We start from the raw sequence: 57,671 nt of genomic DNA, 5'->3' as shown, positions 1-57,671 counted from the left end.
GTCCGATTCCGTTGTCTTTTATGGTGCAGATTAGATTTTTTTGTTCCGTTTGCTGTGAGAAATTAATCTGCAATAGACCTTTTTCTTCTTTTGGTTTTGGTTTTAATCCGTGTTCAACAGCATTTTCAATAAAAGGCTGAATTAAAAGTGGCGGAATAAGAATGTCCTCTTTAACAGATTCGTCACAAACAATCGCATATTCAAAACTATTATTAAGACGCAACTGCTGCAATTCGATGTAATTTTTTAAAGTACCAATTTCTTCTTCTAACGAAATGGTTTCCTTTCTCGATTGTTCTAGAATCTGGCGTGTGAGTTTGGCAAATTTATTCAAATAAGAAACTGCCGGAATCGTATCTTTCTGCAAAATCATACTCTGAATATTTCCCAAAGCATTAAAAATAAAATGCGGATCCATTTGAGAACGCAATAATCTTCTTTCTAATGAAAGTCTAGTTGCAAGGTTTTCAATGGTTTCTTTTTCCATTAATTGCAGTTTCAATTCACTGTTGGTTTGTTCTTGCTTTAAAATTTCCTCACGCTTTAAATAATAACGCTGCCTGAAATAGTAGGAACGAAACATAAAAACAAGTCCAAGCAATAGAACTCCAGCAATTCCGTAGCCTAAAAGTTTATTTTGCTGCTCCAACTCATTTTCCAATTCAAGCTGTTTTATACGCTCCATTTTCTTAGAAGACTCAAATCTGGCATCTGCATTTTGCAATAGCTTCTGAGTGGTTTCATTATATTTTAACTGATTGTATTTCGTAAACAAGGTATCGTAAGCATAATACGCTTCAAAATCATGACGTTTTGCAGAAACTTCTTTTAAGCAATTGTAAAAAGTAGCCAATAAATAATTATCGGTATAAGGTAAACTAAGCTGGTATTTTATTCCTTCAATAAAAAGCATTTCGGCTTTTACATAATTTCCTTTTTCGGTATAATAAAAACCTTGAAGGCCTATGGCGCTTCTGTAAATGATTTTAATATTGTATTTTTTTGCAATTGCAGTAGCTTTTTCGAGGTTGTCAAGCAATGCAGTTTCATTAATTGGTTTCGGACCTTTAGAATAAAGATCTGCCAGATTGATGTAGGCGATTCCGATGTTGCTTTTGCTAATGATATCAAAAGATTCTTTTTCGGCAAGTGCAACTGTAGTTTTCAAAAAATCTAAAGTCTTTTGCCAATCTTTCTCTGTTCCAAATTCGAGTTTATCGGTCAAATAACCTCCGTAAGCCAATCTTGCATACAATTTACTTTCTGGATCTTTTGCTTTATAAGCATGTTCTAGAGCCTCTTGCGCATATTTATGAACCTTTTCTGGCGATGCCGGAGAAAATAGATACGATATATCGGACGCAATTTTAGCACATTGATCATGAGCATTTATTTTTGAGAAAAGGGTATACGAATGCAATAAATGGTCGATGGCCTGAGGCTTATCATCTATATAAGACTTTAAATTTCCCATTGCTAGAGAAGCAAAAGCTTTAACTCTTATTTGGTTGCTTTTTTGAGCTAAAATATAAGCTGTGTCTGCATAACGAGTAAATTCTTTTAAATGCAATAAACGCCTTTGTGTAAGAGCGAGATACGAATAACAAATAACCTCATCGTCGATATTCTTTTTTTTCTTGGCTAAAGCAAGAGCTTGCTGCTGAATTTTTTTACTGGCAGACGAATCAGAAAAACGTTTGGAATAGCCATAGGAAGCAATCTTTTCGACAGCCGAAATTTGTGCATTTATAGGGGCGATGAAAACCAAAAAAAGAAACGAGAACAACCATTTCGTTTTCCTGTTTTTAATCTGATTTAAAGTAGTTTTTTCGTGCATATATTGTGGTAATTGATGCCAAAGTACAAATTGAAAATAGACTGACCAAAAAAATCACCCCTCAAATTTGACAAGAAATTCCCTTGTAAAGTCTCTGTGTAGAAGTGGTTAAAGAGCTCTTTTTCTCGATACTGGCATAGAATTACCAAATAAAAATCTAAAGCATCCATTTGCCAATTTCGAATTGTAGCAAGTCGATCTTAGTAGTAATCTTGCTGGTATAAATTATTTTTAAAACTATAAAATTATGAATAAGAATTTTTTTACATTGTTAATGATCGCTTGCCTTTTTATATCATCATTAAGTTATGGGCAAGAAGACAAACGCATTAAAATAGAAATCGCTTTGAAAGATGGTAACAAAACGACAAAAGCGGTATTGCGATCTGCTACATTTTCTTTTACCAAATCTACCGTTAGCGGAACAGAGTCGGAGGTAAAAAACAATTATTATTTTTCTCTTGATTTTGAAAAACAAGATATTGCCTTACTGGCCGTTTTAATGAAAAATAAAGCTGGAGTCGATGGTCAGATTACCATGACTGATACATTTGGAAAGCTTCCTACGAGAAAATTTGATTTTACAAAAGGAAGAGTAGATTCTTTAAGCGATCAATTAACGGCCGATTATACCAGCGCTTACATCTCCCTTCTTTGCGATTCTCTGATTATTGATGGCGTTAAAATTGAGTAGAGAAATGATTGAACTGAAGAAATTCACAAAAGAAGAAAATCTGTATGTCATGAAAAGACAATACGGCTTTGGACTAATTGTGGTACTCGGAATGATTGCTTTTACTATTGGAGGCATTTATTATAAAAATAATGCAGTAATTGGCATTTTTGGAGTCATGTCTGTTATATGTTTTATTGCGATTTGGCAGGAAGGATTTAGTATTGATCTAGACAGAAATGAGTTTAGAATAAAAAACGGATTGATAAATAAACCCGTTCTGATTCCGATTGCTGATTTTCTCAATTTTGAAGTGGTCAAAGTCAGACATAATTTTATCACAACAAACGTTTGCTTAAATCTTTATTACAGAAAAGATAACAAGGAGAAATGCACTGGAATTGCACAAGGTTTTACAGCTAGATCCATGCAGAATTTGATGAATGAAATTAATGAAATTTTAGATGAACATTCGAGAAAGATATAACATCGAAGAAACGCTGTATTCATTTTCATTAAATCCGCAAAAGCCATCACTAGATCAATCATGGTGGTTTTTGGTTGGAATAGCGGCAGGAGTAATAGCTTTACTATTGTTTTTTAATGATCTAGGAGAAGAAATGCGCTGGGTGATTGGTGTATTTTTAGTATACTTTTTGGTTCATTTTTTATATGATATTCAAATAGCTGCTAAAATTCAGTTTACGTTTGATGCTCGTAATAATGCCGTTTATAAAACAAGTCCGTTACTTTCAAAAAAGAAAATAATGAATTTGGATGAAGCTATAATTTTTGTTCAATCAGAAATGGGAAGCTGGCATTATGCTTTAGGAGCAAAGAAAAGCCAGTTTATTAAGAATTATAGAATTAGTGAAGGATTTAGTTCAGGGAGAAAAAGCGACAAAAGGCAAGACGCCTACGAGAATCTGATTTTAGTAAAAATAGGTAAGCTTCAAGAAAATGCAAATTCCAATCGCAATACTTAAATTCTGTACTAAAAATACAGTTGCAAAAAATTAAAAACACAAACGGGTTAATTCAATAAGAATTGACTCGTTTTTGTTTTATAAAGAAGAATAGCAGCATTGAAAGCTAGGAAGATAGGATTAGATTTTGACGATTTGATAGTAAACAAGCTTCATCAATATTGGATGCAGTAAAAGCGGTATTGCATATTTCTAAATTGTTAAAAGACCCTTTTGCTAGTTTAAAAAGATGAAATCTTAGAGAATTTAAATTAAATTTGCTTCGTGCGAAAACTAATTGTCTACATATTCATTTTTCTAATCGCTTCAAACAGCAGTTTTGTGCAGCAGTTCTATAAACTGCCAATTCTGATAGAACATTTTCAGGAACATAAAAAACTGCAAGGGGTAAGCTTCATAGATTTCTTGTCTATGCATTATTGGGGAGAAGATTTAAAAGACAATGACGGAGATCGAGATATGCAGCTTCCTTTTAAAACCATTAGCAGCAGTTCGGTTCACTTTGTTTTTATTTTAGACGACAAAGACTTACTTCCGGTTCCTTTCAATCCAGAATTACCACAATCAAAAATTCCAACTTACAGATCAGATCTTTTTTCAGATCCGAATCTGCTTTCTCTATTTAGACCTCCGATTGCATAATTAATTTTTAAATTTTTCTTGAAGTGACTGATACATAGTGTTTTCAGTTGCTCATTTATTATTTTTTAATTAATAAAATATGCTTAATAAAGTAATTCAGTTCTCAGTTAAGAACAAACTGGCAATTGGAATCTTTACACTGCTGTGGATTATCTACGGTGTGTATGAGGTTACCCAATTACCAATTGATGCTGTACCAGACATCACTAATAATCAGGTACAAATTATCACAACAGCTCCATCGCTTGGCGCAGAAGATGTAGAGAGATTAATTACATTTCCAATTGAACAAGCCATCAGTAATATTCCAAATTTAAAGGAAAGTAGAAGTATTTCACGTTTCGGACTTTCGCTTGTAAGTGTTGTCTTTGAAGACGATGCAGATGTATATTGGGCACGTCAGCAAATTGCGGAAAGATTACAGCAAGTAGAAATTGATCGGAATGCAAATTCGCCTGAAATGGCACCTGTAACAACGGGTTTGGGAGAAATCTATCAATACGTTTTAAAACCAAAACCAGGTTACGAAGAAAAATATTCCTTAGAAGATTTACGAACCATTCAGGATTGGACCATCAGAAGACAGCTTTTGGGGACAAAAGGAATTGCTGATGTTTCTACTTTTGGCGGAAAATTAAAACAGTATGAAATCGCTGTAAATCCAGCCCGATTAAAAGCTCAGAATTTAACGATAAGTGAAGTTTTTACCGCTTTAAATAGTAGTAACGAAAACACTGGTGGAGCTTATATCGAGAAAGGACCAACAGTTTCTTACATTAGAAGTACTGGTTTAGCTAAAAGCCTTAAAGACATTGAAAACATTGTGGTTAAAAGCACACAAGGTGGACTTCCTATTTTGATAAAAGATGTTGCCGATGTTAAGATTTCTTCAGCGATTCGCTACGGTGCTTTAACAACCGACGAATATGGAGAATCGGTTGGTGGAATTGTAATGATGCTGAAAGGTGAAAACGCCAATAATGTTATTGTCAATGTAAAAGATAAAATTGCTCAAATCGAGAAAATTCTTCCTGAAGGCTTAAAAATTGAGCCGTTTCTAGATCGAACTAAAATGGTAGACAACGCCATTGGAACAGTAGAAAAGAACTTAATTGAAGGTGCTTTAATCGTCGTTCTAATTCTGGTTTTATTCTTAGGAAATCTTAGAGCAGGTTTTATTGTAGCTTCTGTAATTCCGTTAGCGATGCTTTTTGCCATTATTATGATGAATACTTTTGGCGTAAGCGGAAATTTAATGAGCCTTGGAGCATTAGATTTCGGATTGATTGTAGACGGAGCTGTAATTATTGTGGAAGCGATTCTGCATCATCTTCACAGTTCTAAAAAATACCAAGTCTCAAATGATATTTCGCAAGAGGAAATGGATAAGGAGGTTACAGGTTCGGCAGCACGTATGATGAATGCGGCAGTTTTTGGGCAAATTATTATTTTGATTGTGTATTTGCCTATTCTTTCTTTACAAGGCATTGAGGGTAAAATGTTCAAGCCAATGGCGCAGACTGTTGCTTTTGCCATTTTGGGAGCTTTCATTTTATCATTGACTTATGTCCCAATGGTCAGCGCTTTATTTCTAAGTAAAAAAATCAGTCCTAAAAAGAACCTTTCCGATCTTATTATGGAAAGATTAGAAAACGCTTATGAAGGTTGGCTTACCAAAGCTTTGCGTATTAGAAAAGCAATTGTAATTGGCGCATTTGTGCTTTTTGGAATAGCAGTTTTATTATTCGGAAGAATGGGCGGAGAGTTTATTCCGCAATTGGAAGAAGGCGATTTTGCTGTTGAAACCCGATTGCTGCTAGGAACCAATCTTTCTACCACAACAGAAACCATTGCAAAAATTTCTAAAGAATTAAAGAAAGAATATCCTGAAGTAGAGCAAGTGGTATCCAGAATTGGAAGCGCAGAAATTCCAACCGATCCAATGCCAATTGAAGGCGGAGATATGATTATTGTTTTAAAGGACAAATCGGAATGGACAAGTGCTTCTTCGTTTCCTGAATTGGCAGATAAAATGACCAAAACCGTTAAACGAATTGCGCCCGGAGTTACAACTGGATTTCAGTTTCCTGTTCAGATGCGTTTTAACGAATTGATGACAGGAGCCAAACAAGATTTGGTTTGTAAAATTTACGGAGAAGATCTTCAAAAACTTTCTGAATACGCTGAAAAACTGGGAGCAATTAGTAAAACCGTTGAAGGTGCAGCCGATTTATATGTAGAAAAAGTAACCGGAATGCCTCAAATCGTAATTGATTACAATTGGGCGGAAATGGCAAAATACAGTTTGCGTGTGGCAGATGTAAATGCAACGATTAACGCCGCTTTTGCAGGTGCTGTTGCTGGAAGTATTTACGAAGGTGAAAAGCGTTTCGACATGGTTGTTCGCGTTGAAGATAACGGAAGAAAAGGAATTGAAGATGTTCGAAACCTCTTAATTGCAACGCCTTCTGGAATGCAGATTCCGCTTTATCAAGTCGCAAAAGTAGAGGAAGTAGAAGGTCCGAACCAGATTCAGAGAGAAAATGCAAAACGTAGAATCATTGTCGGATTTAATGTTCGCGGAAGAGACGTTCAATCTATCGTTGAGGAATTACAGCAAAAAGTAAATCAGCAAATTAAATTTGATCCTGGTTATTATATTACATACGGAGGAGCTTTTGAGAACCTTCAGCAGGCAAAAGCCAAATTGGGAGTTGCGGTTCCGGCTGCTTTATTAATGATTTTTGCTCTGTTGTATTTTGCTTTTAGATCGTTTAAAGAAGGAATTATCATTTTTACAGCAATTCCGTTATCTGCAATTGGTGGCGTATTCGCGCTGGTAATGCGCGATATGCCTTTTAGTATTTCTGCCGGAGTTGGATTTATTGCGCTCTTTGGTGTTGCAGTACTAAACGGAATTGTATTAATATCCGAATTTAACCGAATTCAGAAACAAGGAGAAATTACCGATCCTTTCCAGATTATTTTATTGGGAACAAAAAACAGGTTGCGTCCCGTTTTAATGACGGCTGCTGTAGCTTCTCTCGGATTTCTTCCGATGGCGTTGAGCAACGGAGCAGGAGCAGAGGTACAACGTCCACTGGCAACCGTGGTTATTGGCGGATTAGTTACCGCGACTCTTTTAACGCTTTTTGTACTTCCAGCGATTTATTTAATGACGTATCACGCTAAAGTTTTTACTAAAAAAAGAAAAAAGCACATGAATAATTTAACCATTTTATTGAGTATTCTTTTTATTGGGAATATGGCAAAAGCGCAAGAATTACCCATTTCGCTTGACGAATCCATTTCAATTGCGATTCAAAATAACAGAACGATTAAATCGGCTAAATTGAACGAGCAGTCGAAAAGCTACTTGCAAAAATCGGCTTATAATATTCCCCAAACACAAATCGACGCCGATTACGGACAGTTTAATAGCATTCAAAACGACACTCGTTTTGGAATTAGCCAGACTTTTGCTTTTCCAACAGTTTATAGCAATCAGAAAAAAGCCTTAAAAGCTGATTTTAGTAAAGCTAAAGCCGAAGTGCAATTGACTTCGCAAGAAATCAAAACTCAAGTTCGAAATATATACTATGATTATTTGTGGTTGAACAGCAAAAAAGAACTTTTAGTTTACGCTGATTCGATCTACAGGATTATGGAGAAAAAATCAGATTTGAGATTTAAAGCGGGAGAAGCAAATGTTTTAGAAAAAAGCGCTTCGCAATCTGCGAGACAATTTTACAGCAATCAGCTTGTAATGGTTAATAGAGATATTGAAATTGCCTTGAATTCGTTTAATGCCATTCTTCAAGATAAAGTGGAGCACACTCCAAAAAAGAGGAATCTGAAAGCAGTTTTAAATCATTCGTCTATAGAAAATGTAAAAACAGAAAATCTTCCAGCAGTGCAGCGTTCGCAGTTTGAATCGGAAGCGGCTAAGTTCAGATGGAAAACAGAAGGAGCAAAATTACTTCCTGAAATTACTTTGGGATATAACAATTTGAGTATTATTGGAACTCAAACCAATACTTCAGGTCAGGAAGTTTATTATGGTAGTGGACAAAGATTTAATTATGTAAATGCAGGACTTTCAATTCCGCTATTTTTCACAAGTCAGTCGGAACGAAAAAAGGCTGCAAAGGCTGAATACGAAAGCTATGTTGAACTTTCTGAGGCGGCTAAAATCGAGGTGAAAACGAACATTGAAAACGCAGATCGTGAGCTAAAAAAATATCAAGAAAGTTTACAGTATTATGAAACTGACGGATTAAAAAATGCTCAAACCATTATTGAAGCTTCAAGCAGTCAATTGCAAAATGGAGATATCGATTATTTGCAATGGGTTTTGGTAGTCAATCAGGCCATTACAATCAAAAGTGAATATTTAGACGCACTTAATGCTTACAATAAAGCAGTTGTGACACTTCAAAATCTTAATAATATTTAAAATGAAAAAATATATTGCGGCGTTCATAAGCGCTATATTTCTAATTTCTTGCGGAAATAAGAAGAATGAGGAAACTAAAAATGCTGAAAATAAAAGCATTGACATCATTAAATTAAGTCCTGAGCAAGTTAAAAATGCTGGTTTAGAAAGTGGTAATCCGACTGCAAAAAATGTTAAGGAGATTTTACAGCTTCAAGGTACAGTAACGGTTCCGCCCAAAAGTGTAATCAGTATTAGTATTCCATTGGGAGGTTATGTGAAAAGCACCAATCTTATTGCAGGAATGAATGTGCAAAAAGGACAGGTTTTAGCGGTTTTAGAAGATATGCAGTTTATCGAGTTACAGCAAAATTATTTGATGGCGAAAGAGAAATTCGAATTGGCTCAAAATGAACAAAGAAGACAAAAAGAGCTAAATGCAAACAAAGCGGCAAGTGATAAAGTTTTGGAACAAATTACGACTGAAATGAGAACACAGCGTATCACAATCTCTTCTTTGGAACAAAAATTAAACTTGTTAGGAATTAGTGCTAAAACACTGAATGTTGGAAATATTAGCAAAACAATTCGAGTGATTTCGCCAATAAACGGCTTGGTTTCTAAAGTAAATGTAAACATCGGAAAATATGTAAGTCCGACAGATATGCTTTTCGAATTAATTGATAAGAAAGACATTGTTCTAACTTTAAACGCGTTCGAAAAAGACGTGACTTCGCTTTCAATCGGTCAAACGGTTATGGCGTATACAAATTCTTCTGATGCTAAAAAATATGCCGCTAAAATCGCTTTTATCAATCAAAGTTTGAATGGAGATCGTGCGGCAGAAATTATTTGTAAAGTAAACAGTTATAATCCAGAACTTTTGCCAGGACTTTTCATAAACGCCGAAGTGGAAATAGAAAATAAAAAAGCGCTTACAGTTCCTGAAGATGCTGTAGTGCGTTGGGAAGGAAAGTTTTATGTGTTTACAGATATTGGAAACAATCAGTTTCAAATGATAGAGGTAAAGTCTGGAGTTAAAAATGAAGGGTATAATCAAATCATTTCTGACGCCATTTCTAGCTCTTCAAAAGTGGTTGTCAAAAACGCTTACACCTTATTAATGTCTGCCATGAACAATGACGAACAATAATGTTTACTTTCTGATTACAATTTAGAGTTAAACAAGAAAACCCAGTAAATTTAGTTTTACTGGGTTTTTTAATTCTTTGTTTTTCTAATCGATTGATTCTAGCTTTAGTTGAGGGTAATTCATTTTACACTTTAAATGTGTAATTTTATAATGTTGTAAATAAATCAAATAGACTGCCTCAATTGTTTTTGTTTATCAAAATAATTTCATCTCCAGCAATAGCAAAAACGGTATGTTCTGGTTCAGGTTTCATGATAAATTTCCCAGTAAATTCTCCAAAAGCAGGTAAAATCATTTGATTACTTTTTTGAAAAAAACAACGCAATTTTAAGCTTTGAAGCCCTAATCCGCGGAGGATTATTCCAGGATGGATATGTCCTGAGAAATTGAAAAAATCTTCTTTTTCTGTAGGATGGTGGGTAAAAAGAAAATGATCAATTTCTAAAATTTCTGTGACAATCACACCAATTTTTTTATAATGAATTTCATCAATAATATCATGGTTTCCTGTAATTAAATAGGTTTCTTGATCATGGTTGGAAATCCACTCCTCAAATAAATCCCATTCAGCATTTTTGGCGCTGTGAAATAAATCTCCCAAAAAAATGATTTTTTCAGGTAGAAAATGATTCAAAACTGCTGTTATTTTTCTAAAATTTTCAGAAATAGCGTCTTGTGGAATAGCAATTCCGTGTTTTCTAAAATGCGTTACTTTACCCAAATGGACATCAGAAATAATGACCGTTTTTTGCTTTTCCCAAAAAACAGCACCGCTTGAATGAAGTATAAAGTTTTCGTTTTGTATTTGAATATTCATAAAGATCTATTTCATATAAGATGCAGTCATTTTCTGAATTCTTTCCGCCAAAGTCTCGCTCGAAAGTTTTTCTCGTAATCGATCGGTAATTATAGGAAAACTAAAAGGCGTTGGTTTTAAACATTGTTTCCAGATTATTTTTTGATTTGCAATTCGTTCCAAAGCCAAAATCAAACGTCCTTCTTCTAACTGATGCTCAAAAGTTTCTCGATACGCTTGATGCAGTAATAAATTATCAGGTTCGAAATCCCTAAACACTTCAAACAGCAATTGCGAACCACTTTGCAAGTGTTTAGTCTTAACCATTTTTCCTGGAAAACCGGTAAAAACTAATCCTGAAATTACCGCTATATCTCTAAACTTTCTTCGTGCCATTTCGGTCGAGTTTAAACTTTTCTGCAAATCGTGATGTACGTATTCGGTTGAAAATAAATTATTATCTAGAACCGCTTCGATATCAATTTCCTGATCTGAAAGCAATTCGAAACCATAATCATTATAAGCCAAAGAAAATGTGATCGACTGCAATAAACTAATTCTAAAGGCCAATAAACTAGCTAAAGCTTCGTGGACAAAGCGTCCTTCAAAAGGATAAAAAATCGCATGAAATCCTTCTCGAGTTTTGAAAGTTTCAATTAAGAATTCATCTGAACTCGGTACGATAGATTCTTTGCGCTGTCTTTTAAATAAAGGCTGTAAAGCTTTTAATTCTGGCGAAAGATTGTCGGTATTGGCGCGATATAATTCCTGACGAAGCAATTCGCTCATTTGAGAAGAAAGAGCCAAACGGCCACCCATCCAGCTCGCAATTTTAGATTCTTTCTTCGGACTCGCTTTTTTTACCAAAACCTGCATATTTCTGATTTTGAATAATTCCAGTTTCTTTCCTGCGAAAATAAAAGTATCGCCAGGTTTCAATTTGGAAATAAACCATTCTTCAATCGTGCCGATATAACCGCCGCTGAGATATTTTACATTCATAACAGCATCGCCCACAATAGTACCAATCTGCATTCTGTGATGCATGGCAATCATTCTGCTGTTTATTTTGTAACAACCGTTTTCGTCAATTTCTACTTTTTTAAATTCGTCATAAGCATGAAGACTTTGGCTTCCTTGTGTGATGAAATTTAAAATCCAGTTCCAATTTTCATCCGTAATGGTTTGATAACTGAAAGTTCCCTGAATTTCTTTAAAAATTTCGTTTGGATAAAATCCGTCAGAAACGGCCAACGTATTAAGGTATTGAACCAAAACATCCCAGCTATTTAAGTACGGAACGCGATCTTCTATCACACTATTTTCAACCGCCTTTTTCAAGGCCGAAGCCTCGATTAATTCAATAGCATGAGTAGCAAGAAAATAAATAACGCTTTCTTTTCCAGGCTGATGTCCGCTTCGTCCGGCTCGCTGCATAAAACGGGCAACACCTTTTGGACCTCCAACCTGAATAATCGATTCTACAGGGGCAAAGTCAACACCCAAATCTAAACTAGAAGTGCAGACCACGACCTTTAATTCTTCATTTCGAATGGCATTTTCTACCCAAAGTCTGGTTTCTCTGTCAATGCTTCCGTGATGCATTGCCATTTCACCAGCAAATTCGGGATATTTTTCTAGTAATCTCTGATACCAGATTTCGCAAGCCGAACGGACATTGGTAAAAATAAGCGTCGTTTTACTGGCTTTTATAATTTTTGCCGCTTCATCAATCAGATGTAAACCCATATGTCCGCGCCACGGATACGTATCCATTTTGTCTGGAATAATCGAAACTACTTTTATTTTCTTATTAATTACCGCTTTGATTAAAACGGAATTATGATACGCTTCAGAATCTACTCCAAGTAAAACTTCTTGCGCTTGCTGTAGATTACCAATTGTGGCTGAGATTCCCCAAATGCGAATATTTTTAGCAATAGTTTTCAATCTTGATAAACCTAATTCTATTTGCACGCCACGTTTGGTTCCGAGTAATTCGTGCCATTCGTCAATTACTATAGAACTGCAATTTTTAAAAATATTAGGATAACCTTTAGTGGCTAAAAGTAACTGCAGACTTTCGGGAGTTGTAATGAGCAAATCGGGCATTTTGTTTTTTTGCTTGGCACGTTCTGCAGAAGATGTATCTCCCGAACGAATTCCAACAGTCATTGGAATGTCTAAATCTATTAAAACTCGCTCTGCTGCTTGTTTGATCTCAACAGATAAAGATCTCAAAGGCGTGATCCAAATCGCTTTTAATCCTGAATTGTGTTTGGTTCTATAATTCGGATTTTCTTTAATATAATTTAGAATGATAGGAAGCCAAAGCGCGTAGGTTTTTCCGCTTCCTGTTGGAGCATTTAGCAAGCCATTTTTGCCTTGTAAAAAAGCAGTCCAAGTCTGGGTCTGAAACGGAAAAGGTTTCCATCCCTGACTTTCAAACCATTCGCTGGCGATCTTAAATAACTGCTCTCTATTCATCTATAAAATCATATTTTTTAAATCTTCGATTGAATTGGCTTCTTCAATTTTTTTATCGTGTCGCCATCTTAAAATTCGTGGAAAACGGGTTGCCACTCCGCTTTTATGTCTTTTGGAAAGAGCAATTCCTTCAAAACCAATTTCAAAAACCAATTTTGGCGTAACGCTTCTTACTGGTCCAAATCGTTCTAAAGTATTTTTTTTGATGAAATCATCGACCATTCTAAATTCCGCATCAGTTAAACCGGAATACGCTTTAGCGAAAGTGACGAGTTCACGTTCGTTGTTTTCATTTTCCTGCCAAAGCGCAAAAGTGTAATCGGTAAACAAATTGGAACGTCTTCCGTGACCGCGCATAGCGTAGGTGAGAACGGCATCAATCGTTAAAGGTTCAATTTTCCATTTCCACCAATCTCCTTTTTTTCTTCCAACTAGATACGGAGAATCTTTTCGTTTCAGCATTAAACCTTCGCTTTTCATTTCGCGCGATTTTAATCTTTCGTTTGCGACCTCTTCCCAAGTCGAAAAATGAATCCTTTCTGATAGCTGTAGCGGAATTTCTTTACCAATCAAAGTCGTAAATAATTCTTCTAATAAGGTTCGACGTTCTTCGTAAGGAAGATTCCGAATATCATTTCCCTGCCATTCCAATAAATCGTAAGCTTTAATAATAACAGGTGTGTTTTTTAAAACAGAAGCCGATACATTTTTACGTCCAATTCGGGTTTGCAAATCGTTAAATGTCCCAATTTGATTGTCTATATAGGGAAGGATTTCTCCGTCTATAACCGTCCCGTCTGGAATATTTCCAATAAAAGTTTGAAATTCAGGATACTTATCGGTTACCAATTCTTCGCCACGGCTCCAAACATAAATTTCGTTATCGCGAATAATGGTTTGAGATCGAATTCCGTCCCATTTATGTTCGGCGCTCCAATCTTCAGGATTTCCAAGATTTTCAAGTTCGCCTTCAATTGGATAAGCCAAATAAAACGGATAAGGTTTTGATAAATAATCGCTGCTTCTTTCATCCAAAATCAATTCTTGAAACGTAATCGTATTCGGATTCCAGTCGCCCATTAATTTATAAGCCAATGTGTCTTCATCAATATTTTCGGCTTTAGAAAGCGCTCGAGTCATTAACTTTTGACTTAAACCAATTCTGAAACTGCCCGTTATTAATTTAGTGAAAACGAATCTTTCGTAATAATTTAAATTAAGCCAATTGGTCTGTAAATATTCTTTTTTCTCTAAATCTGTTTTCTTTTTTAAAGCAATGATTTCTTGTAGAAATTCAGTTAAACTTTTATCGGAATGTTCTTTTGTGGTTGGAATTACAAGTGCAATCGTTTCGGCCAAATCCCCCACAATATGATAACTTTCTTCAAAAAGCCAAAGCGGAATATTAGCCAATTCGTTTGCCCATAAACGCAATAAAGTCGTATTAACCGGTCGGGGAGGGCGACGATGCGAAAGAATAGCGATTGTCCAGACTTTGTCTTCGTCGTTTGCTTTTAGAAAATAATTCGTCAGCGCATCAACTTTTACCGATGTTTTATTAGAACTGTCTAAGGTTTTTATAAGTTCGGCAAAGTTTTTCATTTGAATTTAGTTGATGGTTGAAAGTTGTCTGTTGATGGTTTTTGGAATTTGGAATTTATTTATTTTGGAATTTAACTTTCCTCTATGTCATTTGTTTCTCCTTCGTATTGCGTGTTGGCTGTTCGGGAATCGTAACCTAATTCTCTTATATATCTCGAAAAAATATCAGAATATCCATGAGTGCAGATTACTCTTTCTGCGCCTGTTGCTTTTATGCTTTCCAATAAACCGGTCCAATCGCAGTGATCGCTTAAGACAAATCCGCGGTCAACGGCTCGTCTGCGTCTTGCTCCTCTAAAAGCCATCCAACCGCTTGCTGTTCCTGTTACAAAAGGAGTCATTTTTCGAATCCAAGTGCTTCCGTGTGCGCTTGGTGGAGCAATTACAATATTTCCTAATAAATCTTCTTTTTTAGTTTCGGCTGTTACGCGTATAGTTGGAGGCAGATCAATCATTGGGCGTACAATATTGGTCATATTTTCAATTGCGCCATGCGTGTAGATCTGTCCAATGTTTGTGTCGAGATTTTTTAATAATCGTTGTGCTTTTCCTAAGGAATATCCAAATAGAACAGAAGTTTTTCCTTCTGCACGATTCTCGGCCCACCAATTATTAATTTCAGTCATAACATTTGCTTGTGGTTCCCATTTAAAAGCGGGAAGTCCGAAAGTACATTCGGTTATAAAGGAATGGCATTTTACGACTTCATACGGAACAGAAATTCCGTCGTCTTCTGTTTTATAATCGCCTGTAAAAACCCAGATTTCACCTTTGTATTCCACTCTAATTTGTGCTGAACCAATAATATGTCCTGCTGGATGAAAAGAGAATTTTACGCCGTTTATAGTAAAAGTTTCATTCCAGTTTTTCCCCGAAACATTAATGTCTCCCAAACGATGTTTTATAATTGGAATATTAGAATAATGTGTAATATAATTTTGGTGTCCCCATCTCGCATGATCAGAATGGCCATGTGTAATAATGGCATTGGTTACCGGCCGCCACGGATCGAGATAAACATCGGCCTGCTGGCAGTAGATTCCTTTATCGTTAAATTGTAATAATGGCGGATTCATTTTTTAATTTGATAATTAGAAAATTGTTTTTTAAGAGCTTGCTGCTATTATTAGATAGGCGATAAGTGAAATGCTCAATACAAACAGCATCATTGTAATAAAGGTAAGCATTGCGGTTGAATACTGATACTTTCCTTTTTTTAATAGTTTGATAGTGTGTATGTAACGTAGATATGACAGTAAAATAGTCAATGCTCCGGCAATTAATAAACCAATTCCTAAATAGATGGTAAAGTTACTATTGGGCGGAACAGTTTCTGCTAGATGTTTAGCGGGAACCTGTTTTAAAAATAAAGAAAATTTTACCGCTACAAATCCGAAAACCATGATCCCAATTCCAGTGCGAAGCCATGCTAATAAAGTTCTTTCATTAGACAAATATTCATTCATAACTTCCTGATCATTTTTTGGCGACATAACTGTTTTAGGATTTTTTAGTATTCAAAATTTCTATAAGGAGGACAGTTATATTTATCATCTTCATTATCTAGATTATAACTGTTATAAGGATTTGATTCGTTATAGGAAGGAAAAGTATTGTCCTCAGCCAGATTTAGTCCGCTCTCTACGATTTCGTAACAATCATCAGAAAAATGATCGCATTGATTTCTATAGTTGGTATCGTGATTTTGTCCCGAAGTAAAGTTTTCGTCCATTGCTTCATTTTCATGTGCCGTATCAACGTGATCGGGTTTACTGCATTTAAAATCATTTAAGGTTGCAGTTTTTCTGTAGTTGCTTTCTGTTTTCATGGCTGCTATTTTAAATTAGTAAGTGTTTTTATCTTTATGATATACACAAAGTTGAAAATTAGATACTTAAATAATTTATAAGATTCAGCTTTATTTTTACATGATTTGTTTCCGTAGCGTTTTGGCCAAATTTTATTTTGTAATATTCAAATATAATTCTGTAAAATAAGCACTTATCTATTTTGCAACTTTGTATCTATTAATAATTTAAAAAATTATAACATTATGGAAACTTCAAAAAAAGATTCGAAATCTGGAATGAAAGATTCTGGAAAAACTCAAAAATCAACATCTGGTTCTAGAGGAAAAAGCACTACAACAAAATCAACAGATTCAAAAGGTAGAGCTGGGCATTAATTTTTTTAGTTATTCAAAGTAGAGCTAAATAATAAAAGCGTGCTGTTTATATATAAACAGCACGCTTTTACGTTTTCTGAAGCTTAAAGATTTATTTTAAAACTTCCTGAATTGTTTTTACAAAGGTTTCTATAGGCTGAGCGCCCGAAACAGCATATTTGCGATCAAATACAAAGAAAGGAACTCCTTGAACTCCAATTTCAGCAGCTTCTTTAATATCTGATTGTACCTCTTTAACAAATAAATCTTCGCTTTCTAGCACTTCTCTAATTTCATTTTCTTCCAAACCAGCCTGGATTCCTAATTTAATCAAGGTTTGACCATTGTTTAAATCTTCTCCATCAGTAAAATAAGCTTTAAAGAATATTTCTTCCATTCGATCGCCAATATTTTTAGTTTTAGCCAATTGAATGATTCTATGCGCGTTTAAAGAATTTGAGATAACAGCCTTATCAAAATTATAATCTAAACCAACGCTTTTAGCGCGTTCTGCAACTCCTTTATGCATTTCTTTAGATTGTTCAATCGACATGCCTTTTCTTTCCGATAAGAACGTATAAACGTCCATGTCAGGTTGTGAAGTAATGGTTGGATCCAGCTGAAAGCTTTTCCATTCAATTTCAAATTCATCATTAGGAAATACTGCAAGTGCAGTTTCCAACTGTCTTTTTCCGATATAACAAAACGGACACATGATGTCCGACCAAATTTCTATTTTCATTTTACAAAGATATGGAAAATTGTTGTTTCAAGTTTTAGGTTTCAGGTTTCAAGTTGATACGCTATGCGTTTTTCTAACCGCGAAGTGCGCTAAGATTTTACGCAAAGTTCGCTAAGTTTTATGTTTATTTTTTTTAGAATGCTAAGCACACAAAGCTTTGCGAACTTTTATTCTTTATAAAGACCTAGAGAAAAGGAAACTTAGCGCACTTTGCGTTAAAAATTAAAGAAAAAGCATATCAACTTGAAACCTGAGACTTGAAACCTGAAACAAAATAAAAAACCGCAACTCTTTATGGGAATTGCGGTTTCTAGGTATAAAAAATGGTTGGTTAATAGCGATATCTTTTTTTTTACAATGATAGATCTTTTATTTAAAACTAAAAAATATCCCTGTAACAGAAAGAAACTTTAATGTTAACTATTTAACATTACAGGCATTACAAGCATTGTTACTGTTTCTCCTTCTTCTAAACCATCGACAGGCGTTAAAATACCAGCTCTGTTTGGTAAAGACATTTCAAGCATAATCATGTCAGACTGTAGGTTTGTTAGCATTTCAGTTAAGAAACGAGAGTTGAAACCAATTTGTAAATCATCACCTTGATAATCACAAGTCAATCTTTCTTCTGCTTTGTTTGAGTAATCGATGTCTTCGGCAGAAACGTTTAATTCTGCTCCAGCAATTTTCAAACGAATCTGGTGTGTAGTTTTGTTAGAGAAAATCGCAACACGACGAACAGAGCTTAAGAATAAAGAACGGTCAATCATTAATTTGTTTGGATTTTCTTTTGGAATTACCGCTTCGTAGTTTGGATATTTTCCATCGATTAAACGGCACATTAAGATATAATTGTCAAATGAGAAAGTCGCATTTGAATCGTTGTATTCAATTTTTACTTCAGCATCAGAAGTACCTAAAATACTTTTTAAGATATTTAAAGGCTTCTTTGGCATAATAAAATCAGCTACTTGAGAAGCTTTTACATCTGTACGAGCGTATTTTACTAATTTGTGAGCATCTGTTGCTACGAAAATCAATCCTTCTGGTGAGAACTGGAAGAAAACTCCAGACATTACCGGACGTAAATCATCGTTTCCAGCAGCAAAAATAGTTTTGCTTACAGCAGTTGCTAAAACTTCAGCAGGAACAAGTGTTACAGATGGGTCTTCAAGACTTACCGCTTTTGGAAATTCTTCTCCTGCAGCATAAGCCAACGCATATTTACCAGAATTTGAACTGATTTCTACTGTATTGTTATCCTCAACAGTAAAAGTTAACGGCTGTTCTGGAAAAGTTTTTAAAATTTCAAGCAAAAGTTTAGCTGGTACAGCTACGCTTCCTTTACTTGTAGAATCGATTGATAATGTAGCTGACATTGTCGTTTCAAGATCTGAAGCCGAAACTGTCAAGGCATTATTGTCTAGTTCAAATAAAAAGTTATCTAAAATAGGAAGTGTATTGTTGCTGTTAATAACACTACCTAAAACTTGTAATTGTTTTAATAAGTACGAACTCGATACTATAAATTTCATCGTCTTTTGTTTTATTTTTTGCTCTTTTTCTCAGTTTTTCTTCAACTAAGTAAGGTTTTACAAATATATCGTAAACATTCTTAGTTTCGCAATTTTTTTATTAACATCTATTTACTGTACTTTCTTTTTCTAAGAAAGGTAAATACAAGTCCAAACACTAATAAAATTAGAATTGGAACTCCGATAGTTATGAATTGGGTAATACTATAGCTTTCGTAAACTTTTTCTTTATCTAATAAAGGCAGTTCTACATCTTTGCTTCTAATGTTAATAAGTCCAGTATCATCAAGAAGATAATTGATACAATTCATTACGAAGTCTTTATTATCATATAGATTTCCTGTTCTTTGGTCATAACCTAGTTCAACTGGCATCATGTTTTTATCCAATTGATTTCTTGCAATGTCTCCGTCAGCAACCACAATCATTTTATTTGGTTTTCCCTGTGCTGTAAAAGAATTGTCTTTAAAAGGCAATACTCTGTTTTCAAAAGCAGAATGAAAAGAACCTTCCAATAAAACCGCTAATGGTTTATTTCCTTTATTCAAATAATCCTGCGGAGTTGTTTTTTCTGTAACCATGTTCAGGTTAACTTCTACAGGAGAACCAATTGTTTTAGAGTATTGGGAAGATTGCAATAAAACGGTTTTCTTGATTCCGTTTTTCAAAGTGTCAATCGGATTTGTGAAATCGAATTTAATTCCGCCTAGATTTTTAACAATAGGGTGTTGGCTTGTTGGAAAAACCTGAGGAGCAAACTTCCAGATAAAATCCTGATATTGTGTAGCGCTTCCTTGTTCGCCAGTAGCCAATTTTATCGGAGTTCCCTGTTCGTCTTTAATTAAATCAGGATTAATTCTGAATCCGTATTTAAAGAACATATCGTTTAGATTTAAATCTCTTGGATATGCCAGAGTTGCGCCCATATCATTATACAAACTATCCATATCGGCAGCGACTTGGTCAATTAGCCAAAGCGTTTTTCCGCCGTTCATAATAAACTGATCCAGAACCTCTTTTTCTTCGTCAGAGAATTTTTCTGTTGGCTTAGAAATAATGGCTAAATCGTATTTTTTTAATGCATTTAAAGTCCCATTCGGATCTTTAGCAACAGAATCCAAAGTGAAAGGGCCAATGAAATAGCTTTCGCGAATTTGCATTAGCATTTTTGCAACGTGAACTTCGTTCAATTCGCCATTTCCTTTTATAATCGCAACTTTTTTCTGTTTGTCTTTTGTGATTTTATTGATAGCATCGGCAATAGAATATTCTAAATGTTGAATTGATCCGATTACTTTCTGAGTTGTAGAAGCTCCCATTATATTTTTTAATAATGGAATATTAACTTCTTTGTTATTATAAACTGCAACTGCCCAAGGAAAAACCATTGCTTGAGATTGTTTTCCTTTGTCGTCGACTGTAATATTTATTGGAGTTAATCCTTTTTGGAAAAGCGATTTTGTCAATTCATCGCTTTCTTCTTCATTTTCTAAAGGATCGACAAATTCAAAAACAATATTGCTGTTATAGGCTTGAAATTCTTCTAATAGCTGTTTGGTTTCCTGCTGCAAACGTCTAAAATCTGCAGGAAGATCGCCAGCCATATAAATTTTTATAGAAAGCGGATTCTGAACTTGTTTTACAATCCCTAAAGAAGTTGGCGATAAGGTATAACGTTTGTCTTTGGTTAAATCAAAACGATGAAAAAAGAGTGTTCCGAAAACATTTAGAACAACTAAAATAAAAATAGTGATGCCTAATGTCTTTAAATTTTGCTTTGTAGATAGTTTCATTAGGCTTTAAAAGATTTTAATTGGTAAACAGTAAAAGACAAGAAAGCGATAGCAATGCTTAAGAAATAAATAATATCTCGAGTATCGATGACACCACGGCTCATACTTTTAAAATGATTCTGCATTCCTAAAACCGAAATAAAATTGTTTGAACCAGGTATTAAAGTAGCCAGCCCTTCGAAACCAAAATAAAAGAAAAAGCATAAGAAAACGGCAACAATAAAAGCCACAATCTGATTTTCGGAAAGGGTAGAAGTGAAGATTCCGATTGCGGAATAAGAAGCAATTAGAAATAACAGTCCGAAATAAGAACCAATTGTGCTTCCCATATCAATATTGCCTTCTGGCGAACCTAAATCTGAAATTACTTTTACATAAATTAAGGTTGGAATAATGGCTAAAATGATCAACAAAAATGAACCAAAAAATTTACCATTTACAATTTCCCAGATTGATAAAGGTTTTGTCAAAAGTAATTCTAAAGTTCCTTGTTTTTTTTCGTCAGAGAAACTTCTCATGGTTACTGCTGGAATCAAGAAAATTAAAATCCATGGCGCCAATGTGAAAAACGGAGTTAAATCGGCATAACCTGTATTTAGAATATTATAATCTCCTTCAAATACCCATAAAAAGAGTCCGTTGCTGATTAAGAAAATCGCAATGACCAAGTAGCCAATAGGAGAACCAAAAAAGGATTTTATTTCTCTTAGAATTATAGACTTCATATATTTTGTTTCAAGTTTTTTCTAACCGCAAAGAACGCAAAGTTTTACGCAATGTTCGAAAAGTTTTTGCTGAAAGCTTTGCGAACTTAGCGTTTTTATAAAGCTTGTTAAGAAAAAAACTTGCGTTCTTTGCGGTTAGATATCATTTTAATTTAAACTCACCAATTTATCAACGCTCCACGCTTCTGGTTTTGCATTGAATAGTTTTTTTGTAAAATCCCAAACGGTATTAAATAGTTCAGAGTTTCTGTAATTTTCTAAATCTTCTTCGGTTTCCCAATAACTGTAGGTAAAAAAGATGCATTTATCATTTTTGTCCTGATACAATTCTAAAAAACGATTTCCTTCGGCATTTCGTATTTTCTCTTTCACCGATTCAAAATTCTCCAGAAAATCTGGTATTTTTTCTTCGTGAAAACTCATTTTTACTATTCGAACAAACATGTATTCAATTTTAGATTTTAGACTGTTGATTTTAGATTTTTTGAATTGCCTAAAGTCTTACAGGTGCGCAAAAATACCAAATTTGATTGTTGTTTTTATAAAAAAATAAAATTCCAATAGAGAAATTCCAAATTCCAAAGTTTAGCGTTTTCAAATCTAAAATCTGAATTCTAAAATCTAAAATTAATTTACGAGAATTTAATCGTAATCACATCACGGTAGTTCAACCCAAGGAGACTGTTTGCGGAACCCACTTTAGAAGGATTGCTTCTAAAAATAGCAATTTCCAGAAAACCGGCTTCATTAAAAATCGCCAGTTTTTCTCCTTCATACGTTTTAATTGGGTATTTGTCTGAAGTTGCGATAGCCGAATAATTGGGCAGAATGGTTTTGATGCTTTTTGGACTCATCACAATTTCGTACGGACGTCCGCGTGAAATTTCTAAGAATTGTTTTTTAGAAATATTCGTTACCACGTTTCCAAAATGATCGATGTAAATGATGTTTCCTTTTATTGAATTTCCATCGTCGGCTACAAGAGCTTGCAATTCGGTAGCTTCTTTAATAGATGAAATCTCTTTTCCAATTACATTCAATAAGCCACCTCTAGATAGGTGAGAAGCTACTTGAATAAAAATATCCAAATCGGTAGCTTCAATTGGGAAGCGATCATGGATATTAATTGCGACAATTTTCTGAGGAACAATTTTTTGCGTCAGCATACTCAAGATTCCGTTATCGGCACAAATAAAATAATGATCGTTCCACTGCATAGCAATGTGCTGGTTTTCTTTATTACGCTCAATATCAACGCCAATAAGATGAACTGTTCCTTTTGGAAAGCTCAAATAAGCGGCTCCAATAATATAACTTGCTTCGGCAGTATTAAAGGGATCAATGTCATGAGAAATGTCAATGATCTGAACTTCTGGATTTTCAGAAAGTATTTTACCCTTCAGCGACCCCACAAAGTGATCTTTCAAGCCGTAGTCTGTAGTAAGGGTAATTATTGACATAATTTTGTTTATAACTATTGATAGTATTTAAATCTAAATTTCATTAAATTTGAGAAATGCAAAGCTAATAATAGTAAACACAAATTGAAAGAAAGAAAAGACAATTTGTAATTTTTAAAGCATTTGCAAGTTACAATATTCAGTAACACGTATTTAAGTTTATTTTGATAAAACTGAAAACCGCCACTGAATACGGTGATTAAAAAAAGACCCGACAACCACTAAATATTAAAAGGAATTTTTAATTTAAAACTACTTCATTTGAACGAAAGAATAATCGAGCTAGTAGATATTGCACCAAAAGAATTTTGGGGCGCGCAGGACAGCCATTTAGAAATCATTAAAAAGTATTACCCGAAGCTTAAAATCGTAGCGCGAGGGACAACTTTAAAGGCATTTGGCGAAAAAGAAGTTTTAGACGAATTCGAAAAAAGATTTCAAAGATTAATGCTTCATTTTACACGTTATAATAATATTGACGATAATGTAATTGAGCGTGTAATTATGAGTGATGGTCAGGAAGAAAAAAGAGCTTATGATCATGATAAAATCTTAGTTCATGGTGTTGGCGGTAAGATTATCAAAGCAATGACGCCAAATCAGCAATTGCTGGTTGATACGATTAAGAAAAACGATATGGTCTTTGCTATTGGTCCTGCTGGAACCGGAAAAACGTATACCGGTGTCGCTATGGCGGTTAAAATGCTAAAAGATAAAGAGGTAAAAAGGATCATTCTAACGCGTCCAGCGGTTGAAGCGGGAGAAAATCTCGGATTTCTTCCTGGGGATATGAAAGAAAAACTAGATCCTTACATGCAACCATTGTATGATGCCTTGCGTGACATGCTTCCGAATGAAAAATTAGAGGATTATATTTTGAAAGGAATAATTCAGATTGCGCCACTTGCCTTTATGCGTGGGCGTACGCTTGACAATGCCTTTGTAATCCTTGACGAAGCACAAAACACCACACATTCACAAATGAAAATGTTTTTAACCCGTATGGGAAAAAACGCCAAATTTATGATTACGGGTGATCCAGGACAGGTCGATTTGCCAAGAAGAACTATTTCTGGTCTTAAAGAAGCTATTTTGGTTCTAAAAGATATTGACGGAATCGGAATTATTTATCTAGATGATAAAGATATCGTTCGCCACAGATTGGTTAAAAAGGTGATTGACGCTTATAAACAAATCGAGAATCACGATTAATAATTATTGTAGTGAAATGTTAAATGTAAATCGTGAATTGTGTTTTAACATTTATTAATATTCGTTTTGTACGTTTCTAGTAAAGGTGCAAAACGAATATTTTTTTTGAATTAGAGATTAATCAAACGAGATTTAAATGAAAATTAGAATATCGATTTTAATATTATTTATTGGTTTGCTTTCATGTGAAAAAAAAGAAATCCCAAAAAACAAGTTTGTAGGCACTTGGTATGATACGGAATATATTGTTCCAGGCAGTCATTTGTTAAAGATAAATAAAGACAGCACTTTTTCTTATAAAGGAGCGGGGTGCGACTGGAGAGTAATTTCTAAAGGGAAATGGAAACTAGTAGGGGATTCTATTGAATTAAACAGTACAAGTAGCGATACATGTTATCGAATGTTTCCATATACAAGATGTATAAAATTTGGTGAAACCAGAAGAAAAGATACGTTGACTATTCCAAATTGTAATACTAGCCAAAATGCTGACTTTTTAATTTTCTCAAAAGAAAGATTCTATCTTAAAAATGATTCTTTAGTTTATGAATTTAAAGCTAGTTCTAATTGTCCAGGTTATGACACCTTAAAAAGAGTTTATGCACATACCAAGAAAATTAGATAAACGTATTAAAAAATGAAACAACTAGATGATTTCTACCTAAACCAAGAAGAACCTATAAAAGGATTATTCTTGGCATTAAAAGAAATCATTCTAAAACAAGATCAGGATATTACAAATACTTTAAAATACGGAATGCCATTTTTCTGTTATAAAGGAAAAATGTTTTGCTATTTATGGATTCATAAAAAATTCAAAAAGCCTTATATGGGAATTGTAGAAGGAAAACATTTTGATGAGCCTTTTTTGATTCAGGAGAATCGTTCGCGAATGAAGATTATGATGTTTGATAGTAATGAAGATTTACCCTTGGATCAGATTGAAACGATAATTCAAAAAGCAATAAATTTATATAAAACAGGAATTGTTAAGATTTAAAATGTTTAAATAGCAATATTTAACGGAATAGTTAAATAAATAATAAACTTACCTCAATTTTGGCTTTCAAAGCCTGTAATCTTTGTCTAACCGAGCTTAAAGCCGTAAATTTGCAATTCTAAATATTGGAATATTAATATGACAAAACTTAAAAATATAAAAGTTGTAGTAAGTGACCTTGACGGAACTTTACTCAACCCACAACACAGAATTTCAGATTACACCAAATCAATTTTTCAAGAACTTCACAATCAAGGTTATTTTATTGTTGTAGCTACAGGCCGTCATCACCTTGATGCCATGGCTATTATCGAAACACTTGCGGTACCGGTTTATTTGGTAAGTTCGAACGGAGGTAGAATTCATTCGCCAGATAAAGAAGAACTTTTTGCTTTTAATTTGGACAGCGATGTGGTGAAAGCGGCATTAAATATCGAAATCGATCCAGATGTTACGGTTGTGTTATTTAAGGAAAACGTGTGGCAGACTAATAAATGGAATGAGAGATTAAACTCTTTTCAAGCCGAATTAAAATATCGTCCAGAATTAGTAGATTACAAAACTATAGACGATTTCAAGGCAATTAAAATCTTCTTTTCATGCGATAATCACGAGAAATTGGTAAAAGTGAGAGATGCTGTTTTAGCCAATTCTTCAGAGCATTTGCATCATGCTTTTAGTTTGCCAACTTGTTTAGAATTTATGGACAAATCGGTAGATAAAGCGGTTGCTATTGCAAAAGTGTTAGAAAAAGAAGGATTTACGATGGAACAAGCGGTTTCGTTTGGCGATGGTTTTAACGACTTGCAAATGTTGTCTGCTACCGGAAGAGGATTAATTATGGGGAACGCTCCTTCAATTTTAAAAGATGCTTTGCCAGATTTAGAAGTAATTCAAACCAATGCAGAAGACGGAGTTGCAAAATATATTGCCTCTAAAATTTTAGATAAAGAGTTTGCAACAACTTAATTCAGAATGTTTTATGTTCATTTTGTTGCTGAATATTAAATAATAAGTTATTTTTATAAGAGCTAATTCGCAAAGAGTTAGCTCTTATTTTTTTAACCTTAATTTGTTTTAACAATGAAAAGATTTTTACTTCAAGTTGAACGAAATTGTATTTCGGGAGCATTGGTTTTATTACCGCTTTTAGTTTTTTTTATTTTGTTAGAAAAAGTTTGGAAGTTCTTTCAGAATTATGGAGAAAAATTTGCGCACTTTCTTCGTTTAGATCTGGTATTAGGGAAATATGCAACTGATATTGCTGGCGGGATTATTTTAATTGCTCTTATTTATTTCAGCGGTTTTTTAATGCGATTATCTCTCTTAAAAAGATTTACAAAGTGGGTAGATGAGAAATTAATGATCTTTCTGCCAGGTTATGAAAAGAATAAAAAAGAAGCAGAAGAAAAGTTATTAAAGCGAAATAGTAAACCAAAACCAGTTACAGACTTGCCGGTTTTGTTTAAAAATGGAAATTTCTGGCAACCGGCCCATTTAATTGAGGAAGATGAAATGGGAAATGCCGTAATTTTTTTGCCCAATGCACCAGCGCAAAACGAAGGGCAAATTTTAATTGTACAATCAGGAGATTTTAAAAAGTTGCCACAAACGACAATTTCTAGTTTAGACGAGTCAATAAAATCTTTTGGCAAAGGAATTTTAAGCTTTAAATAAATCAGTTAAAATTGAAGTAATATTTTCTTTGTTTGCTCTGCCAAATAGTTTTAAATTTGCATTCATTAAAAACAACACAACCAAAAGGATAATGAGCAACACAATCACAACTACAGATTTTAATTTCCCGAATCAGAAATCAGTTTACCGCGGAAAAGTTAGAGAAGTTTATAATATTAATGATGAACTTTTAGTAATGGTGGCAACAGATAGACTTTCGGCTTTTGATGTAGTTTTGCCAAAAGGAATTCCGTACAAAGGACAAATCCTGAATCAGATTGCAACAAAATTTATGGAATTGACGCAAGATATCGTTCCAAACTGGCTGATTGCAACTCCAGATCCAAACGTTGCTGTTGGACATTTATGTGAACCTTTTAAGGTAGAAATGGTAATTCGCGGCTATTTATCTGGTCATGCAGCTCGTGAATATGCTGCAGGTAGAAAACAAATCTGCGGTGTTACTATGGCCGAAGGCTTAAAAGAAAACGATAAATTCCCAGAACCAATTATTACGCCAACTACAAAAGCAGATAATGGTTCTCATGACGAAGATATTTCTCGTGAAGATATTCTAGCAAAAGGAATTGTTTCTGAAGAAGATTATTTGGTTTTAGAAAAATATACTCGCGCTTTATTTCAAAGAGGAACTGAAATCGCTGCAAAACGCGGATTGATTTTAGTGGATACCAAATATGAGTTCGGAAAAACAAAAGACGGTGTTATTGTTTTAATTGACGAAATCCATACTCCAGATTCTTCGCGTTATTTCTACGCTGACGGATATGCTGAAAGACAGGCTAATGGAGAGGAGCAAAAACAATTATCTAAAGAATTTGTTCGCCGTTGGTTGATCGAAAATGGTTTTCAAGGTCAGGAAGGACAGCAAATTCCGAATATGACAGACGAATATATCGAGTCTGTTTCTGAAAGATACATCGAATTGTTCGAGAATATTTTAGGAGAAAAATTTGTAAAAGCTGATATTGACAATATTGATCAACGTATTGAAAAAAACGTATTAGATTACCTTTCTTCAAAATAGTAATTTCGGGTTTAAACTAACGATTTAAACCATGAAATTTATAACCCAAAAAAATGCCCTGCTAATTGTATGTTTTACAGCAGGGCATTTTCTTTTTGCGCAGATTGATAAAAATGCGACAAAGGAAACTAAAAACTTATATCAGAATCTTAAAACTATTTCCGAAAAGCATATTCTTTTCGGGCATCAGCACGCGCTTGAATATGGACATGGATGGAGTAATGAGCCTAATCGTTCAGATGTAAAATCGGTTACGGGTTCGCATCCTGCCATTGTTGGGATTGATTTTAGTGATTTTTCTGGTCGTTCCAAAGACCAAATTGAAAAGACTAAAGATTTATTGCGAAAAAATGTAATCGATACGTATGAAAGAGGCGGAATTACAACTGTTTCTTGGCATTTTAATAATCCAGCTTCTGAAGGAGGATTTTATTGGAAAGAAGGAATTTCAGCTGCTTCCATGTCTTTGATAAAGCCCGGAGGTTCTCATCATGAGGAATACAAAGAGATTTTAAAAACTATTGCCGATTTTGCACATTCTGTTAAAGCAAAAGATGGAAAACTTTCCCCGATGATTTTCAGGCCCTTTCACGAATTTGATGGCGATTGGTTTTGGTGGGGGAGAACGCATACTTCTCGAGAAGATTTTATTGCGGTTTGGCAGTTTACGGTTTCTTATTTAAGAGATACTTTGGGAGTTCATAATTTTATTTATGCTTTTTCTCCTGATAATAAATTTAATTCTGAAGCAGAATATTTAGAGCGTTATCCAGGTGATGAATTTGTTGATATGCTTGGCATGGATGATTATGGAGATTTTGGAAGAAATGGCAAATACGATCTAGATGCTGGACTAAGAAAACTTAAAATATTTTCTGATTTGGCTATAAAAAAGAAAAAATTAGCTGCATTTACAGAAACTGGACTAGAATCAATTCCTAATGAAAAGTGGTGGACAGAAGTTTTACTTAAAACTTTAAAATCCCAAAATCTGCAATTGGCTTATGTTTTAGTTTGGAGAAACGATGTTACAAGTCCAACGCATTATTATGCGCCTTTTCCGGGACAAGTAAGCGAAAAAGATTTTATAAAATTCTATGATGATCCTTTTACTTTATTTGAAAAGGATTTGAAGAATATTTACAGCAAGAAATTTAAGATGTAGTGTATCTTCTACAAATTAAGAACGCAATTTAGGTCAAACTAAATTGCGTTTTTTTATTTTTTTGAAGTAATCATGCAACCTTCTCGAGTTTTAAGTCGTCTAATTAGTAAATCATCATCATCAATCATTTAACAAACAATCATCATGAAAAAATCAGTAGTTATTTTAGGATTATTTTTCCTTGTTGGAAATGTTTCAATTGCATCAAATTCGGCATTTGCAGCTAAAAATCAAGTAGAATTTTCAGTTTATGGAAAATCTCCATTGCATCTCGCAATCAGCAAAGGCGATATTGATGCCGTTAAGAAGTTCGTTTTGTATGGTACCAATGTCAATAAAATGGAAAATAATATGACGCCATTAATGGTTGCTGCAAGATTTAACCATTGTGATATTATTAAATTATTACTTGCGAATGGAGCAGATTCCTCAATCGAAAATTCACAAGGTTTTACCGCTTTACATTATGCAGAGTACGCAAAATCAGCAGATTCGATTACTATTTTGAAGACGCTAAAAGAGAATCGTAAGAATAAATAGTAAATAGAAAAAGAAAAGTGCAATTCAAAAAAAACGGAATTGCACTTTTTATTTTAGAATGATATAATGTTATTCCATTTTCTCTTTTAAATTTTCTAGACCTTTTTGCAGATCGTTTCCAATCATTTGATCCATTTTTAGCATCGGAAGCATAATATTTGTTGGATAAGGAATTACACCGCTGATTCCCCATTTTACTTTTGTCTGATTTTCCGAAACAGGTTCGGTAGACATAAATCCAACTGCGGTATCTTCCATAGGCTTTTTAAAACGAAGAGCAAAATCCAGACGTCTATTTTCTGTTATTTTCGTAATCTCTTGTTCTCCAACTCCAACTTCTTTTACATTACTTTCCCAAGAAGATACAGCACCTACTGCACCATCAGTACCTTTATAAGTAATCCTTATTTTTGGATCCCTATTGGCCCAAACACTAAACTCATTTTGGTTCTTTAATGATCTGACATATTTAAAAATACTATCGGCAGGTTTGTTGATCGTAATTTCTCTTTCAACCGAATATTCCTTCGGCATAAAGTAGGCAACAATTAAAACAATCGAAATGAATAAAATTAAAATAACTAGTAATCTTTTAATGAAAATCATGGTTTTTTGTTTTTAAGGTTAGTGTTTTTTGGATAGATTTTTTTTGCTTAACAAAGAACTATAGGGCTTTTAGATTGAAACGTTATCTTTTTGATTTTTAATTCTATAGTAAATTTAAAAAATTATTTGAGAGTTTGAAATGAGGGGGGGGGTACAAAAAAGATTAAAAATAAATAAGATTTATTGTAACATTTTCTTTTTTATGTAGTCTATTATAGTAAAACCAATAATTTGGTAACGTTTGGGTTCTTTAATTATCGTTTTATTAAGTAAGTGTTAAGAATTGGTTAAAACATGGTACTTTGTAATGCATAATACGATAAAATGAATTACTTTTACATCAGAAATTAAAATCATCAATAATCAATTAATAAACAATCAATCATTATGAAAAAATCAGTTATTTATTTAGGACTAGCCTTGGTAACATTTGGAAATGTAGCAATGGCTTCAAACGGAGTTTCAACTGTTAAAAATCCAATTGAACGTACAGGTTATACAGCAAACCCTTTAAATGTTGCTATTAGCAAAGGTGATATTGAAACAGTTAAGAAATTTATTGAGTACGGAGCAGATGTAAATTTAATCTCAGAAGATCTTACTCCATTAATGACAGCTGCACGTTATAACAAATTTGAAATCATTAAAGTTTTATTGGCAAATGGCGCAAAAGCTAGTGCAAAAAATGAAAATGGTTTTACTGCATTGAAATATGCAGAATTATCAAATGCTTCAGAATCTATTGCGATTTTGAAAGATCTGAAATAACAGTATAAAAAAGTTTTGAGTTAGTAGAAAAAAAGACCTTTGTGAGCAAAAGGTCTTTTTTTAGTTTTAGAATGAACTCTAAAATAAAAAAGCATCATTATAAAAATGATGCTTCTTCTTTTTTAAATCCCAACAAATTGATTTAAAACTAAATATTTTGATTGCTATTCTATTGGCACATCTTTTTTTCTATTGAATACCCAGAATAAAATTGGGAATACTAATAAAGTTAAGACTGTAGCCGTCATTAAGCCACCGATAATTACAATAGCCAGTGGTTTTTGAGATTCTGAACCAATTCCTGTAGAAATTGCAGCGGGCATAAGACCAATAGAAGCCATTAAGGCAGTCATAACTACAGCTCTTGTTCTAGCTTTTACTCCTCTAAAAATAGATTCTTCGAGCGAGAATTTTGCTTTCAGATTATGATGGAATTCAGAAATCAGAATAACTCCATTTTGAATACAAATTCCTAAAAGAGCAATAAATCCAACCCCAGCAGAAATTCCGAAATTCATTCCTGTAATATGAAGCGCAATGATTCCGCCAATAATGGCAAATGGAACGTTAGCAAGAACAAGAAGAGAATCCTTAAAATTTCCAAATAGAATAAATAAAAGAACAAAAATTCCAATTAAACTTATCGGCACCACTTGTGCTAAACGAGCACTAGCACGAACTTGATTTTCAAATTCTCCTGTCCAGCCTGTTGTGTAACCTGCAGGAAGTTTTAATTTATTTACTTTTGATTGTGCTTCGGCAATGGTACTTCCTAAATCTCGATCACGAACAGAAAATTTAACGCCAATAAAGCGCTTGGTATTATCTCTGTAAATAAATGCCGGACCTGTAATGGTTTTGATGTCGCAAATTTCTTTTAAAGGAATTTTGATTCCGTTAATCGTTGGAACTTTAATTTCTTCCAAATCTTTTTCGTCTTTTCTATATTCTTTTGAAAAACGAACACGAACATCAAATTTTTTCTCATCCTCGTATTTTTCAGTTGCTGTTTTTCCTCCAAAAGCTAATTCTAAAACCGCTTGAGCATCACTTAAAGTTACTCCATAAGCAGCCATTTTTTCTCGATCAAGAATAACGCTTATTTCTGGCTGACCAACATTTCTTAAAATACCTGCGTCTTTAATACCTGGAATATTTTTAATCTGTGCCAAAACTTCATTTGCGAGCTGATCCAATTTATTCAAATCATCGCCATAAATTTTAACCGCATTTGATGCTTTAAATCCCGCTACCGATTCTGCAACGTTATCAATTACAGGTTGCGAGTAATTGTAGGTTATCCCTTGGTGGACTTTTAGTTTTTCATCCATTTCATTAATCAATTCATCCATAGAGATTTTACGTTTCCATTCTTTTTGCGGAATTAAGTCTACTTGTAGCTGAATAAACCCAAAACCATTTGGATCGGTTCCGTCATTGCTTCGTCCAGTTTGCGATAATACCTTTTTTACCTCTGGAAAACTTTCTAAGTCTTTTCTAATTATTGCCGCTGTTTTAACACTTTCGGGAAGAGAAGTACTCATTGGTAATTCGGCAGTAACCCATAATGCACCCTCATTTAATTGAGGTAAAAATTCTGTTCCTAAGAAACCTGCAGAAAAGAAAACCCCAACTAGTAACGCCGTAGAGGCAATTAGAGTTTGTACTTTATGCTTGAATGTCCATGCAAAACCTTTAGAAACAATTCGATCCCAAAAATTAACAAACGGATTGTGTTTTTCTTTTACATTTTTATTCAATAAAATATGCGAAAGAACAGGTACTAGAGTTAGTGTAAATATAAGCGCTCCCAACAATGCAAAACCTAATGTAAAGGCTAGGGGAGAGAACATTTTTCCTTCTACTTTCTGGAACGAGAAAATAGGAAGCAAAGCTGTGATAATGATTAACTTTGAAAAGAAAATGGCTTTACCCATTTCAGTTCCTGTTCTTTTGATCAAGCTTCCTTTGGCAATTTTATTAAATTTCTCCATGCCCAATTGATGCGCTCGATGATCTAAAACTACAAATAATCCTTCGACCATTACAACGGCTCCATCAATGATAATTCCGAAATCGACAGCACCTAAACTTAATAAGTTGGCGCTCATTCCCATCATTTTAAGACATAAAAAAGCAAATAATAAAGAAAGTGGAATTACAATTGAAACTGTAAAAGTAGTTCTCCAGTCAGCCATAAATAAGAATACCACAACCGTAACCAGAATAATACCTTCAAATAAGTTGTGCATTACTGTTTCGGTCGTAAAATTCATCAGATTATCACGATCGTAGAAAGTTTCAATTTTAATATCTTTTGGCAAGACATTATCATTTAGATCTTTGATTTTTGCTTTTATAAGGGCAAGTGTTTCTTGAGGGTTTTCACCTTTTCTCATTACTACAATTCCTTCAACGGCATCGTCATTATCTCCAAGACCAGTCTGACCAACTCTTGGCATTGAACTTTCATAAACTTCTGCTAGATTTTTAACTAAAATTGGATTTCCGCCAGCATCATCAACAATAATATTTCCAATATCTGCCTTTGATTTTAGTAAACCAACACCGCGAACAACAAAAGCTTGTCCGTTTTTCTCAATAACATCACCTCCCACGTTTAAGTTTCCTGCATTTACTGCATTATAAACTTGTAGTGGCGTAATATTATATTTGGCTAGTTTAATTGGATCAACTCCAACTTCGTATGTTTTAGTTTGTCCACCAAAAACGTTTAGATCGGCAACACCAGGAAGAGAACGAAGCTGTTTATCGATTACCCAGTTTTGATACGTCAATAATTCTCTACTGTCTCTGCTGTCACTTTTTACAATATACCTAAAAATCTCGCCTGTTGGGCCATAAGGAGGCTGTACGTCTGGTTCTACATCATCTGGAAGTGAAACATTCTTCAATAAATTGTTTACTTGAAAACGAGCAAAGGTATCGTCAACACCATCGTCAAAAATAATTTTTATAACCGATAAGCCAAACATCGTAATGCTTCGAACGCTTGTTTTCTTTTGAACAGAGTTCATCGCAATTTCAATTGGAGAGGTTACAAAACGCTCTACCTCTTCAGCACTTTTTCCATTCCATTGCGTGATTATGATGATCTGTGTATTGGTAACATCTGGGAAAGCATCGATAGGCATATTTTTGAATGAAATAAATCCAGCAACAGCCAATAATCCTACCCAAAAGAAGGTAAATGCTTTATTCTTTAAAGAGAAAGCAATAATGTTTTTTATGAATTTGTTCATGTTCTTAGTTGTTTAAAGCACCATAAATAAATAGCTGATTGTTTGTGATTACTTTTTCATTCTCCTTTAATCCGCTTGAAATGTAAGTAGTATCACCAACAACTCTGTAAACTTCTACTTGTCTTGTTTCTATATTATTACGGTCTTTGAATACCACAACAAAGTTTTTACTTTTATCAAAAACAATTGCTTTACTCGGCACGGCTATCATAGATTGATTTTCATTGAAAGACAATTTAATATTAGCATTCATATCTGGCTTAAGCATATAATCTGGATTGCTTAATTTGATTCTAGCCTGCATTGCTTTAGTTTCTGGATCAATTACATTGTAGATTTTGTCTACTTTTCCTTGAAATATTCTATCTGGGTAGCTTAAAGTAGTTACGGCAGCAGAAGTTCCTAGTTTTACTTTATTGATGTCAATTTCATTAATATTGGCCATTGCCCAAACTTCACTAATTTCTGCAATATCAAATATGTTTTCAGAACGGTCGTTACGCAAAAGCATATCTTGATTAATGCTTTTTTGAATTATAAAACCGCTTATAGGTGCCGTTACTTCGTAAATAGATCCCGCTTTGATATTGTAAATTTTATACGTTTCTTGAATCTTGCTTAATTGCGACTGCGCTTTATTTACTTCAGATTTTGCTTGGAGAACATCGCTTTCAGAATTTAATTTACCATCAAACAATTCTTGAGCAACTTTTAAATTATTCTTAGCAACAAGCAAATCACTTTTAGCATCTATAGCTTGTTTTTCAAAATCGGCTACATCGGTACTTTTTATCGTTGCCAGAACTTGTCCTTTTTTTACATAATCCCCAAGTTCAACATTTACCTTCATAACATTTCCACCAACTAGCGGGTAAACATCAATCATTTTATTGTTGTCAGCAGTAATTTTTCCGTAAAAACTAAGTTCATTTTTTAACGGCTGAGTTTTAGCTTCGGCTGTTGTAGTGCTTTTTAGCATAGTATTACTTAAAACAAAAGACATATTTGTTTCAGGATTCTCTACTTGTTTTTTGCAGCCTGTTAGGGATAGACTTGCAATTGCGATTCCTATGAATAATGTATGTTTCATTTCTTTGCTGTTTTAAAATAAATCTTTGTTAATGGTACTATTTAATTCTTCGCCGGCTATTACTACTTTTTTCTTTAATTCGTTTAACTGAATTATGGCCTGATTGTAGCTTTCCATAAAATCGGTAAATTCTAAAAGGCTTACATTTCGTTTCTGAAAATTGGTAAGCATTCCATTGTAAACGGCTTCAAAGTCTGAGTTTACCGTTGGCTTAATCACACTGTAGTTTTGTCTCGATTCATCCCATTTTGTCCAAGCCGAAGTAATTTCAGTTTGAAGTTGCAGTTCAAAATTCTGTTTTTCAACCTTAGATTGTTCTAAAATAGTTTGGGCATACTTAATGTTTCCTTTGTTCTTATTCCATAACGGCAACGGAATCCCAACACTAACATTGGCTTCGTTGTTGAAAGCTCCACTTCGCTGATCATAATTGGCTCCTAAAGTAAGATCTGGAATCGCAAGTGATTTCTGCCATTTTACATTCAATTCATTAGCTTCAATCTCTTTTTGTTTTGCTAAATAATCAGGTCGATTTGCAATAGCTTGTTCTTCAAAGCTTTTAAGATCAAAAGCAATAACTTTTAAATATTTATTCGAATCGTCTTTGCTAACAGAAGGAATTACATTTTCAGTTTCATTCAACAGCAGTTTCAGATTAGCTTGTTCATCTATATTATTGTTTATTACTTCCAATCGTTCATTTTTGAAGTTGAGATACAACGATTGTAAACGAACAACATCCTTTAAAGGAATATTCCCTTTTTGAGCTTGAACTGAATAAGAATTGATCAAATTTTCGATATGAGCTAACTGTTTGTCAGTATTTTCAAGGTTTTTAGTGTTGTAATAAACGGTGTAAAAGCTTTTGCGCAGCTGTAGTTTTAAAGTGCGCAGTAAATCATTGAATGAAAGTTCTGCCAATTGCGCATTGGTTTGTGCAAGTTTGATTTCATTACGCTTTTTACCGCCAAGATAAATAAGTTGCTCAATGCCAAATACTTTTTGACCCTCTTTGCCTATGTCAAAAAACTTATCTCTTTCTGGGTTATATGCATTCAGTTCGGCTGTTATTACGGGGTTTTCCCAAATGCGCGCCTGAATGGCTAGAGCTTTTGATGCATCGATGTTGTATTGCGATGCCAGCAAGAATAAATTCTTTTTTAAAAATTGGCTTTCACAGTCCTGAAGAGTGACTGTTTTTTGCGCTATTGCAGTCTGATTCAAAACTGCAAATAACAGCAATGCGAATAACTTTTTCATTGTATTGATTTTGAGTTATACAAATATGCTATCAACAGGCTTTAGGGGAGCTTAAAATCTACCTTAAAAATAGCTTAAAAAAGTTTACAATTCGAAAAATAATTGAAATAAATTCGTGTTAATATTTGGAGTTGAGTAGATTATGTTAGCTTTGTGAACCGTGAGAATACGATGAACAATTCTTAAGCCAAGTCCAAAGCCAGAAGTTTTTTTTGAATTTTGCCCACGCATAAAAGGCTCAAAAAGATTTTTTTGTTCTTCTTCGTGTAAAGTGTCTCCGGTATTCGAAACAGAAATGATAAGATGATAATGGTCAGTGCTTATTTTTACTTTTGCTTGTTTATTGTCTGAATAGATGTAGGCATTTTTTAAGATATTAGTTAAAGCAATTTCCAAAAGATTTTTGTTTCCTTTTATTTCCAAAGCAGTATCCAGATCATCACTTTCTTCCATTTCAAAAAGAATAACAAAATCGGGAAATGTTTTGTTGATTTTTTCTATTGAAGAAAATAAAATTTCATCTAGACGCTGAATTTCGATGTTTTCTGTATTTCTATTGTCAATTTTTGAAAGAATAAGCAACGAATTAATTAGTTCGCCCAAATGATTAACATCAGCCAATATATTTTTAAGGAAAGAATTATTCTTCGGTTTTAGATCTGGATCGGCAATAGCGTTTTCAATCTGAGAAGTCATTCTAGAAAGCGGTGTTCTTAATTCATGTGAAGCATGAGCAGTAAATTCCTTCTGTTTTTGATACGAAACTTCAATTCGATCCATCATAAAATTAAACTCATCGGCAAGCAGATCGACTTCATTTTTGGTGCTGTTGGATGCAATTCTGGTATCGAGATTATTTTCGTTAATGTTTTTTATTTTTTGATGAAAAGCAAGAAGCGGATTCATCGCTTTTCTAACCATAAAAGAGGTTAATAGCCAGCAGATCGTAGTAAAGAAAATATATGAAACAACTAATGTGTACCTTAAAAAAAGTAATTTCTTTTTTCCATAATCATCAGTTGCTGATATCAAAGCATAAAAGTCCTTGTCGTTTGTATCATAAAAAACGCCATAGACTTCATAATCTCCTTGTTGCTTAAAAAATGTTTTATTCTTTTTTAAATATTTCAAGTCTTCAACCGACCAATTAATTTTGGCATCGTCAATACTACTATAGATTAGCTTATAATTAGAATCGAAAACTAAGGTTTTCTCGTCATATAGTTTATTGATAGAATTTTGATCTATTATTTTTAAAAGCTGGTTATCGATCTGTTTGACATTCACCAATAATTTGATGTTCGATAAAGCTTTAATTTCTAATCGATCACGGAACTCTTCTTTTCTATAATTAGAATACAAAATGAATATCACTGTAGATGCCAGTCCGAAAAGGATGGTAAACAGTAAACTTACTAAAAGTGATATTCTATTTTTTAATGTCATTCTTGATCGCTTAGATAATAGCCGTAGCCAACTTTGGTACGGATAAGTTTTATTTCGTGATCTTTGTCTATTTTCTTTCTCAAAAAGTTAATGTAAACTTCAATGGTATTTTGATTGGTTTCAATATGATAGTCCCAAAGTTTTTCAGCAATAAATTGTTTCGAAAGCACTTTTCCTTTGGCATGAGCCAAAATTAAAATCAACTTAAATTCTTTCGGAGTAAGTTTAATTTCTTCATTAGATCTAAAGACCTTCATATCTTCTTCAAAAATTTCTAAATCTTTGATTGCAATTTTGCTTTCTATCTGCTGCGGAACTTCCTTTCGTCTTAAAAGAGATTGTACTCTAGCGTATAATTCTTCAAAATGAAATGGTTTAACTAAATAATCATCTGCGCCACTATCAAAAGAAGATAGTTTATCTTCGATTTCACTAAAAGCAGTCAGCATGATTATTGGCGTTTTATTATCGATTTTACGAATGCCTTTGCAAACTTCTATTCCGTTTAATCCAGGGACATTGATGTCAAGAATAATCAAATCGTATTCGTACGGAAAATATTTTTTCAGTAACAACGAACCATCATAATAAGCAATACACTCGAACTTCTTAGAGGTAAAGAATGCTGAGATTTCTTTAGACAAAGTAAAATCGTCTTCGAGTAGTAGTATTTTCATTCTTGAAGGAAATTTATAAATTCGGCCATTTTGAGAAACAGCCGAATTTAATATAAGGTATTGTTTTAATTGAAATAAGAGAACGTCTCATTGTTCTCAATTTTCTGTAATGACTCATAAATCAATTGAATAACATTTTCAACATCCTCTCTATGAACCATTTCTACAGTTGTATGCATGTATCGCAAAGGAAGCGAAATCAATGCAGAAGGAACACCTCCATTACTGTAAGCAAAAGCATCAGTATCTGTACCTGTTGCACGAGAAGTAGCATGTCTCTGAAAAGGGATTTTGTTTTCTTCGGCAGTTTCTACAATCAAATCGCGAAGTTTATTCTGAATAGCAGGAGAGTACCCAATAACAGGACCTTTCCCCATTTTAAGGTCGCCTTCCACTTTTTTATCAATCATTGGAGTAGTGGTGTCATGGCAAACATCGGTAACAATGGCAACATTTGGTTTTATTCTGTGTGCGATCATCTCGGCACCGCGAAGACCAATTTCCTCCTGAACAGAATTTACAATATATAAACCAAAAGGAAGGGTTTTATTGTTTTCTTTTAATAAACGAGCCACTTCAGCAATCATAAAACCGCCCATTCTATTGTCGATCGCACGGCAGACAAATTTGTTTTCGTTCAAAATCATAAATTCATCCGGATAAGTAATAACACATCCAACATGAACGCCTAAAGCTTCAACTTGCTCTTTATTTTCGCAACCTAAATCAATAAAAATATTACTTAATTTAGGAATCTCTTCCTTGTCGCGCAAACGAGTATGAATTGCAGGCCATCCAAAAACACCTTTAACGATTCCATTTTTAGTATGAATATTGACTCTTTTAGAAGGAGCAATCTGATGATCAGAACCACCATTTCTAATAACATATATTAAACCATCTTCCGTAATATAATTTACATACCACGAAATTTCATCAGCATGTCCCTCAATAACCACTTTATAGGGCGCGTCAGGATTGATTACTCCAACAGCAGTTCCATAAGTATCCGTTATAAAAGTGTCAACATAAGGTTTCAAATACTCCATCCAAAGTTTCTGGCCTTCACTTTCGTAACCAGTAGGAGAAGCGTTATTTAGGTAGCTTTCTAAGAATGCTATAGAAGTCTCATTTAAGATAGAATTTGTGCTCATAAAAATATTTTTCTGCTAAAATATAAATTTGGTATTAGAGTTGTGTATAAATATATAATTTTACACTTAAATTATGATTCAATGAGATTAACCACCTTTTTATTTATACTCTTAGTTTGTTTTTCTTCTAAAGCCCAAGTTACTCCCAAAGAGAACGAACAAATGGGATATATATTAACAGAGAAAGATTCTATTTTAGGCGACACCATTCAACTGCCAGAAATAATTATTTCAAAAGGACAGAAGATGAGTCCAGAAGAAATGAAACAATTTCAAATTCTTCAAAATAGAGTTTATAAAGTTTATCCTTATGCAAAATTGGCTGCAGAGCGATTAACGGCATTGAATAACGGAATGGCGCGTTTGAAAACCAACCGTGAAAAAAAGAAGTATTTCAAAATTGTAGAAGATTATCTAAATAATGAATTCGAAGAAAGGCTTAAAAAACTTTCTAGAAAACAAGGACAGATTTTAGTAAAGCTAGTCCATCGCCAAACAGGAATTACAACGTATGAACTCATAAAAACACTAAAAAGCGGATTCAAAGCCTTCGTTTCGAATACAACTGCCAATTTGTTTGACATTAGTTTAAAAGAAGAATACAAACCCTACGATGTAAATGAAGACTATTTGATAGAAACCATTTTGGTAAGAGCATTTGAGTCTGGCAGATTAGCAAATCAAAAGCCAGCCAATCCCTTAGATTATGAAGATCTAGCCGAAAAATGGCAGCAAAAAGCAAAAGATCTAAACAAGAAATAAGTATACATATATATAAGGTATATAAACCCGACAGTTTTTTAAAATCTGTCGGGTTTGTTTTTGTACATATATATATAAGTAGAAAATTTAGATTGTCTGGCTGAGCGAAGTCGAAGCCTTTTATACAATATATAATAAGGAGCTTAATCCCGCTATCCGCTCCAATCTTTTGTGCCGAACCCCGGCACAAAAGGATTTCCGCTTCTATCGGGGCTAGGGCACCATTTTCCAGAGGCGGCTTAAAGGGGAGAGAGCGGGTTTTGGAAGAGAGGGAAGGAAAAGCTTGGCGCCTCAGCGCCTTTGCGGGATTAAAAACGGAAGATGTCGGCTTTTGAAAACATGGAATTTCTTCAAAAAACGGGCTTAAAGGCTGAAAACCCCATAAAAAGCGAATGCTGAAACGGGCGTAAAATGCCAAAACAGCGGGGCTGCAGAGAAAAAACCTACAAGACTTCAAAAAAGTTTATGCTGTAAACGGCGAGTTATTAGAATGTTAAGAAAAACATGGAAAAAATATCAAAAAAACTCTTTGAAAAAGCTTGCGTAAGCGGAAAAAGGTTCTACTTTTGCACCCGCAACAGCGAAGGCGTTCATCGAAATACTGGCAGGAAATGAGAATCAGACGAAAAGAAATTTTCAAAAAAAAGATTCGAAAAAGCTTGCGAGATTTGAAAATGCTTTCTACATTTGCACCCCGCAAAACACGGAAAGTTCATTGAGAGATTGGGAGGAAAATTGGAGAAAACGGGATTGAAAAAATCTCAAAAAAAAACTTTAAATTTTTCTTGCAGGAAACAAAAAGAAGTTTTAGTTTTGCACCCGCTTTGAGAGATAAGCGAAAGACAAAGAAATTACGTTCGTAGACATATTGAATTGACAGCCGTTTTAACAGAGATGTTAAAACAAAAGAATAAGAGCAGTAGAATCGGAATATTCGAAAAGAACCGATAGGAATAGCATCGATTATATAATATTAAAATATACGATGAAGAGTTTGATCCTGGCTCAGGATGAACGCTAGCGGCAGGCTTAACACATGCAAGTCGAGGGGTAGAAGTCTTCGGGCTTTGAGACCGGCGCACGGGTGCGTAACGCGTATGCAATCTGCCTTTCACAGAGGGATAGCCCAGAGAAATTTGGATTAATACCTCATAGCATAATCAAGCCGCATGGTTTGATTATTAAAGTCACAACGGTGAAAGATGAGCATGCGTCCCATTAGCTAGTTGGTAAGGTAACGGCTTACCAAGGCGACGATGGGTAGGGGTCCTGAGAGGGAGATCCCCCACACTGGTACTGAGACACGGACCAGACTCCTACGGGAGGCAGCAGTGAGGAATATTGGTCAATGGGCGCAAGCCTGAACCAGCCATGCCGCGTGCAGGATGACGGTCCTATGGATTGTAAACTGCTTTTGCACAGGAAGAAACACTCCGACGTGTCGGAGCTTGACGGTACTGTGAGAATAAGGATCGGCTAACTCCGTGCCAGCAGCCGCGGTAATACGGAGGATCCAAGCGTTATCCGGAATCATTGGGTTTAAAGGGTCCGTAGGCGGTCTTGTAAGTCAGTGGTGAAAGCCCATCGCTCAACGGTGGAACGGCCATTGATACTGCAGGACTTGAATTATTGGGAAGTAACTAGAATATGTAGTGTAGCGGTGAAATGCTTAGAGATTACATGGAATACCAATTGCGAAGGCAGGTTACTACCAATTTATTGACGCTGATGGACGAAAGCGTGGGTAGCGAACAGGATTAGATACCCTGGTAGTCCACGCCGTAAACGATGGATACTAGCTGTTGGGAGCAATCTCAGTGGCTAAGCGAAAGTGATAAGTATCCCACCTGGGGAGTACGAACGCAAGTTTGAAACTCAAAGGAATTGACGGGGGCCCGCACAAGCGGTGGAGCATGTGGTTTAATTCGATGATACGCGAGGAACCTTACCAAGGCTTAAATGCAGACTGACCGATTTGGAAACAGATCTTTCGCAAGACAGTTTACAAGGTGCTGCATGGTTGTCGTCAGCTCGTGCCGTGAGGTGTCAGGTTAAGTCCTATAACGAGCGCAACCCCTGTTGTTAGTTGCCAGCGAGTCAAGTCGGGAACTCTAACAAGACTGCCAGTGCAAACTGTGAGGAAGGTGGGGATGACGTCAAATCATCACGGCCCTTACGCCTTGGGCTACACACGTGCTACAATGGCCGGTACAGAGAGCAGCCACTGGGTGACCAGGAGCGAATCTATAAAGCCGGTCACAGTTCGGATCGGAGTCTGCAACTCGACTCCGTGAAGCTGGAATCGCTAGTAATCGGATATCAGCCATGATCCGGTGAATACGTTCCCGGGCCTTGTACACACCGCCCGTCAAGCCATGGAAGCTGGGGGTGCCTGAAGTCGGTGACCGCAAGGAGCTGCCTAGGGTAAAACTGGTAACTAGGGCTAAGTCGTAACAAGGTAGCCGTACCGGAAGGTGCGGCTGGAACACCTCCTTTCTAGAGCCCTATGTGTTAGCAGCAATGCACGCTGGGGAAATAAGATGCCGGACTATGGTTTTGGAATCTGAGATTGTATTGCTCTTGCTGTTAATTTAAAAAAAATGATAAAATTAAGTAAAACAGAGTCTCGTAGCTCAGCTGGTTAGAGTACTACACTGATAATGTAGGGGTCGGCAGTTCGAGTCTGCCCGGGACTACTATTTAACTTAAAAAAAGGAAATTCTAGAGTTGAGTTCTTATGAATAATCATTCATAATTCATAATTCACAATTCATAATTAGATTGGGGGATTAGCTCAGCTGGCTAGAGCGCCTGCCTTGCACGCAGGAGGTCAACGGTTCGACTCCGTTATTCTCCACTGTCCCGATAAATCGGGAAAAAGTTCATTGACATATTGAGATAAGAAAATAATAAGAAAGTAGAAAGCGTTTTTTGCAATTTATTGCAAAAGACAAAACAAAACGGTCTTGTTTTAATTAACAAGATTGGTGCAATAAGCAAAATAAGGGCGCATGGGGAATGCCTAGGCTCTCAGAGGCGATGAAGGACGTGATAAGCTGCGAAAAGCTGCGGGGACTGGCACACACAGATTGATCCGCAGATATCCGAATGGGGCAACCCGCTATGTTGAAGACATAGCACACCGATAGGTGGGCAAACCCGCTGAACTGAAACATCTAAGTAGGCGGAGGAGAAGAAAACAAAAGTGATTCCGTAAGTAGTGGCGAGCGAACGCGGATTAGCCCAAACCAGTTATGTTACGGCATAGCTGGGGTTGTAGGACCGCGACATTTCATGCATGAGGAACCGGAAGCTTCTGGAAAGGAGCGCCACAGAGGGTGACAGCCCCGTATGGGCAACAAATGTAATGGATAGCGGTATCCTGAGTAGGGCGGGGCACGTGAAACCCTGTCTGAATTTGGCGGGACCATCCGCTAAGGCTAAATACTCCTGAGAGACCGATAGTGAACCAGTACCGTGAGGGAAAGGTGAAAAGAACCGTGAATAACGGAGTGAAATAGATCCTGAAACCATGCGCTTACAAGCGGTCGGAGCCCTTTCGTGGGGTGACGGCGTGCCTTTTGCATAATGAGCCTACGAGTTAACGCTGCTGGCAAGGATAAGTGGTTAAGCCATGGATCCGCAGCGAAAGCGAGTCTGAATAGGGCGCTTTAGTCAGTAGTGTTAGACGCGAAACCGTGTGATCTACCCATGGGCAGGTTGAAGCTGTGGTAACACACAGTGGAGGACCGAACCGGTTGACGTTGAAAAGTCTTCGGATGACCTGTGGGTAGGGGTGAAAGGCCAATCAAACTCGGAAATAGCTCGTACTCCCCGAAATGCATTTAGGTGCAGCGTTATTTTAGTTATATAGAGGTAGAGCTACTGATTGGATGCGGGGGCTTCACCGCCTACCAATTCCTGACAAACTCCGAATGCTATATAATGATTGATAACAGTGAGGGCTTGGGTGCTAAGGTCCAAGTCCGAGAGGGAAAGAACCCAGACCATCAGCTAAGGTCCCCAAATATATGCTAAGTTGAAAGAACGAGGTTTGTCTGCCCAGACAGCTAGGATGTTGGCTTGGAAGCAGCCATTCATTTAAAGAGTGCGTAACAGCTCACTAGTCGAGCGGACGAGCATGGATAATAATCGGGCATAAGCATATTACCGAAGCTATGGATTTGCATGTATGTGCAAGTGGTAGGGGAGCATTCTGACAGGGCTGAAGGTGTATCGTAAGGTATGCTGGACCGGTCAGAAAAGAAAATGTAGGCATAAGTAACGATAATGCGGGCGAGAAACCCGCACACCGAAAAACTAAGGTTTCCACAGCTATGCTAATCAGCTGTGGGTTAGTCTGGACCTAAGGCGAACCCGAAAGGGACAGTCGATGGCCAACGGGTTAATATTCCCGTACTTCTTATTGCTGTGATGGGGTGACGGAGTGATGAAAGCGCCGCGAACTGACGGAATAGTTCGTTAAAGCACCTAGCTATAGGGTCTCTAGGCAAATCCGGAGATCTTGGTGAAATGCGATAGTACTCGGAGTCTTCGGACAAAGAGATAGTGCGCCTAAGGGCTTCCAAGAAAAACCTCTAAACTTCAGGCAGTAAGAACCAGTACCGTAAACCGACACAGGTAGTTGAGGAGAGAATCCTAAGGTGCTCGAGAGATTCATGGCTAAGGAATTAGGCAAAATAGACCTGTAACTTCGGGAGAAAGGTCGCCAGCAGCAATGCTGGCCGCAGTGAAGAGGTCCAGGCGACTGTTTATCAAAAACACAGGGCTCTGCAAAATCGTAAGATGAAGTATAGGGCCTGACACCTGCCCGGTGCTGGAAGGTTAAGAGGAGATGTTATCTTCGGAGAAGCATTGAATTGAAGCCCCAGTAAACGGCGGCCGTAACTATAACGGTCCTAAGGTAGCGAAATTCCTTGTCGGGTAAGTTCCGACCTGCACGAATGGTGTAACGATCTGGACACTGTCTCAGCCATGAGCTCGGTGAAATTGTAGTAACGGTGAAGATGCCGTTTACCCGCAGTGGGACGAAAAGACCCTGTGCACCTTTACTATAGCTTAGTATTGACCTTGGATAAATGATGTGTAGGATAGGTTGGAGACTATGAAGCGGCGTCGCCAGGCGTTGTGGAGTCATTGTTGAAATACAACCCTTTGTTTATCTGAGGCCTAACCCCGCAATGTGGGGGACAGTGCTTGGTGGGTAGTTTGACTGGGGTGGTCGCCTCCAAAAGAGTAACGGAGGCTTCTAAAGGTTCCCTCAGTACGCTTGGTAACCGTGCGTAGAGTGCAATGGCATAAGGGAGCTTGACTGAGAGACATACAGGTCGATCAGGTACGAAAGTAGAGCATAGTGATCCGGTGGTTCCGCATGGAAGGGCCATCGCTCAAAGGATAAAAGGTACGCCGGGGATAACAGGCTGATCTCCCCCAAGAGCTCATATCGACGGGGGGGTTTGGCACCTCGATGTCGGCTCGTCACATCCTGGGGCTGGAGAAGGTCCCAAGGGTTGGGCTGTTCGCCCATTAAAGTGGCACGCGAGCTGGGTTCAGAACGTCGTGAGACAGTTCGGTCTCTATCTACTGCGGGCGTTAGAAATTTGAGTGGATCTGATTCTAGTACGAGAGGACCGAATTGGACAAACCTCTAGTGTATCTGTTGTCCCGCCAGGGGCACCGCAGAGTAGCTACGTTTGGAAGGGATAAGCGCTGAAAGCATATAAGCGCGAAACCCACCACAAGATGAGATTTCTTTTAAGGATCGTGGAAGATGACCACGTTGATAGGCTACAGATGTAAAGGCAGTAATGTCATAGTCGAGTAGTACTAATAATCCGTAAGCTTATGCACAAACTTTTCCCCCCGGGCAATCGGGGGGAGGAAACTTTCTGAAATAATGCTTATTTGTTTCTTTATCTCAGTATGTTAAAATATTGTTTAATTGATAATTAACAATTTATAATTGATAATTAATGATTAAAAGCTGCTTGCAGCGAATAGCCTTAAGGTGGTTATTGCGGCGGGGCTCACCTCTTCCCATCCCGAACAGAGAAGTTAAGCCCGCCTGCGCAGATGGTACTGCAGTTTTGTGGGAGAGTATGTCGTCGCCTTTCTTTTGAAAACCCCGTTTTTAAATGGGGTTTTTTATTCTAACTTTTACTTATAGAAATATAAGTAATATGGTACCTTAGCTCAGATGGTAGAGCAATGGACTGAAAATCCATGTGTCCCTGGTTCGATCCCTGGAGGTACCACATAATGCTCGGATGGTGAAATTGGTAGACACGCTGGACTTAAAATCCAGTGAACAGCAATGTTCGTGCGGGTTCAAGTCCCGCTCTGAGTACTAAAAACTTCAATTAACAAAAGTTAATTGAAGTTTTTTTTTGGTCTAAACTTAAATAGGTTTTTCTCTTACCATATGCTAAATTATTAAACTTCAAAAGCTGTTTTAATCAGAAATTTTATATTTTTACTTCTATATTTAACTGTAATATCTCATTTTCAGCTATGCAAAATGTTTTCCTTAAAGAAGATTGTGATCAATTTGTTACCAGAATTAATAAGCTTACAACGGATTCTCAGCCGCTTTGGGGAAAAATGTCTGTCGATCAAATGCTGGCTCATTGTAACGTTACATACGAAATGGTTTATGATAATATCCATTCGAAACCAAATGCTTTAATAAAACTTCTGTTAAAGCTATTGGCTAAAAATAAAGTGGTAAGTGAAACTCCTTATCCAAGAAGCCTTGGTACAGCTCCACAATTTATTATTAAAGGCAATCGTGATTTTGAGCTAGAAAAAAGCAGACTAATTTCCTATATTCAAAAAACGCAAGAATTAGGCGAAAAAGAATTTGAAGGAAAAGAATCTCTTTCTTTTGGTAAGTTGTCTTCTAAAGAGTGGAATAATATGTTTGCAAAACATTTGGACCACCATTTATCTCAATTTGGTGTTTAAATAATTTTATAGTTATGAGAATTTATACTATTATGTTTTTTCTTCTTTTAGGATTATCTTCTAATGCTCAAAAGCAAGAAATTCAAAAGTGCATTGAATCTTTTTTTGAAGGATTTCACCTGAGAGATTCAACAAAGATCAAATTGGTTTGTTCGGATAAAATGATATTGCAGTCTATTAGCGAAAGCACTGTGAAAGGAAATAAATTATCTGATGAAAGTGCAAAAGAGTTTTATAAATCTATTGCATCTATTCCTTCAAATATGAAATTCCAAGAAAAAATATTGAGTTATAATATTCAGATTGATGGAACAATGGCGCATGTTTGGACACCATATGAATTTTATTTAAATGATAAATTAAGCCATTCTGGTATAAATGCTTTTACTTTATTTAAAGAAAAAGATTCGTGGAAGATTATCTATTTGATTGATACAAGAAGAAAATAATTAGTTTTTAAGGATTTCGGTATTGTAGTATAAGCAAATATCAGTTAAAAGACATTCAGGGCATTTAGGTTTAGGTCTGCAGATTTCGCGACCTAGAAATGAAATTGCCATTCCTATTTCTGACCAAATATTTTTCGGTAAAGCCTGCATTAAATCTTTTTCTACTTTATTACCATCTTTAGATTCTTTAATTATTCCAATTCTTGGCGCAACTCTTATTACATGTAAGTCCGCAATAATTCCTTCAGCTGGTTGGCCTGTTTCTCTTAAAATCACGTTTGCAGATTTTCTTCCAATACCTTTCAATGCAGTTAATCCTGACATGGTTAAAGGAATATTGTTATCCTCTTTTATGGTTTTTGCAATATCCAAAAGCCATTGTGCTTTAGTTCCGTGATTGCGAACTTTAGTGATATAAGGCAAAAAAGTTTCTAAATCGGTTTTTGATAGACTTTTTAGCGTTGGGAATTTTTCAAATAAAGCTGGTGCAATTGAGTTGATATTGGCATCAGAATCTTGAGCAGACAAAACAACCATGACTAATAACTGATATGGATTTTGATAATCTAGTGGATGTTTTTTGTTTTTATACTTTTTTAAAATTGGTTTTAATTTAGTTTCCCAATCTAATGTTTCTCCAAATAAATCCATTTTCTAATTTTCTTTAATGTTGATATTTAAATAGTTATCTATAAAGTTAATTGATTTTAATGAATTCTAGAATTTTTTTGATAACATTTTGATTTCCAAGTATTTTCCTGTGGCCTAATCCGTCGGTTAAAAATAAAGATCCATTTTTAAGATTTTCATAAATATGCTTTCCCGCTTTTACAGATACCTCGGGATCATCATTATCATGTATAACCAAAACAGGAATATTGATTTTTTGAGCTGCTCGATAGGCTGAAAAATCATCCATTATTACTTGATATTTACTTTCAAAAGAATCTCTCAAATGATTGCTAATTTCTTTTCGCAAACCCAGTTTAGAAGTGAATTCATCTAAAATATCTTGGATAATATCACCACTTCCTATAATTACAGCTTTTTCTACTTTAAATCCATCTTTAATTGCATTTAGAACTGACATTCCGCCTAGAGAATGGCCAATTGCAATTTCAAAAGGGCCAAATTGTTTTTCTATTTCTAATATAGAAGCTATAAACTCCGACATTATTGTTGTTTTTCCTTTTGATTTTCCATGTGCAGGAGCGTCAAAACTAACTATTGAATAGCCTTTGTTCAAAAGTTCATCAGCAATTTTAAAGAGTTGCGTTCCTCTTCCAGACCAGCCATGTACCAATAAAACTTTGCGTTCACTTTGCCCGTATGCATATGTAACAATACTTTTATCAATTGAAGGGACATAGATTAATTCTTGAATGCTTTTAGCATCCATTTCTAATTCTCTTTTTGGAACTTTATGCTTGATAGGAGTTGTAAAAATCTTTGCAGCAAATTTTGTAACTAATTTTGTGGATATAAAAGCACAAATTTTCGCAGATATTATAATAATCTTAGGAATTTTTAATGATTTAGTAGGATTAATTGCCTTTTTTGCCATTTCAATAAAACTTATTTAAAAGAAGGATTTTGCTTGTTTTTTTGCTAAATTTAAAAAACATAAAAGTAGTATATAAATGATTGCTTCTTATGATAATCCTAAATTAATTTCTGAAATGGAAATATTTCATATTAGCGCAGAATGTTATCCTGTAGCAAAGGTTGGCGGATTAGGCGATGTAGTGGGTGCATTGCCAAAATATCAACAAGCTGCTGGCCATTCTGTTAGAGTTGTAATTCCTTGTTATGACACGAAGTTTAAAAAGGAAAATGATTTTGAATGTGTTCATTGGGGTACAATTGAATTAGGAAATTTTAGTTTTCCGTTTAGTGTACTAAAAGAAAAAACAGATAAGTTAGGTTTTGAATTATATCTAATAGAGATTAATGAATTATTTAATCGTCCGAATATTTATGGTTACGAAGATGATATCGAAAGATTTTTATCTTTTCAGATTGCCACATTGGATTGGATTATAGCACGGAATAAAACGCCAGATGTTATTAATTGTCATGATCATCATACAGGCATTATTCCATTTTTACTTCAGTTTTCTTATAAATATGAAAGTTTAAAAAATGTAAAAACACTTATAACGATTCATAATGGCTTATATCAAGGCTGGTTTGGTTTTGATAAATTATATTATCTGCCAAAATTTGATTTGAGACATGTTGGTTTTTTAGAATGGAGCAATTCTATCAACTCTTTAGCAGTTGCCATTAAATGCGCCAATGCCGTAACTACAGTATCTCCAAGCTATTTAAATGAAATTAATATTTCAGCAAATGGTTTAGAATCTTTATTTAATTCTTTTAGAAATAAATCTAAAGGAATTTTAAATGGAATTGATATTGAAGTTTGGAATCCGATGAAAGATCAAATGATTCAGGAGAATTATTCTATTGAAGATTTTGAAGCTGGAAAAAGAAAGAATAAAGAGAAACTGTGCGAACAATTTGAGCTAGATCCATCAAAGCCATTATTTAGCTTTATTGGCCGATTGTTTGAAGAAAAAGGAGGTGATTTGCTTCCGCTTGCTGCTGCTTTGGCTTTATCTGAAAATTTTGAGGAAATTAACATCTTGATTTTAGGTTCAGGAAATGCAGAGATTGAAACGCAGTTAACTCAGTTGCGAAATGATTACAAAGGAAATTACAATGTTTTTATAGGTTATAATGAAGATTTAGCGCATTTGATGTATGCAGGTTCAGATTATATTTTAATGCCTTCTAGGGTAGAACCTTGTGGATTAAATCAGATGTATGCGATGCGTTACGGAACTATTCCGATTGTTAGAAGAACTGGAGGGTTAAGAGATACGGTTGTTGATTTTGGAGATGAAGGAAATGGCATTTGTCATGATCAGGCTTCTGTAGCCGACATATGCTATTCAATAAATCGTGCTGTTAGGTTGTATGAGGATAAAATAAATTTCAATGAAGTTTTAAAAAGAGGAATGTCAGCAGATCATTCCTGGGAAAGAGTTTGCCAAGAATATATCGAAATATACAACTTAATAATTCAGCAAAATGAAATTTAAAAAGAAAAATGTAGTTGCCATTATTTTAGGAGGTGGACAAGGTTCACGTTTATTTCCATTAACAGAAACAAGATCGAAACCTGCAGTTCCCATTGGTGGAAAATATCGTTTGGTCGACATTCCGATTTCTAATTGTATCAATTCTGATATTTTTAAAATATTTGTTTTGACGCAATTTAACTCCGCCTCTCTAAATGCTCACATTAAAAACACTTTTAATTTTAGTATTTTAAGTCAGTCCTTTGTAGATATTTTGGCGGCAGAACAGACTCCAGACAATCCAACCTGGTTTCAAGGAACAGCAGATGCTGTAAGACAATGTATGTCACATTTCTTGAAACATGATTTTGACCATGCTTTAATTCTTTCGGGGGATCAATTATATCAAATGGATTTTAACGAAATGCTTGAAGCACATATTGCGGCTGATGCAGAAATCTCTATTGCAACGTTGCCTGTAAATGCTAAAGACGCTCCCGAATTTGGAATTTTAAAGACCAATCACGAAAGTGTTATTGAAGCTTTTATTGAAAAACCACATCCATCGCTATTGCCTGAATGGGAATCGGAGGTGAGCGAACAAATGCAGGAAAAAGGTAAAAAATACCTTGCCTCAATGGGAATTTATATTTTTAATAAATCTTTGCTACAGGAGCTAATGGCTGACCAAGAAACAAAAGATTTTGGTAAAGAAATTATTCCGCAATCGGTTGGAAAACATAAAATATTAAGTTATCAATATGAAGGTTATTGGACAGATATAGGGAATATAGAATCATTTTTTGAAGCTAATATTGGCTTAACAGCAGATATTCCAGAATTTAATTTATTCGATAACGAAAATAAAATTTTCACTAGACCAAGATTATTACCTCCATCTAAATTTAGAAACTCAATAATCAACCAATCTTTAATTTCTGAGGGATGTATTATTAATGCCAAAGAGATTAAAAGTTCGGTTATAGGCATACGTTCTCGAATTGGTGAAGGAACTGTTTTAGAGAATTGCTACGTTATGGGGAACGATTTTTATCAAGATCTTGAAGAATTGAACCACGAAAGCAGCATCAATAAAATACATATTGGTATAGGTGAAAACTGCTTTATTAAAAATGCTTTGGTTGATAAAAATGTGCGTATTGGAAACAATGTTCATATTAGCGGAGGTAAACATTTAGATAATTTTACTAACGAATTGTACAGCATTAAAGACGGAATTGTCGTAGTAAAAAAAGGAGTTACACTTGCAGACAATTTTAGAATTGAATAAAGACTGAAAATTCCAATATAAATATTCCAAATGCCAATTTTTAAAATCCCAAATTCTAAATTCGATAATAATTATCTCTTAAACCAACCATATGACTAAAGTAACCCCACATTCTCTTTTTACTGACTTTGACATAGATTTATTCAAAGCGGGAAAACACTTCAGATTATATGAAAAACTTGGAGCTCATTTAATTGAAGTAGATGGAGTAAAAGGTGTTTATTTTGCTGTTTGGGCTCCAACGGCTCATTCTGTTTCAGTTGTTGGAGATTTTAATTATTGGACACAGGGCGAACATGTTTTAAACGTCCGTTGGGATTCTTCTGGAATCTGGGAAGGATTTATTCCTGATATTTCAAAAGGGGCGCTTTACAAATACAAGATTCAATCTAGTATAAATGGCGTAATTACCGAAAAGGCCGATCCATTTGCGCGCTATTGCGAAAAACCACCTCACACTGCATCTGTGGTTTGGGATCTGGATTATAAATGGAAAGATCATAATTGGATGCAAAATCGTCATGATTATAATGCTTTGGATAAACCCTATTCGGTTTACGAAGTGCATTTGGGGTCTTGGAGAAGAGGAGAACATAATCGTTTTTTGACTTATCTTGAACTTGCCGATGATTTGGTAAAATATATAAAAGAAACTGGTTTTACGCATGTTGAGTTTATGCCAATTATGGAATATCCTTATGACCCTTCTTGGGGTTATCAGCTTACAGGGTATTTTGCACCAACTTCCCGTTTTGGAAAACCACAAGATTTTATGGTTCTGGTTGATCGATTGCATCAAGAGGGAATTGGAGTGATTTTAGACTGGGTTCCGTCACATTTTCCTGATGATGCACATGGTTTAGGGTATTTTGACGGTTCTCATTTATACGAACATCCAGATCGAAGAAAAGGATATCACCCAGATTGGAAAAGTTTAGTTTTTAATTATGGTAGAAATGAAGTTCGAGCTTTTCTAATAAGTAATGCTGTTTTTTGGCTTCAAAATTATCATATCGACGGACTTCGTGTTGACGCTGTAGCTTCAATGTTATATCTTGATTATTCTCGAAAGGATGGCGAATGGGAAGCTAATATTTATGGAGGAAGGGAAAATCTGGATTCTATTAGCTTTCTTAAAGAATTTAATGAAGTAATCTATTCTAATTTTGTTGGTATTCAGACTATTGCTGAAGAGAGCACTTCATTTCCTATGGTTTCAAGACCAACATCTGTTGGAGGTTTAGGTTTTGGAATGAAATGGATGATGGGTTGGATGCATGACACTTTAAAGTATTTTCAAAAAGAAACCGTTTATAGAAAATACCATCAGAATGAATTGACTTTTTCGATGACATATGCTTTTACTGAAAATTTCATGCTTCCATTTTCTCATGACGAAGTAGTATATGGTAAAAATTCTCTTATTTATAAAATGCCTGGCGACGAATGGCAGCGCTTTGCAAATTTGAGATTATTGTACGGGTATATGTTTACGCATCCAGGAACAAAACTTTTGTTTATGGGAGCTGAGTTTGGTCAGACAAGTGAGTGGAATTTTGAACAAAGTTTAGATTGGCATTTGCTTCAGTATGATTTTCATTCTGGAATAAAAAGTTTGATTACCGATTTAAATCAATTGTACAAATCACAGCCAGCATTATACGAAAAACAATTTAGAGGAGATGGTTTTGAATGGATTAATTATTCAGATCATCAAAATGCTATTTTATCTTATATTAGAAAAGGAAATAATCCAGATGAAAATGTGATTGTTGTCTGCAATTTTACTCAAGTCGTTCGCGAAAATTATAGAATTGGTATTCCTAAAAAAGGCAATTTAAAAGAGATTTTTAATACTGATGCCAAAATATATGGAGGAAGCGGTATAGAAAGTACTAAACCATTAAAAATAGAATCAATTTCGTATGATGGCCGAGATTTTTCTGCAGAATTGATTTTGCCTCCTTTGAGTGTTGCCGTATATACTTTAAATTAAGTAAAAATCTTGAAATAAGATTTTGTCATTATATCGTTTCAAAATTATCAAATTGTTGATTTTTTGTTTGGTAATTTGAAGCTCATTCAGAAAAAACGTTTTCGTGAATAAACCTTTTATTCATAGAGCGTTACGAACTTTTTTTGTATGTTTGAGTAGAAGGAAAATGTTAAATTAATTCATTGGAGATATGATTACAAACACATCATTAGAATACAAAGGCGATTTATATCCATCAAAAATTGTTTCTTATGAACATGAAGGAGATTCTATTTTCTTTAATACGGATAACAAAGTAATTTTAAAAGTAACTATTCTTCGTGATAGTTTAATTCGATTTCGTTTTACTACAAAAGGCTATTTCAGCAATGATTTTTCTTATGCCATTGATAAAACTCAGCTTCATGGCTATAACTTCTTGGAGGTCACAGAAGAAGAAACATACTTTCAGATTAGAACTAGTAAAGTAAAATGTAAAATACAGAAAGCAGATCTTCGTCTTTCAATTTACGATTTAAATGATTTTCTTATCCTTGAAGATGAACTTGGTTTTCATTGGGAAGAAAGCTATGAATATGGAGGGAATATCGTAAAAATGAGTAAATATGCTAAAGACGGTGAATGTTATTATGGTTTAGGCGATAAGGCCACTCAAATGAATCTGAAAGGCAAAAGAGTAGAGAATTTTGCCACAGATCAATATGCTTACCAGAAAGATCAAGAACCTTTGTATAAAGTGGTTCCATTTTATATTGGCCTTCATAATAAACAATCTTACGGTATATTTTTCGATAATACTTTCAGAACATTTTTTGATTTTTGTCAAGAAAGAAGAAATGTGACTAGTTTCTGGGCTGAAGGTGGAGAAATGAATTATTATTTTGTTTACGGTCCTCAAATGCAAGACGTAGTAACAACGTATACCGACTTAACAGGTAAGCCAGAATTACCGCCGCTTTGGGTTTTAGGATATCATCAATGTAAATGGAGTTATTATCCCGAAAGTAAAGTCAAAGAAATTACATCAAAATTTAGGGAACTTCAAATTCCTTGTGACGCCATTTATCTGGATATAGATTATATGGATGGTTTTAGATGTTTTACTTGGAATAAAAACTATTTTCCAGATCCTAAAAGAATGGTTTCTGAATTGGCAGAAGATGGTTTTAAAACCATAGTAATTATTGATCCAGGAATTAAAATTGATAAAGATTACTGGGTTTATAAAGAAGCTTTAGAAAAAGATTATTTCTGCAAAAGGGCAGACGGACCTTATATGAAAGGAAAAGTTTGGCCAGGAGAATGTAACTTTCCAGATTATACAAATCCCGCAGTTAGAGAATGGTGGGCTGGTTTATTTAAAGAATTAATTGCAGATATTGGTGTAAAAGGAGTTTGGAATGATATGAACGAACCAGCAGTTATGGAGGTTCCGAATAAAACTTTTCCAATGGATGTTCGTCATATCTATGACGGAAACCCTTGTAGCCATAGAAAAGCGCACAATATTTACGGAACACAAATGGCAAGAGCAACTTACCATGGAGTAAAACGATTTGCTTATCCGAAACGTCCTTTTGTCATAACGAGATCGGCTTATGCGGGAGCACAGCGTTATACATCGTCATGGACAGGTGATAATGTAGCAACTTGGGAGCATTTGTGGATTGCAAATATTCAAGTTCAGAGATTATCTATTTCAGGAATGGGATTTACAGGTTCTGATATTGGAGGTTTTGCAGAACAACCTACAGGCGAGCTTTACGCACGCTGGATTCAATTGGGGGTTTTTCATCCTTTTTGCAGAACACATTCTTCTGGAGATCACGGAAATCAAGAGCCATGGGCTTTTGATGAAGAAGTAATTAATATTACCAGAAAATTTGTGAGCCTTCGTTATCAATTATTACCTTATTTATATACCATGTTTTGGCAATATATTGAAGAAGGAGTTCCGATGTTAAAACCTTTAGTTTATTATGACCAAGACGATACACAGACACATTATCGCAACGACGAATTCATCTTTGGAAATCAGATCTTAGTGTGTCCTATACTTGAACCTAATGCTGTAGGTAGACGTATGTATATTCCTAGAGGAGAATGGTATAACTATTGGACAAACGAATTGTTTATAGGCGGTAAAGAGATCTGGATTGATACAAAATTTGATGAGATTCCAGTGTTTGTAAAAGCGGGTGCTATTATTCCAAAATACCCAGTTCAGCAATATGTAGGCGAATTAGAATTTGATGAATTAACACTTGATGTTTATTACAAAAACGGTAAAGAGCAGTCAGCGGTTTATGAAGATGCTCAAGATGGTTACGATTATAAAAAAGGACGCTACAGTTATTTGTCATTGCGAAATATTGGAAAAGAAAAAGAACTTATTATTCAGCTTCACAAAGAGGGAAAATATATAACTCCTTACACCAAATATAAAATCAATCTTATTGGATTGCCTTTTAAAGTTGCAGAAATCGAAATTGATAACGAAAAGATCGAGTTTGATAAAATTAATTTCGAGCAAAATAATTTCTTACTAATTGATAAAGAGTTTAATGAACTTCATATAGTGGGCGAATAGTTAAATTTTGATATTTTTTTGATTTAATATGTAAAATATTTTATTTTTTTTAATTGTATTTTTGTTAGAAAATAGCTCGAATTATGAAAAAATATATGTTTTTAGGGATTTTTGGAGCACTTGTAATGGCTTGTGCAACAAATCCAATTACTGGGAAACAAAACTTGAATTTTGTTTCAAATAGCGAATTATTCCCTTCTTCTTTTCAGCAGTATAACCAGTTTTTAACAGAAAATAAGGTTATTACTGGAACAGCAGATGCTAGACTTGTAGAAAATGTGGGATATAAAATTAAAGCAGCTGCAGAAAAATATCTAAATTATTTAGGTCAGACACAATACTTAAAAGATTATCGATGGGAGTATAAACTGGTTGATAACAAAGAAGTAAATGCATGGTGTCTTCCTGGTGGTAAAATTGTAGTTTATTCTGGAATTTTGCCAGTTACGCAAAATGAAGCTGGTTTGGCAACTGTAATGGGGCACGAAGTTTCTCATGCTTTGGCAAATCATGGAGCGCAAAGAATGTCTGCCGCTCAATTACAGCAAATAGGAGGAGCAGCTTTAGGAGCAGCAACTAG

46 protein-coding genes, 4 tRNA genes and 3 rRNA genes (2 of these 53 cut by a window edge) are annotated in these 57,671 nt (G+C 35.0%); 31 read left to right on the top strand and 22 right to left on the bottom strand.

Features of this window, described 5'->3' with window-relative positions:
- Nucleotides 1–1,837, bottom strand: partial view of a sensor histidine kinase gene (locus tag QLQ95_RS21850; protein WP_482501659.1) — the 5' portion only. It extends 182 nt beyond the left edge of the window; the window shows 1,837 of its 2,019 coding nt (coding positions 1–1,837); it begins with the start codon at nt 1,835–1,837; its stop codon lies off the left edge, out of view.
- Between the two features lie 247 nt (nt 1,838–2,084).
- On the opposite strand from QLQ95_RS21850, the gene QLQ95_RS21845 reads away from it, so the two are divergent.
- From QLQ95_RS21845 to QLQ95_RS21820, 6 genes are all read left to right on the top strand, one after another.
- Nucleotides 2,085–2,531 carry a hypothetical protein gene (locus QLQ95_RS21845; protein ID WP_095930032.1) on the top strand — a complete coding sequence of 149 codons (447 nt, stop codon included), beginning with the start codon at nt 2,085–2,087 and terminating at the stop codon, nt 2,529–2,531.
- A gap of 4 nt (nt 2,532–2,535) precedes the next feature.
- A complete protein-coding gene (locus tag QLQ95_RS21840) occupies nt 2,536–2,997 on the top strand; it encodes a hypothetical protein (protein ID WP_482501657.1) in 462 nt (153 codons plus the stop codon).
- On the top strand, nt 2,975–3,496 hold the full coding sequence (locus tag QLQ95_RS21835) for a hypothetical protein (RefSeq protein WP_482501655.1): 522 nt from the start codon (nt 2,975–2,977) through the stop codon (nt 3,494–3,496). The genes QLQ95_RS21840 and QLQ95_RS21835 overlap by 23 nt, the downstream gene beginning before the upstream one ends.
- Nucleotides 3,497–3,760: 264 nt before the next feature.
- On the top strand, nt 3,761–4,138 hold the full coding sequence (locus QLQ95_RS21830; RefSeq protein ID WP_095930029.1) for a hypothetical protein: 378 nt from the start codon (nt 3,761–3,763) through the stop codon (nt 4,136–4,138).
- 79 nt (nt 4,139–4,217) lie between these two features.
- Nucleotides 4,218–8,594, top strand: a complete 4,377-nt coding sequence (locus QLQ95_RS21825; RefSeq protein ID WP_482501653.1) for a CusA/CzcA family heavy metal efflux RND transporter — start codon at nt 4,218–4,220, stop codon at nt 8,592–8,594.
- Nucleotide 8,595: 1 nt separating this feature from the next.
- Nucleotides 8,596–9,726 (top strand): efflux RND transporter periplasmic adaptor subunit, encoded by a 1,131-nt coding sequence (locus tag QLQ95_RS21820; RefSeq protein ID WP_428238749.1) that lies wholly within the window; start codon nt 8,596–8,598, stop codon nt 9,724–9,726.
- A gap of 178 nt (nt 9,727–9,904) precedes the next feature.
- On the opposite strand, the gene pdeM is transcribed toward QLQ95_RS21820, so the two are convergent.
- The 6 genes from pdeM to QLQ95_RS21790 all read right to left on the bottom strand — a co-directional run bounded on the left by pdeM (nt 9,905) and on the right by QLQ95_RS21790 (nt 16,439).
- Nucleotides 9,905–10,543: a ligase-associated DNA damage response endonuclease PdeM gene (gene pdeM, locus QLQ95_RS21815; protein WP_482501651.1), complete on the bottom strand. Its 639-nt coding sequence runs from the start codon at nt 10,541–10,543 to the stop codon at nt 9,905–9,907.
- 6 nt (nt 10,544–10,549) lie between these two features.
- The gene (locus QLQ95_RS21810) at nt 10,550–13,009 is read right to left on the bottom strand and encodes a ligase-associated DNA damage response DEXH box helicase (RefSeq protein WP_482501650.1); all 2,460 of its coding nucleotides are present in this window, start codon (nt 13,007–13,009) and stop codon (nt 10,550–10,552) included.
- The gene (locus QLQ95_RS21805; protein WP_095930024.1) at nt 13,010–14,611 is read right to left on the bottom strand and encodes an ATP-dependent DNA ligase; all 1,602 of its coding nucleotides are present in this window, start codon (nt 14,609–14,611) and stop codon (nt 13,010–13,012) included.
- Between the two features lie 71 nt (nt 14,612–14,682).
- Nucleotides 14,683–15,687 (bottom strand): ligase-associated DNA damage response exonuclease, encoded by a 1,005-nt coding sequence (locus QLQ95_RS21800; protein ID WP_482501648.1) that lies wholly within the window; start codon nt 15,685–15,687, stop codon nt 14,683–14,685.
- A gap of 30 nt (nt 15,688–15,717) precedes the next feature.
- On the bottom strand, nt 15,718–16,104 hold the full coding sequence (locus QLQ95_RS21795) for a YidH family protein (protein WP_320494983.1): 387 nt from the start codon (nt 16,102–16,104) through the stop codon (nt 15,718–15,720).
- Between the two features lie 17 nt (nt 16,105–16,121).
- Nucleotides 16,122–16,439 (bottom strand): hypothetical protein, encoded by a 318-nt coding sequence (locus QLQ95_RS21790; RefSeq protein WP_482501646.1) that lies wholly within the window; start codon nt 16,437–16,439, stop codon nt 16,122–16,124.
- A gap of 225 nt (nt 16,440–16,664) precedes the next feature.
- On the opposite strand from QLQ95_RS21790, the gene QLQ95_RS21785 reads away from it, so the two are divergent.
- A complete protein-coding gene (locus tag QLQ95_RS21785; RefSeq protein ID WP_256385526.1) occupies nt 16,665–16,796 on the top strand; it encodes a hypothetical protein in 132 nt (43 codons plus the stop codon).
- A gap of 91 nt (nt 16,797–16,887) precedes the next feature.
- On the opposite strand, the gene QLQ95_RS21780 is transcribed toward QLQ95_RS21785, so the two are convergent.
- From QLQ95_RS21780 to QLQ95_RS21755, 6 genes are all read right to left on the bottom strand, one after another.
- Nucleotides 16,888–17,517 carry a DsbA family oxidoreductase gene (locus QLQ95_RS21780; RefSeq protein ID WP_320494984.1) on the bottom strand — a complete coding sequence of 210 codons (630 nt, stop codon included), beginning with the start codon at nt 17,515–17,517 and terminating at the stop codon, nt 16,888–16,890.
- 416 nt (nt 17,518–17,933) lie between these two features.
- Entirely contained in the window at nt 17,934–19,052 is a 1,119-nt protein-coding gene (gene dnaN, locus QLQ95_RS21775; RefSeq protein WP_482501644.1) for a DNA polymerase III subunit beta, read from the bottom strand.
- A 107-nt stretch (nt 19,053–19,159) separates the two neighbouring features.
- Entirely contained in the window at nt 19,160–20,845 is a 1,686-nt protein-coding gene (gene gldG / locus QLQ95_RS21770) for a gliding motility-associated ABC transporter substrate-binding protein GldG (protein ID WP_482501643.1), read from the bottom strand.
- Nucleotides 20,845–21,570 carry a gliding motility-associated ABC transporter permease subunit GldF gene (gldF, locus tag QLQ95_RS21765; RefSeq protein ID WP_095930017.1) on the bottom strand — a complete coding sequence of 242 codons (726 nt, stop codon included), beginning with the start codon at nt 21,568–21,570 and terminating at the stop codon, nt 20,845–20,847. Before gldF ends, gldG begins: the two co-directional genes overlap by 1 nt.
- Nucleotides 21,571–21,717: 147 nt before the next feature.
- Complete coding sequence (locus QLQ95_RS21760) at nt 21,718–22,014, bottom strand: putative quinol monooxygenase (RefSeq protein WP_095930016.1); 297 nt, start codon at nt 22,012–22,014, stop codon at nt 21,718–21,720.
- 188 nt (nt 22,015–22,202) lie between these two features.
- Nucleotides 22,203–23,030, bottom strand: coding sequence for an SAM hydrolase/SAM-dependent halogenase family protein (locus QLQ95_RS21755; RefSeq protein WP_095930015.1), 828 nt, complete (start codon nt 23,028–23,030; stop codon nt 22,203–22,205).
- A 261-nt stretch (nt 23,031–23,291) separates the two neighbouring features.
- Between QLQ95_RS21755 and QLQ95_RS21750 the strand changes: the two genes are divergently transcribed.
- From QLQ95_RS21750 to QLQ95_RS21715, 8 genes are all read left to right on the top strand, one after another.
- Nucleotides 23,292–24,242: a PhoH family protein gene (locus QLQ95_RS21750; RefSeq protein ID WP_095930014.1), complete on the top strand. Its 951-nt coding sequence runs from the start codon at nt 23,292–23,294 to the stop codon at nt 24,240–24,242.
- Between the two features lie 136 nt (nt 24,243–24,378).
- Complete coding sequence (locus QLQ95_RS21745; RefSeq protein ID WP_095930013.1) at nt 24,379–24,867, top strand: hypothetical protein; 489 nt, start codon at nt 24,379–24,381, stop codon at nt 24,865–24,867.
- A gap of 12 nt (nt 24,868–24,879) precedes the next feature.
- The gene (locus QLQ95_RS21740; protein ID WP_095930012.1) at nt 24,880–25,242 is read left to right on the top strand and encodes a DUF1801 domain-containing protein; all 363 of its coding nucleotides are present in this window, start codon (nt 24,880–24,882) and stop codon (nt 25,240–25,242) included.
- A 138-nt stretch (nt 25,243–25,380) separates the two neighbouring features.
- On the top strand, nt 25,381–26,211 hold the full coding sequence (locus QLQ95_RS21735) for a Cof-type HAD-IIB family hydrolase (RefSeq protein ID WP_482501639.1): 831 nt from the start codon (nt 25,381–25,383) through the stop codon (nt 26,209–26,211).
- Nucleotides 26,212–26,325: 114 nt separating this feature from the next.
- Nucleotides 26,326–26,919 (top strand): hypothetical protein, encoded by a 594-nt coding sequence (locus QLQ95_RS21730; protein WP_482501637.1) that lies wholly within the window; start codon nt 26,326–26,328, stop codon nt 26,917–26,919.
- Between the two features lie 91 nt (nt 26,920–27,010).
- Entirely contained in the window at nt 27,011–27,964 is a 954-nt protein-coding gene (locus tag QLQ95_RS21725; protein ID WP_320494991.1) for a phosphoribosylaminoimidazolesuccinocarboxamide synthase, read from the top strand.
- 31 nt (nt 27,965–27,995) lie between these two features.
- Nucleotides 27,996–29,129, top strand: coding sequence for a glycoside hydrolase family 26 protein (locus QLQ95_RS21720; protein WP_482501635.1), 1,134 nt, complete (start codon nt 27,996–27,998; stop codon nt 29,127–29,129).
- A gap of 144 nt (nt 29,130–29,273) precedes the next feature.
- Nucleotides 29,274–29,669 carry an ankyrin repeat domain-containing protein gene (locus QLQ95_RS21715; protein ID WP_482501633.1) on the top strand — a complete coding sequence of 132 codons (396 nt, stop codon included), beginning with the start codon at nt 29,274–29,276 and terminating at the stop codon, nt 29,667–29,669.
- A gap of 69 nt (nt 29,670–29,738) precedes the next feature.
- Here QLQ95_RS21715 and QLQ95_RS21710 read toward each other — a convergent pair whose 3' ends face one another.
- Nucleotides 29,739–30,275: an SRPBCC family protein gene (locus QLQ95_RS21710; RefSeq protein WP_482501632.1), complete on the bottom strand. Its 537-nt coding sequence runs from the start codon at nt 30,273–30,275 to the stop codon at nt 29,739–29,741.
- A gap of 387 nt (nt 30,276–30,662) precedes the next feature.
- On the opposite strand from QLQ95_RS21710, the gene QLQ95_RS21705 reads away from it, so the two are divergent.
- Nucleotides 30,663–31,043, top strand: coding sequence for an ankyrin repeat domain-containing protein (locus tag QLQ95_RS21705; RefSeq protein ID WP_095930005.1), 381 nt, complete (start codon nt 30,663–30,665; stop codon nt 31,041–31,043).
- 164 nt (nt 31,044–31,207) lie between these two features.
- Here the strand turns inward: QLQ95_RS21705 and QLQ95_RS21700 are convergent, their stop codons facing one another.
- The 6 genes from QLQ95_RS21700 to QLQ95_RS21675 form a co-directional block, all read right to left on the bottom strand.
- Nucleotides 31,208–34,306, bottom strand: coding sequence for an efflux RND transporter permease subunit (locus QLQ95_RS21700; RefSeq protein ID WP_482501630.1), 3,099 nt, complete (start codon nt 34,304–34,306; stop codon nt 31,208–31,210).
- Between the two features lie 4 nt (nt 34,307–34,310).
- A complete protein-coding gene (locus QLQ95_RS21695) occupies nt 34,311–35,396 on the bottom strand; it encodes an efflux RND transporter periplasmic adaptor subunit (RefSeq protein WP_482501628.1) in 1,086 nt (361 codons plus the stop codon).
- Between the two features lie 12 nt (nt 35,397–35,408).
- A complete protein-coding gene (locus tag QLQ95_RS21690; protein WP_095930002.1) occupies nt 35,409–36,656 on the bottom strand; it encodes a TolC family protein in 1,248 nt (415 codons plus the stop codon).
- 84 nt (nt 36,657–36,740) lie between these two features.
- Entirely contained in the window at nt 36,741–38,102 is a 1,362-nt protein-coding gene (locus QLQ95_RS21685; protein WP_482501626.1) for a HAMP domain-containing sensor histidine kinase, read from the bottom strand.
- Entirely contained in the window at nt 38,099–38,779 is a 681-nt protein-coding gene (locus QLQ95_RS21680) for a response regulator transcription factor (RefSeq protein WP_095930000.1), read from the bottom strand. The genes QLQ95_RS21685 and QLQ95_RS21680 overlap by 4 nt, the downstream gene beginning before the upstream one ends.
- Nucleotides 38,780–38,844: 65 nt before the next feature.
- Nucleotides 38,845–39,933: a M42 family metallopeptidase gene (locus tag QLQ95_RS21675; protein ID WP_320495002.1), complete on the bottom strand. Its 1,089-nt coding sequence runs from the start codon at nt 39,931–39,933 to the stop codon at nt 38,845–38,847.
- Nucleotides 39,934–40,014: 81 nt separating this feature from the next.
- Here QLQ95_RS21675 and QLQ95_RS21670 point away from each other — a divergent pair, with 81 nt between their 5' ends.
- From QLQ95_RS21670 to QLQ95_RS21625, 10 genes are all read left to right on the top strand, one after another.
- Nucleotides 40,015–40,695 carry a DUF4294 domain-containing protein gene (locus tag QLQ95_RS21670; RefSeq protein ID WP_095929998.1) on the top strand — a complete coding sequence of 227 codons (681 nt, stop codon included), beginning with the start codon at nt 40,015–40,017 and terminating at the stop codon, nt 40,693–40,695.
- Nucleotides 40,696–41,677: 982 nt separating this feature from the next.
- Nucleotides 41,678–43,191, top strand: a 16S ribosomal RNA gene (locus QLQ95_RS21665).
- Between the two features lie 126 nt (nt 43,192–43,317).
- Nucleotides 43,318–43,391, top strand: a tRNA-Ile gene (locus QLQ95_RS21660).
- 87 nt (nt 43,392–43,478) lie between these two features.
- Nucleotides 43,479–43,552 (top strand) — tRNA-Ala (locus QLQ95_RS21655).
- A 132-nt stretch (nt 43,553–43,684) separates the two neighbouring features.
- Nucleotides 43,685–46,566, top strand: a 23S ribosomal RNA gene (locus tag QLQ95_RS21650).
- Nucleotides 46,567–46,719: 153 nt separating this feature from the next.
- Nucleotides 46,720–46,829 (top strand): 5S ribosomal RNA (gene rrf / locus QLQ95_RS21645).
- The 16S, 23S and 5S rRNA genes sit together here with 4 tRNA genes alongside, the layout of an rRNA operon.
- Before the next feature lie 68 nt (nt 46,830–46,897).
- Nucleotides 46,898–46,970, top strand: a tRNA-Phe gene (locus QLQ95_RS21640).
- A 6-nt stretch (nt 46,971–46,976) separates the two neighbouring features.
- Nucleotides 46,977–47,062, top strand: a tRNA-Leu gene (locus QLQ95_RS21635).
- A 164-nt stretch (nt 47,063–47,226) separates the two neighbouring features.
- Nucleotides 47,227–47,679, top strand: coding sequence for a DUF1569 domain-containing protein (locus QLQ95_RS21630; RefSeq protein WP_320495560.1), 453 nt, complete (start codon nt 47,227–47,229; stop codon nt 47,677–47,679).
- 14 nt (nt 47,680–47,693) lie between these two features.
- Nucleotides 47,694–48,128: a nuclear transport factor 2 family protein gene (locus tag QLQ95_RS21625; RefSeq protein ID WP_482501623.1), complete on the top strand. Its 435-nt coding sequence runs from the start codon at nt 47,694–47,696 to the stop codon at nt 48,126–48,128.
- Here the strand turns inward: QLQ95_RS21625 and QLQ95_RS21620 are convergent, their stop codons facing one another.
- The gene (locus tag QLQ95_RS21620; RefSeq protein WP_095931116.1) at nt 48,129–48,779 is read right to left on the bottom strand and encodes an endonuclease III domain-containing protein; all 651 of its coding nucleotides are present in this window, start codon (nt 48,777–48,779) and stop codon (nt 48,129–48,131) included.
- Nucleotides 48,780–48,825: 46 nt separating this feature from the next.
- Nucleotides 48,826–49,692 carry an alpha/beta hydrolase gene (locus QLQ95_RS21615; protein WP_320495558.1) on the bottom strand — a complete coding sequence of 289 codons (867 nt, stop codon included), beginning with the start codon at nt 49,690–49,692 and terminating at the stop codon, nt 48,826–48,828.
- Between the two features lie 115 nt (nt 49,693–49,807).
- Here QLQ95_RS21615 and QLQ95_RS21610 point away from each other — a divergent pair, with 115 nt between their 5' ends.
- The 5 genes from QLQ95_RS21610 to QLQ95_RS21590 all read left to right on the top strand — a co-directional run.
- A complete protein-coding gene (locus QLQ95_RS21610; RefSeq protein ID WP_482504072.1) occupies nt 49,808–51,235 on the top strand; it encodes a glycogen synthase in 1,428 nt (475 codons plus the stop codon).
- Entirely contained in the window at nt 51,225–52,505 is a 1,281-nt protein-coding gene (locus tag QLQ95_RS21605; protein WP_428239181.1) for a glucose-1-phosphate adenylyltransferase, read from the top strand. The genes QLQ95_RS21610 and QLQ95_RS21605 overlap by 11 nt, the downstream gene beginning before the upstream one ends.
- A 91-nt stretch (nt 52,506–52,596) precedes the next feature.
- The gene (glgB, locus tag QLQ95_RS21600; protein ID WP_482501620.1) at nt 52,597–54,501 is read left to right on the top strand and encodes a 1,4-alpha-glucan branching protein GlgB; all 1,905 of its coding nucleotides are present in this window, start codon (nt 52,597–52,599) and stop codon (nt 54,499–54,501) included.
- 190 nt (nt 54,502–54,691) lie between these two features.
- On the top strand, nt 54,692–57,091 hold the full coding sequence (locus QLQ95_RS21595) for a glycoside hydrolase family 31 protein (RefSeq protein WP_482501618.1): 2,400 nt from the start codon (nt 54,692–54,694) through the stop codon (nt 57,089–57,091).
- 83 nt (nt 57,092–57,174) lie between these two features.
- On the top strand, nt 57,175–57,671 hold the 5' portion of the coding sequence (locus QLQ95_RS21590) for a M48 family metallopeptidase (protein ID WP_095931121.1). The gene runs 313 nt beyond the window's last position; 497 of the gene's 810 nt are visible here — the first part of the coding sequence; the start codon lies at nt 57,175–57,177; the stop codon falls past the right edge of the window.

This window comes from Flavobacterium sp. B330r, assembly GCF_056824325.1.
This window is presented reverse-complemented; position numbering and strand designations above follow the sequence as displayed.

Excerpts from the sequence above, each read along its gene's own strand:
- QLQ95_RS21845 (WP_095930032.1), top strand. The coding sequence starts at position 2,085 with ATGAATAAGAATTTTTTTACATTGTTAATGATCGCTTGCCTTTTTATA.
- QLQ95_RS21840 (WP_482501657.1), top strand. The coding sequence starts at position 2,536 with ATGATTGAACTGAAGAAATTCACAAAAGAAGAAAATCTGTATGTCATG.
- QLQ95_RS21835 (WP_482501655.1), top strand. The coding sequence starts at position 2,975 with ATGAACATTCGAGAAAGATATAACATCGAAGAAACGCTGTATTCATTT.
- QLQ95_RS21825 (WP_482501653.1), top strand. The coding sequence starts at position 4,218 with ATGCTTAATAAAGTAATTCAGTTCTCAGTTAAGAACAAACTGGCAATT.
- QLQ95_RS21820 (WP_428238749.1), top strand. The coding sequence starts at position 8,596 with ATGAAAAAATATATTGCGGCGTTCATAAGCGCTATATTTCTAATTTCT.
- pdeM (WP_482501651.1), bottom strand. The coding sequence starts at position 10,543 with ATGAATATTCAAATACAAAACGAAAACTTTATACTTCATTCAAGCGGT.
- QLQ95_RS21810 (WP_482501650.1), bottom strand. The coding sequence starts at position 13,009 with ATGAATAGAGAGCAGTTATTTAAGATCGCCAGCGAATGGTTTGAAAGT.
- QLQ95_RS21805 (WP_095930024.1), bottom strand. The coding sequence starts at position 14,611 with ATGAAAAACTTTGCCGAACTTATAAAAACCTTAGACAGTTCTAATAAA.
- QLQ95_RS21800 (WP_482501648.1), bottom strand. The coding sequence starts at position 15,687 with ATGAATCCGCCATTATTACAATTTAACGATAAAGGAATCTACTGCCAG.
- QLQ95_RS21795 (WP_320494983.1), bottom strand. The coding sequence starts at position 16,104 with ATGTCGCCAAAAAATGATCAGGAAGTTATGAATGAATATTTGTCTAAT.
- QLQ95_RS21790 (WP_482501646.1), bottom strand. The coding sequence starts at position 16,439 with ATGAAAACAGAAAGCAACTACAGAAAAACTGCAACCTTAAATGATTTT.
- QLQ95_RS21785 (WP_256385526.1), top strand. The coding sequence starts at position 16,665 with ATGGAAACTTCAAAAAAAGATTCGAAATCTGGAATGAAAGATTCTGGA.
- QLQ95_RS21780 (WP_320494984.1), bottom strand. The coding sequence starts at position 17,517 with ATGAAAATAGAAATTTGGTCGGACATCATGTGTCCGTTTTGTTATATC.
- dnaN (WP_482501644.1), bottom strand. The coding sequence starts at position 19,052 with ATGAAATTTATAGTATCGAGTTCGTACTTATTAAAACAATTACAAGTT.
- gldG (WP_482501643.1), bottom strand. The coding sequence starts at position 20,845 with ATGAAACTATCTACAAAGCAAAATTTAAAGACATTAGGCATCACTATT.
- gldF (WP_095930017.1), bottom strand. The coding sequence starts at position 21,570 with ATGAAGTCTATAATTCTAAGAGAAATAAAATCCTTTTTTGGTTCTCCT.
- QLQ95_RS21760 (WP_095930016.1), bottom strand. The coding sequence starts at position 22,014 with ATGTTTGTTCGAATAGTAAAAATGAGTTTTCACGAAGAAAAAATACCA.
- QLQ95_RS21755 (WP_095930015.1), bottom strand. The coding sequence starts at position 23,030 with ATGTCAATAATTACCCTTACTACAGACTACGGCTTGAAAGATCACTTT.
- QLQ95_RS21745 (WP_095930013.1), top strand. The coding sequence starts at position 24,379 with ATGAAAATTAGAATATCGATTTTAATATTATTTATTGGTTTGCTTTCA.
- QLQ95_RS21740 (WP_095930012.1), top strand. The coding sequence starts at position 24,880 with ATGAAACAACTAGATGATTTCTACCTAAACCAAGAAGAACCTATAAAA.
- QLQ95_RS21735 (WP_482501639.1), top strand. The coding sequence starts at position 25,381 with ATGACAAAACTTAAAAATATAAAAGTTGTAGTAAGTGACCTTGACGGA.
- QLQ95_RS21730 (WP_482501637.1), top strand. The coding sequence starts at position 26,326 with ATGAAAAGATTTTTACTTCAAGTTGAACGAAATTGTATTTCGGGAGCA.
- QLQ95_RS21725 (WP_320494991.1), top strand. The coding sequence starts at position 27,011 with ATGAGCAACACAATCACAACTACAGATTTTAATTTCCCGAATCAGAAA.
- QLQ95_RS21720 (WP_482501635.1), top strand. The coding sequence starts at position 27,996 with ATGAAATTTATAACCCAAAAAAATGCCCTGCTAATTGTATGTTTTACA.
- QLQ95_RS21715 (WP_482501633.1), top strand. The coding sequence starts at position 29,274 with ATGAAAAAATCAGTAGTTATTTTAGGATTATTTTTCCTTGTTGGAAAT.
- QLQ95_RS21710 (WP_482501632.1), bottom strand. The coding sequence starts at position 30,275 with ATGATTTTCATTAAAAGATTACTAGTTATTTTAATTTTATTCATTTCG.
- QLQ95_RS21705 (WP_095930005.1), top strand. The coding sequence starts at position 30,663 with ATGAAAAAATCAGTTATTTATTTAGGACTAGCCTTGGTAACATTTGGA.
- QLQ95_RS21700 (WP_482501630.1), bottom strand. The coding sequence starts at position 34,306 with ATGAACAAATTCATAAAAAACATTATTGCTTTCTCTTTAAAGAATAAA.
- QLQ95_RS21695 (WP_482501628.1), bottom strand. The coding sequence starts at position 35,396 with ATGAAACATACATTATTCATAGGAATCGCAATTGCAAGTCTATCCCTA.
- QLQ95_RS21690 (WP_095930002.1), bottom strand. The coding sequence starts at position 36,656 with ATGAAAAAGTTATTCGCATTGCTGTTATTTGCAGTTTTGAATCAGACT.
- QLQ95_RS21685 (WP_482501626.1), bottom strand. The coding sequence starts at position 38,102 with ATGACATTAAAAAATAGAATATCACTTTTAGTAAGTTTACTGTTTACC.
- QLQ95_RS21680 (WP_095930000.1), bottom strand. The coding sequence starts at position 38,779 with ATGAAAATACTACTACTCGAAGACGATTTTACTTTGTCTAAAGAAATC.
- QLQ95_RS21675 (WP_320495002.1), bottom strand. The coding sequence starts at position 39,933 with ATGAGCACAAATTCTATCTTAAATGAGACTTCTATAGCATTCTTAGAA.
- QLQ95_RS21670 (WP_095929998.1), top strand. The coding sequence starts at position 40,015 with ATGAGATTAACCACCTTTTTATTTATACTCTTAGTTTGTTTTTCTTCT.
- QLQ95_RS21630 (WP_320495560.1), top strand. The coding sequence starts at position 47,227 with ATGCAAAATGTTTTCCTTAAAGAAGATTGTGATCAATTTGTTACCAGA.
- QLQ95_RS21625 (WP_482501623.1), top strand. The coding sequence starts at position 47,694 with ATGAGAATTTATACTATTATGTTTTTTCTTCTTTTAGGATTATCTTCT.
- QLQ95_RS21620 (WP_095931116.1), bottom strand. The coding sequence starts at position 48,779 with ATGGATTTATTTGGAGAAACATTAGATTGGGAAACTAAATTAAAACCA.
- QLQ95_RS21615 (WP_320495558.1), bottom strand. The coding sequence starts at position 49,692 with ATGGCAAAAAAGGCAATTAATCCTACTAAATCATTAAAAATTCCTAAG.
- QLQ95_RS21610 (WP_482504072.1), top strand. The coding sequence starts at position 49,808 with ATGGAAATATTTCATATTAGCGCAGAATGTTATCCTGTAGCAAAGGTT.
- QLQ95_RS21605 (WP_428239181.1), top strand. The coding sequence starts at position 51,225 with ATGAAATTTAAAAAGAAAAATGTAGTTGCCATTATTTTAGGAGGTGGA.
- glgB (WP_482501620.1), top strand. The coding sequence starts at position 52,597 with ATGACTAAAGTAACCCCACATTCTCTTTTTACTGACTTTGACATAGAT.
- QLQ95_RS21595 (WP_482501618.1), top strand. The coding sequence starts at position 54,692 with ATGATTACAAACACATCATTAGAATACAAAGGCGATTTATATCCATCA.